General features: G+C 67.0%; 50 protein-coding genes and 1 tRNA gene (1 of these 51 running past the window's edge). 29 read left to right on the top strand and 22 right to left on the bottom strand.

Going from position 1 to position 51,525, the window contains the following annotated elements; translation table 11 throughout:
• From GBO37_RS03575 to GBO37_RS03565, 3 genes are all read left to right on the top strand, one after another.
• Nucleotides 1–444, top strand: a 444-nt coding sequence (locus GBO37_RS03575) for a lysylphosphatidylglycerol synthase domain-containing protein (RefSeq protein WP_252927292.1), incomplete at its 5' end; no start/stop codon positions are given.
• Nucleotides 441–1,490, top strand: coding sequence for a glycosyltransferase (locus tag GBO37_RS03570; protein WP_252927290.1), 1,050 nt, complete (start codon nt 441–443; stop codon nt 1,488–1,490). The genes GBO37_RS03575 and GBO37_RS03570, both read left to right, overlap by 4 nt.
• Nucleotides 1,491–1,544: 54 nt before the next feature.
• On the top strand, nt 1,545–1,958 hold the full coding sequence (locus GBO37_RS03565; RefSeq protein ID WP_252927288.1) for a VOC family protein: 414 nt from the start codon (nt 1,545–1,547) through the stop codon (nt 1,956–1,958).
• A gap of 3 nt (nt 1,959–1,961) precedes the next feature.
• Here the strand turns inward: GBO37_RS03565 and GBO37_RS03560 are convergent, their stop codons facing one another.
• The 3 genes from GBO37_RS03560 to GBO37_RS03550 are packed head-to-tail and all read right to left on the bottom strand — an operon-like array spanning nt 1,962 to nt 4,269.
• Nucleotides 1,962–3,305: a HAMP domain-containing sensor histidine kinase gene (locus tag GBO37_RS03560; protein WP_252927285.1), complete on the bottom strand. Its 1,344-nt coding sequence runs from the start codon at nt 3,303–3,305 to the stop codon at nt 1,962–1,964.
• The gene (locus GBO37_RS03555) at nt 3,302–3,964 is read right to left on the bottom strand and encodes a response regulator transcription factor (protein ID WP_045981723.1); all 663 of its coding nucleotides are present in this window, start codon (nt 3,962–3,964) and stop codon (nt 3,302–3,304) included. The genes GBO37_RS03560 and GBO37_RS03555 overlap by 4 nt, the downstream gene beginning before the upstream one ends.
• A complete protein-coding gene (locus GBO37_RS03550; RefSeq protein ID WP_052715076.1) occupies nt 3,964–4,269 on the bottom strand; it encodes a PepSY domain-containing protein in 306 nt (101 codons plus the stop codon). The genes GBO37_RS03555 and GBO37_RS03550 overlap by 1 nt, the downstream gene beginning before the upstream one ends.
• A 132-nt stretch (nt 4,270–4,401) precedes the next feature.
• On the opposite strand from GBO37_RS03550, the gene GBO37_RS03545 reads away from it, so the two are divergent.
• The gene (locus tag GBO37_RS03545; RefSeq protein WP_084693635.1) at nt 4,402–5,118 is read left to right on the top strand and encodes a calcium-binding protein; all 717 of its coding nucleotides are present in this window, start codon (nt 4,402–4,404) and stop codon (nt 5,116–5,118) included.
• Nucleotides 5,119–5,148: 30 nt separating this feature from the next.
• Here the strand turns inward: GBO37_RS03545 and thyX are convergent, their stop codons facing one another.
• Nucleotides 5,149–6,054: an FAD-dependent thymidylate synthase gene (thyX, locus tag GBO37_RS03540; protein ID WP_252927283.1), complete on the bottom strand. Its 906-nt coding sequence runs from the start codon at nt 6,052–6,054 to the stop codon at nt 5,149–5,151.
• A gap of 137 nt (nt 6,055–6,191) precedes the next feature.
• Between thyX and GBO37_RS03535 the strand changes: the two genes are divergently transcribed.
• Complete coding sequence (locus tag GBO37_RS03535; protein ID WP_148912353.1) at nt 6,192–6,620, top strand: VOC family protein; 429 nt, start codon at nt 6,192–6,194, stop codon at nt 6,618–6,620.
• 45 nt (nt 6,621–6,665) lie between these two features.
• Here the strand turns inward: GBO37_RS03535 and GBO37_RS03530 are convergent, their stop codons facing one another.
• From GBO37_RS03530 to GBO37_RS03520, 3 genes are all read right to left on the bottom strand, one after another.
• Entirely contained in the window at nt 6,666–7,121 is a 456-nt protein-coding gene (locus tag GBO37_RS03530; protein ID WP_127899388.1) for a MarR family winged helix-turn-helix transcriptional regulator, read from the bottom strand.
• A 176-nt stretch (nt 7,122–7,297) separates the two neighbouring features.
• The gene (locus GBO37_RS03525; RefSeq protein ID WP_252927281.1) at nt 7,298–7,600 is read right to left on the bottom strand and encodes a succinate dehydrogenase assembly factor 2; all 303 of its coding nucleotides are present in this window, start codon (nt 7,598–7,600) and stop codon (nt 7,298–7,300) included.
• The gene (locus tag GBO37_RS03520; protein ID WP_042249702.1) at nt 7,593–7,940 is read right to left on the bottom strand and encodes a helix-turn-helix transcriptional regulator; all 348 of its coding nucleotides are present in this window, start codon (nt 7,938–7,940) and stop codon (nt 7,593–7,595) included. Before GBO37_RS03520 ends, GBO37_RS03525 begins: the two co-directional genes overlap by 8 nt.
• A gap of 81 nt (nt 7,941–8,021) precedes the next feature.
• Between GBO37_RS03520 and GBO37_RS03515 the strand changes: the two genes are divergently transcribed.
• A complete protein-coding gene (locus GBO37_RS03515; protein ID WP_252927277.1) occupies nt 8,022–9,224 on the top strand; it encodes a pyridoxal phosphate-dependent aminotransferase in 1,203 nt (400 codons plus the stop codon).
• A gap of 53 nt (nt 9,225–9,277) precedes the next feature.
• A complete protein-coding gene (locus GBO37_RS03510; protein ID WP_252927274.1) occupies nt 9,278–9,655 on the top strand; it encodes a host attachment family protein in 378 nt (125 codons plus the stop codon).
• A gap of 185 nt (nt 9,656–9,840) precedes the next feature.
• Here GBO37_RS03510 and GBO37_RS03505 read toward each other — a convergent pair whose 3' ends face one another.
• Nucleotides 9,841–10,623 (bottom strand): 3-hydroxybutyrate dehydrogenase, encoded by a 783-nt coding sequence (locus tag GBO37_RS03505; protein ID WP_252927272.1) that lies wholly within the window; start codon nt 10,621–10,623, stop codon nt 9,841–9,843.
• Nucleotides 10,624–10,867: 244 nt separating this feature from the next.
• Here GBO37_RS03505 and GBO37_RS03500 point away from each other — a divergent pair, with 244 nt between their 5' ends.
• Together GBO37_RS03500 and GBO37_RS03495 are read left to right on the top strand one after the other, a co-directional pair.
• Nucleotides 10,868–12,724: an extracellular solute-binding protein gene (locus GBO37_RS03500; RefSeq protein ID WP_252927268.1), complete on the top strand. Its 1,857-nt coding sequence runs from the start codon at nt 10,868–10,870 to the stop codon at nt 12,722–12,724.
• 130 nt (nt 12,725–12,854) lie between these two features.
• Entirely contained in the window at nt 12,855–13,187 is a 333-nt protein-coding gene (locus GBO37_RS03495; protein WP_045981713.1) for a hypothetical protein, read from the top strand.
• A gap of 15 nt (nt 13,188–13,202) precedes the next feature.
• On the opposite strand, the gene GBO37_RS03490 is transcribed toward GBO37_RS03495, so the two are convergent.
• Complete coding sequence (locus GBO37_RS03490) at nt 13,203–14,360, bottom strand: BCCT family transporter (protein WP_252927265.1); 1,158 nt, start codon at nt 14,358–14,360, stop codon at nt 13,203–13,205.
• 285 nt (nt 14,361–14,645) lie between these two features.
• Between GBO37_RS03490 and GBO37_RS03485 the strand changes: the two genes are divergently transcribed.
• A complete protein-coding gene (locus GBO37_RS03485) occupies nt 14,646–15,533 on the top strand; it encodes a cation diffusion facilitator family transporter (RefSeq protein WP_045981711.1) in 888 nt (295 codons plus the stop codon).
• Nucleotides 15,534–15,557: 24 nt separating this feature from the next.
• Here GBO37_RS03485 and xth read toward each other — a convergent pair whose 3' ends face one another.
• Nucleotides 15,558–16,343: an exodeoxyribonuclease III gene (gene xth / locus GBO37_RS03480; RefSeq protein WP_252927263.1), complete on the bottom strand. Its 786-nt coding sequence runs from the start codon at nt 16,341–16,343 to the stop codon at nt 15,558–15,560.
• A 58-nt stretch (nt 16,344–16,401) separates the two neighbouring features.
• Here xth and GBO37_RS03475 point away from each other — a divergent pair, with 58 nt between their 5' ends.
• Nucleotides 16,402–16,935, top strand: coding sequence for a hypothetical protein (locus GBO37_RS03475; RefSeq protein WP_252927261.1), 534 nt, complete (start codon nt 16,402–16,404; stop codon nt 16,933–16,935).
• Here the strand turns inward: GBO37_RS03475 and GBO37_RS03470 are convergent.
• Nucleotides 16,932–17,255: an iron-sulfur cluster assembly accessory protein gene (locus GBO37_RS03470; RefSeq protein ID WP_252927258.1), complete on the bottom strand. Its 324-nt coding sequence runs from the start codon at nt 17,253–17,255 to the stop codon at nt 16,932–16,934. The genes GBO37_RS03475 and GBO37_RS03470 overlap by 4 nt on opposite strands.
• A gap of 74 nt (nt 17,256–17,329) precedes the next feature.
• Between GBO37_RS03470 and GBO37_RS03465 the strand changes: the two genes are divergently transcribed.
• The 3 genes from GBO37_RS03465 to GBO37_RS03455 are packed head-to-tail and all read left to right on the top strand — an operon-like array spanning nt 17,330 to nt 19,835.
• Entirely contained in the window at nt 17,330–18,496 is a 1,167-nt protein-coding gene (locus GBO37_RS03465) for a deoxyguanosinetriphosphate triphosphohydrolase (protein WP_045981708.1), read from the top strand.
• Between the two features lie 59 nt (nt 18,497–18,555).
• Nucleotides 18,556–18,978, top strand: a complete 423-nt coding sequence (locus GBO37_RS03460; RefSeq protein ID WP_252927257.1) for an OsmC family protein — start codon at nt 18,556–18,558, stop codon at nt 18,976–18,978.
• The gene (locus GBO37_RS03455; RefSeq protein ID WP_252927255.1) at nt 18,978–19,835 is read left to right on the top strand and encodes a transglutaminase family protein; all 858 of its coding nucleotides are present in this window, start codon (nt 18,978–18,980) and stop codon (nt 19,833–19,835) included. The genes GBO37_RS03460 and GBO37_RS03455 overlap by 1 nt, the downstream gene beginning before the upstream one ends.
• On the opposite strand, the gene GBO37_RS03450 is transcribed toward GBO37_RS03455, so the two are convergent.
• Nucleotides 19,832–21,427: a peptide chain release factor 3 gene (locus GBO37_RS03450; RefSeq protein WP_252927253.1), complete on the bottom strand. Its 1,596-nt coding sequence runs from the start codon at nt 21,425–21,427 to the stop codon at nt 19,832–19,834. The two genes, GBO37_RS03455 and GBO37_RS03450, sit on opposite strands and share 4 nt — an antisense overlap.
• A 160-nt stretch (nt 21,428–21,587) precedes the next feature.
• On the opposite strand from GBO37_RS03450, the gene GBO37_RS03445 reads away from it, so the two are divergent.
• Nucleotides 21,588–22,979 (top strand): hypothetical protein, encoded by a 1,392-nt coding sequence (locus GBO37_RS03445; protein WP_252927252.1) that lies wholly within the window; start codon nt 21,588–21,590, stop codon nt 22,977–22,979.
• 5 nt (nt 22,980–22,984) lie between these two features.
• On the opposite strand, the gene GBO37_RS03440 is transcribed toward GBO37_RS03445, so the two are convergent.
• The 5 genes from GBO37_RS03440 to GBO37_RS03420 form a co-directional block, all read right to left on the bottom strand.
• Nucleotides 22,985–24,649, bottom strand: a complete 1,665-nt coding sequence (locus tag GBO37_RS03440; RefSeq protein WP_252927250.1) for a formate--tetrahydrofolate ligase — start codon at nt 24,647–24,649, stop codon at nt 22,985–22,987.
• Nucleotides 24,650–24,652: 3 nt separating this feature from the next.
• On the bottom strand, nt 24,653–25,078 hold the full coding sequence (locus GBO37_RS03435) for a universal stress protein (RefSeq protein ID WP_045981702.1): 426 nt from the start codon (nt 25,076–25,078) through the stop codon (nt 24,653–24,655).
• Complete coding sequence (locus GBO37_RS03430; RefSeq protein ID WP_252927248.1) at nt 25,071–27,875, bottom strand: TRAP transporter permease; 2,805 nt, start codon at nt 27,873–27,875, stop codon at nt 25,071–25,073. The genes GBO37_RS03435 and GBO37_RS03430 overlap by 8 nt, the downstream gene beginning before the upstream one ends.
• A gap of 83 nt (nt 27,876–27,958) precedes the next feature.
• On the bottom strand, nt 27,959–28,924 hold the full coding sequence (locus GBO37_RS03425) for a TAXI family TRAP transporter solute-binding subunit (RefSeq protein WP_139085344.1): 966 nt from the start codon (nt 28,922–28,924) through the stop codon (nt 27,959–27,961).
• A gap of 138 nt (nt 28,925–29,062) precedes the next feature.
• Entirely contained in the window at nt 29,063–29,653 is a 591-nt protein-coding gene (locus tag GBO37_RS03420) for a uracil-DNA glycosylase family protein (RefSeq protein WP_252927246.1), read from the bottom strand.
• A gap of 169 nt (nt 29,654–29,822) precedes the next feature.
• Between GBO37_RS03420 and GBO37_RS03415 the strand changes: the two genes are divergently transcribed.
• From GBO37_RS03415 to GBO37_RS03400, 4 genes are read left to right on the top strand one after another with little or no spacing between them, the layout of a single operon-like run.
• Complete coding sequence (locus GBO37_RS03415) at nt 29,823–30,476, top strand: ABC transporter ATP-binding protein (RefSeq protein ID WP_045981699.1); 654 nt, start codon at nt 29,823–29,825, stop codon at nt 30,474–30,476.
• Nucleotides 30,460–32,232 (top strand): capsule biosynthesis protein, encoded by a 1,773-nt coding sequence (locus GBO37_RS03410; protein WP_127898723.1) that lies wholly within the window; start codon nt 30,460–30,462, stop codon nt 32,230–32,232. The genes GBO37_RS03415 and GBO37_RS03410 overlap by 17 nt, the downstream gene beginning before the upstream one ends.
• Entirely contained in the window at nt 32,229–33,071 is an 843-nt protein-coding gene (kdsA, locus tag GBO37_RS03405; protein ID WP_252927244.1) for a 3-deoxy-8-phosphooctulonate synthase, read from the top strand. Before GBO37_RS03410 ends, kdsA begins: the two co-directional genes overlap by 4 nt.
• Nucleotides 33,068–34,375: a mechanosensitive ion channel family protein gene (locus GBO37_RS03400; protein WP_045998970.1), complete on the top strand. Its 1,308-nt coding sequence runs from the start codon at nt 33,068–33,070 to the stop codon at nt 34,373–34,375. The genes kdsA and GBO37_RS03400 overlap by 4 nt, the downstream gene beginning before the upstream one ends.
• Here the strand turns inward: GBO37_RS03400 and GBO37_RS03395 are convergent.
• Complete coding sequence (locus tag GBO37_RS03395) at nt 34,372–35,541, bottom strand: NAD(P)/FAD-dependent oxidoreductase (protein WP_252927241.1); 1,170 nt, start codon at nt 35,539–35,541, stop codon at nt 34,372–34,374. The two genes, GBO37_RS03400 and GBO37_RS03395, sit on opposite strands and share 4 nt — an antisense overlap.
• A gap of 94 nt (nt 35,542–35,635) precedes the next feature.
• On the opposite strand from GBO37_RS03395, the gene GBO37_RS03390 reads away from it, so the two are divergent.
• Nucleotides 35,636–35,710, top strand: a tRNA-Gln gene (locus GBO37_RS03390).
• A gap of 53 nt (nt 35,711–35,763) precedes the next feature.
• On the opposite strand, the gene GBO37_RS03385 is transcribed toward GBO37_RS03390, so the two are convergent.
• Complete coding sequence (locus GBO37_RS03385; protein WP_252927238.1) at nt 35,764–36,555, bottom strand: IclR family transcriptional regulator; 792 nt, start codon at nt 36,553–36,555, stop codon at nt 35,764–35,766.
• A 78-nt stretch (nt 36,556–36,633) separates the two neighbouring features.
• Here GBO37_RS03385 and GBO37_RS03380 point away from each other — a divergent pair, with 78 nt between their 5' ends.
• The 8 genes from GBO37_RS03380 to GBO37_RS03345 are packed head-to-tail and all read left to right on the top strand — an operon-like array spanning nt 36,634 to nt 47,003.
• Nucleotides 36,634–38,157 (top strand): M81 family metallopeptidase, encoded by a 1,524-nt coding sequence (locus GBO37_RS03380; RefSeq protein WP_371927464.1) that lies wholly within the window; start codon nt 36,634–36,636, stop codon nt 38,155–38,157.
• 42 nt (nt 38,158–38,199) lie between these two features.
• The gene (locus GBO37_RS03375; protein ID WP_252927233.1) at nt 38,200–39,765 is read left to right on the top strand and encodes an ABC transporter substrate-binding protein; all 1,566 of its coding nucleotides are present in this window, start codon (nt 38,200–38,202) and stop codon (nt 39,763–39,765) included.
• Between the two features lie 54 nt (nt 39,766–39,819).
• On the top strand, nt 39,820–40,761 hold the full coding sequence (locus tag GBO37_RS03370; protein ID WP_045981692.1) for an ABC transporter permease: 942 nt from the start codon (nt 39,820–39,822) through the stop codon (nt 40,759–40,761).
• Nucleotides 40,761–41,636 (top strand): ABC transporter permease, encoded by an 876-nt coding sequence (locus tag GBO37_RS03365; RefSeq protein WP_045981691.1) that lies wholly within the window; start codon nt 40,761–40,763, stop codon nt 41,634–41,636. Before GBO37_RS03370 ends, GBO37_RS03365 begins: the two co-directional genes overlap by 1 nt.
• Nucleotides 41,636–43,309 (top strand): ABC transporter ATP-binding protein, encoded by a 1,674-nt coding sequence (locus tag GBO37_RS03360; RefSeq protein WP_252927231.1) that lies wholly within the window; start codon nt 41,636–41,638, stop codon nt 43,307–43,309. Before GBO37_RS03365 ends, GBO37_RS03360 begins: the two co-directional genes overlap by 1 nt.
• Nucleotides 43,293–44,462, top strand: coding sequence for a M20 aminoacylase family protein (locus GBO37_RS03355; RefSeq protein ID WP_252927228.1), 1,170 nt, complete (start codon nt 43,293–43,295; stop codon nt 44,460–44,462). Before GBO37_RS03360 ends, GBO37_RS03355 begins: the two co-directional genes overlap by 17 nt.
• Nucleotides 44,459–45,589, top strand: a complete 1,131-nt coding sequence (locus GBO37_RS03350; protein ID WP_252927226.1) for a M20/M25/M40 family metallo-hydrolase — start codon at nt 44,459–44,461, stop codon at nt 45,587–45,589. Before GBO37_RS03355 ends, GBO37_RS03350 begins: the two co-directional genes overlap by 4 nt.
• 7 nt (nt 45,590–45,596) lie before the next feature.
• Entirely contained in the window at nt 45,597–47,003 is a 1,407-nt protein-coding gene (locus tag GBO37_RS03345) for an amidase (protein WP_252927224.1), read from the top strand.
• Here GBO37_RS03345 and GBO37_RS21550 read toward each other — a convergent pair.
• Complete coding sequence (locus tag GBO37_RS21550) at nt 47,000–47,947, bottom strand: NAD(P)-dependent oxidoreductase (protein ID WP_280115161.1); 948 nt, start codon at nt 47,945–47,947, stop codon at nt 47,000–47,002. The two genes, GBO37_RS03345 and GBO37_RS21550, sit on opposite strands and share 4 nt — an antisense overlap.
• 44 nt (nt 47,948–47,991) lie before the next feature.
• Here GBO37_RS21550 and GBO37_RS03335 point away from each other — a divergent pair, with 44 nt between their 5' ends.
• Nucleotides 47,992–49,449, top strand: a complete 1,458-nt coding sequence (locus tag GBO37_RS03335; RefSeq protein ID WP_252927222.1) for an aldehyde dehydrogenase family protein — start codon at nt 47,992–47,994, stop codon at nt 49,447–49,449.
• Between the two features lie 32 nt (nt 49,450–49,481).
• On the opposite strand, the gene GBO37_RS03330 is transcribed toward GBO37_RS03335, so the two are convergent.
• Together GBO37_RS03330 and GBO37_RS03325 are read right to left on the bottom strand one after the other, a co-directional pair.
• Nucleotides 49,482–50,054: a L,D-transpeptidase gene (locus GBO37_RS03330; protein ID WP_045981684.1), complete on the bottom strand. Its 573-nt coding sequence runs from the start codon at nt 50,052–50,054 to the stop codon at nt 49,482–49,484.
• Nucleotides 50,055–50,184: 130 nt separating this feature from the next.
• On the bottom strand, nt 50,185–51,525 hold the 3' portion of the coding sequence (locus GBO37_RS03325; protein WP_252927220.1) for an ATP-binding protein. It continues 885 nt past the right edge of the window; only the last 1,341 of its 2,226 coding nucleotides appear in the window; its start codon lies beyond the right edge, outside the window — the gene reads right to left on this strand; the stop codon is at nt 50,185–50,187.

Genomic DNA, 51,525 nt, shown 5'->3' with positions numbered 1-51,525 from the left:
TGCGGCGGTGCTGGACAGCTGCCTGGGCGCGCAGGCACCGCCGCACGCGATCTGCGGGGCGCGTTGCGCGTCACGCTGCTGGCGCCGGGCGCCCTGCCGCGTCAGGTGGCGCTGAACCTGGCGATCACCGGGGCCAACCTTGCGGCCTTTGCCTTCTGCGCCGCGGCCACCGGCACGATGATGTCCCCGGTCGAGACCGCCGTTCTGGTGCCGCTGATCCTTCTGACCATGATCCTGCCGCTGACCGTCAGCGGGTGGGGTCTGCGCGAGGGTGCGGCCGCCGGGCTGTTCCCCCTGATCGGCGCCAGCGCGCAGGCGGGGCTTGCCGCCAGCCTGGCCTTCGGCCTGATGTTTCTGGCCAGCACCCTGCCGGGGCTGCTGGTCCTGTTGGCGCAGCGCCGCGTCAACCGTCCCGCCCCCGCAGCCATACAGGCAGACCCGTGACCGACCCAAAGACCCTGACCTTTGCCCTCCCGGGCGACATCACCACCCTGACCGGCGGCTATATCTACGACCGCCGCATGGTGCAGGGGCTGCGCGACCAGGGTCGGCATGTCGATGTCATGGCCCTGCCCGACAGCTTTCCGACCCCGTCCGACAGCGACATGCGTCAGGCGCTGGACGCGCTGCAGGCGCTGCCCGCGGATCGGCCGGTGATCATCGACGGGCTGGCCTTTGGCGCGCTGGACCCGCAGGGAGTGGCCGCGATCCGCGTCCCCATCGTGGCGATGATCCATCATCCCCTGGCCCAGGAAAGCGCCCTGCCCGCCGATCTGGCCGACCATCTGTGGCGGACCGAGCGCGCGAACCTGGCCCATGCGCGCCACGTGATGGTGCCCAGCCCGCATACGCGCGACATGCTGGTCGACCGCTATGACGTGCCCGCCGACCGGATCACCGTCGTCCGCCCCGGCACCGACCGCCCGGAACAGCCCGCCACGCCGCAGGATCCGCCGCTGATCCTGTCGGTGGGCATCCTGCACCCACGCAAGGGTCATGATGTCCTGATCGCCGCGCTGGCGGCGTTGGCCGATCTGGACTGGCAGGCGGTGATCGTGGGCAACCCCTGGGACGCGGCCCATGTTGCCGACCTGCAGGCGCAGATCGCCGCCAGCGGACTGGGCGGACGGCTGGAACTGGCCGGGCGGGTAGAGGCGGATCGCCTGGCGGACCTGTACCGAACAGCCTCGATCTTTGCGCTGGCGACCCGGTACGAGGGTTACGGCATCGTCTTCGACGAGGCGCTGTCCCATGGCCTGCCCATCGTCAGCACGCGTGCGGGCGCGGTGCCGGGAACGGTTCCGGCCGGTGCGGGCCTGCTGGTCGCACCCGACGATGCGCCCGCGCTGGCGCAGGCGCTGCGCCGCATGCTGACCGACCCGGCCCAGCGTGCCGCACGGGCGGCCGCCGCCGCACGGGCGGGGGCGGCGCTGCCGGGCTGGTCGGACACCGCGCGCGTGGCGGGCGGCGTTCTGGACGCGCTGGACTGACTTGCGGGGCGCGGCCCGCGCGTGCATCACTGCCCCGCAACCACGGAGGCCGCGATGAAATCCCTGTTCCACCTTGCCATCCATGTCACCGACCTGGACGCGGCCCGTCGCTTCTATGGCGACATCCTGGGCTGTGCCGAGGGTCGCTCCACCGACACCTGGGTCGATTTCGACTTTTTCGGCCATCAGCTTTCGCTGCATCTGGGCACGCCCTTTCCCACCACCCGCACCGGTCAGGTGGGCGATCACATGGTGATGATGCCGCATCTGGGGGTCGTGCTGCCGCTGGCGGATTGGCTGGCCTTGTCCGACCGCCTGGCCACGGCGGGCGTGTCCTTCGACATCCCGCCCCAGATCCGCTTCGAGGGCCAGCCCGGAGAGCAGCGGACGATGTTCTTCTTCGACCCCTCGGGCAACCCGATCGAGGTCAAGGGCTTTGCCGATTTCGACGGTCTGTTCGCGTCCTGACCATCAGTCCGGGTGGCGCGGCAGGTGCAGTTCCGCCGCAAGGCCCGGCAGCATGTTGATCAGCTCAAGGCGACCGCCCGCGGCCTCGGCGATGTCGGTGACGATGGCCAGACCGATCCCCTGACCGTCGCCGCCCTGGTCCAGCCGCACGCCGCGCTGCGCCAACCGCGCCAGCTCGGCATCGGGCACGCCCGGCCCGTCGTCGCGGATGATGATTGCCGTCCGATCGTGATCCGCACGCATCCCGACCCACACCCGCGACCGCGCATGGCGGGCCGCGTTTTCCAGCAGCGCGCCCAGGGCCTCGGTCAGGTCGTCAGGGTCGATGCGCAGCGCCACTGCCTGCGGCAGGTCGACCTGCCAGTCCAGCCCGGCACCCGCGGGCGTGCGCTGCAGCACCTGCACCAGCCGGGCGACGATCGGGGCGGGATGCGCGCGGGCCTGTGCAGCGTCGGTGCGGATGCGGGCGCGCGCCAGTTCCCGGTCGACATGGCGCCGCATCACGGTGACGACATGTTCGATGCTGTCGGCCTGTTCGGTCCGTCCCTGATCGCGCAACGCCTCGGCATCGCCCAGCAGCGCCTGCAGCGGCGTCTTGAACCCGTGCGCCAGATCGCCGGCGCGGTGGCGCGCACGATCCAGCTCTCGGTCGCGGTCGTCCAGCAGATGGTCCAGCTGGCGGGCCAGGGGCGCGACCTCGGAGGGCAGATCGTCGCCCAGGCGCCGCCTGCGCCCCTGCGCCAGCCCGCGCAGATGCGCGCCGACCTGGGCCAGCGGGCGCAGGCCAAGCGTGACCTGGACGAAGGACGCCGCCAGCAGCAGCGCCGCCAATCCCGCCAGCCATGGGACAAGGTCGCGCAGAAAGGCCGCGCGGGCCTGCGCGGAATCCTCCATGTCCTCAGCCACGATCAGGCGGATGGGGGACGCGGTCGCACCCTGCCCGATCAGCACCTGCTGATCCAGCGCCAGCAGGCGCTGGTCGCCCGGCCCGTCCAGCTGCAGCACCCGCCCCTCGCCCGGCGGCGGCGCATCCGCGGGCACAGGCAGCGTCACGTCCCACAGCGAACGCGACCGCAGGGGCTGGTCCCCCAGCCACACCTGCCAGTAATGCCCCGAGAATGGCAGCTGCCACGACGGGTTGCGCGGCTGGTCGCGCATCTGCGGCGGCGTGCCGGGTTCGATCGCCGACAGCAGAACCAGCGCCCGATCGCGCAGGTCCGACACGGCGACGCGCTGGACATGGCGGTCGAACAACACCGCCAGCATCGTCACCGACAGCGCCATGACCAGCAGGATGGTCGCCCCGCCCAGCAGCATCAGCCGCAGGCGCAGCGACAAAGGCCTCATGCACCGCCCTCCAGCAGATAGCCGAAGCCGCGCCGCGTCGCGACGATGCCCGGACCCAGCTTGCGGCGCATGCGGGTCACGACCGCCTCCAGCGCGTTGGCCTCGCGCGCGTCATCGTCGCCGTAAAGGTGCTCCAGCAGTTCCGTGGGCGAGACGACGCGGTCGCGGTGAACGGCCAGATGCGCGATCAGGCGGAACTCCAGCGGGGTCAGCGGGACCGGCACGCCATCGACCAGCGCCGTCATGCGGTTCAGATCGACGGTCAGGCGGCCCGCCTCGATCCGCGGTTCGGCCCGGCCGCCTGCCCGGCGCACCAGGGCGCGGGCCCGCGCCACCAGCTCCTCCATGCGGAACGGTTTGGGCAGATAGTCGTCGGCGCCGGCCTCGATCCCCTCGACCCGCTCGGTCCAGGCGCCCCGTGCGGTCAGGATCAGCACGGGCGAATCGCACCCCTCGGCCCGCCAGCGTTTCAGCACGGTCAGACCGTCCAGGTCGGGCAGCCCCAAGTCCAGCACGATCAGGTCGTACCCCTCGGTCCCGCCCCGGAACCAGGCGTCCTGGCCCGATGCGGTGCCGTCCACGCGGAACCCGGCCGCAGTCAGCGCCCGGCCCAGATCGGCGGCGATCCGGCTGTCATCCTCGACCACAAGGGCGCGCATCAGTCGTCGTCTTCCTCGTATCCCAAAATCGCCCCCGTGCGGGCGTCCAGCTCTATCTCGATCAGGCGGCCCTCGGGGGTCAGCACCTCGATCTCATAGAGCCACAGGCCGTCCTCGTCTTCCAGCTCGACCTCGACGATGCGGCCGGGATGGCGCGCCTCGATCCGCGCCAGGATCTGCTCCAGCGGCAGCATGTCGCCGCGGTCCACCGCCTGGCGGGCGGTCTCGTAATCGGGGGCGATCGGCTGCGCCGCAAGGGTCAGCGGCAGCAGGATCAGCATCAGGCTGGACAGGGATCGTTTCATCCCCGCGTCCTAGCACGGCCAAGCTGACAGCGCGCTGACAGCCCCCGTCAGCCGGCTGTCAGCGGGCCCGTGATATCGCGATTCGCACAGGGCCGCCGCATGGGGGGCCGACAATATGAAAGGATCGCTTGAATGGCACGCTATAACGGAACCTCGGGTGCGGACCGGATCAACGGCAGCGCGTTGGCCGACCTGATCTATGGGCGCGACGGCAACGACGTGCTGAATGGCAACCGCGGCTTCGACCGCATCTGGGGCGAGAACGGCAACGACGTGCTGAACGGCGGCGCGGGCAATGACAGCCTGGCAGGCGGTGCGGGCAACGACCTGCTGCGCGGCGATGACGGAAACGACGATCTGTGGGGCGGCTTCGGCTTCGACACCCTGTTCGGCGGCCGGGGCGACGACGAGTTGGAGGGCAATCAGGGCAACGACCTGCTCTATGGCGGTCAGGGCCGGGATGACCTGGAAGGCGACGGCGGCAATGACCGGCTGTTCGGCAACGAGGGCAATGACGAGATCGAGGGCGATGACGGCGCCGACATCCTGCACGGAAACCAGGGCAACGACACGCTGGACGGCGGTCGGGGCAACGACATCCTGGCCGGGGGGATCGGCGCCGACCGGTTCGAATTCGACCTGGGCGACGGGCGCGACCGTATCGTCGACTTCCAGAACGGCCTGGACCGGATCGAGATCGACGACCTCGATCGCGGCCAGGTCCAGCGCGCCATCAACGGCGCGGTGCAGCAGGGCGGTGACACGATCCTGACGGTGAACGCCTCCACCGTGATCGTGCTGGAGGATTTCAACCGCGCCAACCTGGACCTGAACGACTTCACGTTCTGATCCGGACGGGGGCGCGTGGTGCGCCCCCGCTCAGCCCCAGACGGCTTGGAACTCGCGCCATTCACGCGCGCCCATGCCGGCATTTTCCTGCGTGACGACCTCTCCGGCCAGGCGTCGCCGCAGCGCATCGGCTGCTTGCGCGGACAGGTTCACGGCATTCATCCGGTAATCCTGGAATGCACCAAAGGCGGCGGGCACCCAGTCGCGGGTGATGTCGCACATGATGTCGGCATAGGCCCGGATCTCGTATTGGGCATGGCTGTCGGCGCGCAGGCGCAGAAAATGCAGCAGGTTGTGCAGGTCCACCTTCCAGTACCACTGGGTATAGATGTTGGCGGGCAGGTTCATGCGCGCCAGTTCCCGCGCCAGACCCTGCTGCCCCTCCTGGCTCAGCATCGCCTCGTAGCTGTCATAGCTGCGCATTGCGTCCTCGCGCAGCAGGTCCAGCACGCGCTGCGCCTCGGCGCCCTGCAGCACCTCGCCGCGGCCCTGGTGGTTCTGCGACGACTGCGCGGCCAGATGCTCGGGCGCGGGGATGTAGAATTCCCGGTCCAGGATCGAATAGCGGCCGGAATACTCGTTCACGTTGGCGGTGCGGTGACGGATCCACTGGCGGGCCACGAAGACCGGCAGCTTGACGTGGAACTTGACCTCGCACATCTCGAAGGGCGTCGAATGCCAGTGCCGCATCAGATAGCGGATCAACCCCTCGTCGTTCTGCACCGACTTGGTCCCCTTGCCATAGCTGACGCGCGCCGCCTGACAGATCGCCGCGTCGTCGCCCATATAGTCGATGACCCGCACCAGCCCGTGATCCAGAACCGGATGCGCCACGTACAGGTGGTTCTCCATCCCCTCGGACACGGCGCGCAGCGTCTGGCGAGGCGTGGCGCGCTGGCTGTCGATCTCGGCCTGCTGTTCGGGCGTGAGGGGCATTGCGGCGGTCCTTTCAGGCGGTGCTGTGACCCTCGTCCTAAGTCAAGAACGCGACTGCGGCAACCGCCCCCGCGGGGGTTGCGTTGCGCCGGCGCCAAGACCATGTCTCCTTCAACCCAAACGTCAAAGGATACTCTATGAACATCCGCTATCTGCACACGATGGTCCGCGTGAAGGACCTGGACAAGACGATGGATTTCTTCCGCCTGCTGGGCCTTGAGGAAACGCGCCGCATCGACAACGACAAGGGCCGCTTCAGCCTGGTGTTCATGGCGCCTCCGGGCCAGCCGGAATGCCCGGTGGAACTGACCTACAACTGGGACGGCGATGACGGCCTGCCCTCGGACAGCCGCCATTTCGGCCATCTGGCCTACCGCGTCGGCAACATCTACGAGATGTGCCAGAAGCTGCAGGATGCCGGCGTCACGATCAACCGCCCCCCGCGCGACGGCCACATGGCCTTCGTGCGCAGCCCGGACAACGTGTCGATCGAACTGCTGCAGGAAGGCGATCACCTGCCCCCGCAGGAGCCGTGGTCCAGCATGGAGAACACCGGCACCTGGTAAGGCGCCAGGAAAAGGCATACCCGGCCCCGCAGGGCCGGGTTCAATTCAATAGATATAGCGGATCTGCTCGGTCCAGAACCGCTCGATGCGGCGGCATTGCAGGTTCACCTGATCCAGCGGCGGATCCTCCAGCACGCCCGACATGGCCAGCCCTTCGGCGTGGCGGATGAACAGGCGCTGCACCAGGTCGCGCACCGCCTGGCCTTCGGCCGTCAGGCGCACCCGGACCGAGCGTCTGTCCATGTCGCAGCGTTCGTGATGGACATAACCCATCGCGACCAGCTTCTTCAGGTTGTAGCTGACGTTCGATCCCTGATACATGCCGCGCGACCGCAGCTCTCCGGCAGAGACCTCGGCCTCGCCCAGATTGTACAGGATCATGGCCTGGACCGGGGTCAGGTCGCCCCGGTGCAGGCGTTCGAATTCGTCCTTGACCAGATCCAGCATCAGCCGGTGCATCCGCTCCAGCAGCTGCAGGGATTCCAGATAGGCGTCGGTCATGTCCGACAGGGGCACGTCCAGGGCCGTGGGATCGACTGTCGGATGCTGTTCGCGGGGTGCAGGTGCAAGCATGGCTTCGGGATGTCCTGTCCTGTTCGTCATGACCTCTCAATGACAGAGAAAAGACAATCTTCGGTTAATTGCCGCCTCTTCCTGCGCCAGGAATGCCGAAATTTTTAGCGATCGGCCGCAAAGCGGGTCGAGGCATGTCGCGCGATCCGATCCAGCATCGGGGTCAGCATCTGCGGTGCCTCGCGGGTGGGACCGTCGCCGATCCGCGCGGTGACCCACAGGTACAGATCCTGATCGTTCTCGGCCAGCATGCGTTCGTACAGGTCCAGATCGGGGCCGGACAGCCCGGACAGGCAGTCATCGGCGAAGCGGCCCAGAATCAGGTCCATCTCCTTCATGCCGCGCCGCCAGCTGCGCATGTGCAGACGTTTCAGGCGGTTCTCGGGGGTTTCCAGCGTATCAGCCATGCGACAGTGCTTCCTCCAGACGGTCCACGCGGGCGGCGGCCTCGGCCAGCAGGCGGCGCAGATCGGCCAGCTCGGCACGCAGAGCCGCCCCCGCGCTTGCGTCTTGCGGTCCCGCGCCCTGCCCCGTCAACAGCCAAACCGGCGAGACGCCGGTGACCGTGGCGATCCGTCCCATCAGGCTGGCCGTCGGTTCGGCCTGATCGACCTCCCACCCCTCCAGCGTCTCGGGGCGCAGGCCAAGCGCATCGGCCATGGCGGCAATGTCCAGGCCCGCGCCTTCGCGCGCGGCGGTCAGGCGGTCGCCAAGGGTCGCCACCGGTTCGGCATAGCTGTCGATCATGTCTCTCGTCCTTGTGAGGGCGTGCGGCGCAGCGTATGCCATGCGGGCCGACAGTTCAAACCGACAGCAGCAAGGTGTCTCATGGCGTTCATCTCGGACCGGCTGGCCCGCATCAAACCCTCGCCCACCATCGCGATGACCACCCGCGCGGCGGACCTGCGCACACAGGGACGCGACATCATCAGCCTGTCCGCCGGAGAGCCCGATTTCGACACCCCGGAAAACGTCCGCGACGCGGCAAAGGCCGCGATCGACGCGGGCCACACCCGTTACACCGCCGTGGACGGCACGCCGTCCCTGAAACGCGCCATCGCCGACAAGTTCGCGCGTGAGAACGGGCTGGACTATGCGCCTGCCCAGATCACTGTCGGCACCGGCGGCAAGCAGATCCTCTACAATGCGCTGATGGCCACGCTGGACGACGGCGACGAGGTGATCGTGCCGGCCCCCTATTGGGTCAGCTATCCCGACATGGTCCTGCTGGCGGGCGGCACGCCGGTCGTCGTGGAATGCGACCAGGCATCCGGGTTCCGCCTGACCCCCGACGCGCTGGAGGCCGCGATCACCCCGCGGACCAAGTGGCTGATCCTCAACTCGCCCTCGAACCCGTCGGGCGCGGGCTATGACCGGGCGCAGATGGCGGCGCTGTGCGATGTGCTTCTGCGTCATCCTCAGGTCTGGGTGCTGGCCGACGACATCTATGAGCACCTGGTCTTCGACGGCTTCGAGTTCTGCACCCCCGCACAGGTCGAACCCCGGCTGAAGGACCGCGTCCTGACCATGAACGGGGTCAGCAAGTCCTATGCCATGACCGGCTGGCGGATCGGCTATGGGGCGGGCCCCGAGGCGCTGATCAAGGCGATGGCCAAGCTGCAGTCGCAATCGACCTCGAACCCCTGCTCGATCAGCCAGTACGCCGCAGAGGCCGCGCTGACCGGGCCGCAGGATTACATTACCGACAGCCGCGCGGTGTTCCAACGGCGGCGCGACCTGGTCGTGGCGGGGCTGAACGCCTGTCCGGGGCTGGACTGCCCGGTGCCGCAGGGTGCGTTCTACGTCTATCCGTCGATCGCCGGGCTGATCGGCCTGACCAGCGCCGGCGGCACCCCGATCGACAGCGACGAAGCCTTTGCGAACGCGCTTCTGGACGAAACCGGGGTCGCGGTCGTCTTCGGTGCGGCATTCGGCCTGTCGCCGCATTTCCGCATCTCCTACGCCACCAGCGACGCCGTGCTTCAGGACGCGATGGCACGCATCCGCCGCTTTTGCGAAGGCTGCAACTGACCGGTCCCGGCTTGCGTTGAACCCGTGAAAGCGAACGCAAGAAGGAGCTGACCATGCTGCCCCACAATGCCTTGGTCGTCGTTGCCGACGGCCACTCTGCCACCCTGTTCCGCAACACGGCCAAATCCGGGCTGGAGCTGTCGGAAACGACCAAGGTGACGCAGGAGAGCCTGTCGGGCGACGGCGCGCAGATCGACGAAGGGTCGCCCCGGGATGACGAGGAAGCAACCTTTGCGGCCCAGCTGTCGCGTCACCTGAACGCGATGGTGCTGAAGAATAAGTTCGAGGACATCGCGATCATCGCGGACCCTTCGACCTTGGGCGTCATGCGAAAGCACTATCACAAGGAACTGCAGCTTCGGCTGCGCAAGGAAGTCGCCAAAACGCTGACGAATTCCGACGTCCAGACCATCCAGAACAGCCTGTCCTGAAGACCCCGGACAGACCAAGGGCGCCCCTCATCACGGGGCGCCCTTACGCATCAAAAGATGCCCAGAACGTACAAGATCACGATCACAACGACCGGAACCCCCAGAAACCACGCCACAAGACCCTTCATCACCATCTCCTCACATTGTGTTGATATGGAACGGCAAGGGACGCGGCGCGGTTCCCGTCACAGGGCGGTCCAGCCCCCGTCGACGCTAATCGTGGTCCCGGTGATCTGGGCCGCGGCGTCGCTGCACAGGAAGACCGCCGTGTCGCCAAGCTGGTCGGTCGTCGCGAATTCCTTGGACGGCTGGCGTTCCAACAGGATCTTTTCGATCACCTCATCCCGGCCCATGCCGTATTTCTCCATCGTGTCCGGGATCTGGCTTTCCACCAGCGGCGTCAGTACATAGCCCGGACAGATGGCATTGGCGGTGATCGCCTCGCGCGCGGTTTCCAGACCCGTCACCTTGGTCAGACCGACGATGCCATGCTTGGCCGCGACATAGGCCGACTTGTAGGGACTGGCCGTCAGTCCGTGGGCCGAGGCGATGTTGATCACCCTGCCCCATCCCGCCGCACGCATCAGCGGCAGGGCCGCCGCGGTGGTGTGGAAGGCGGACGACAGGTTGATCGCGATGATCGCGTCCCATTTCGCGGCCGGGAAATCGGGGATCGCCGCGACGTGCTGGATGCCGGCATTGTTGACCAGGATATCGCAGGCGCCGGCCTTTTCGATCAGCGCGCGGCAGTCGTCGCCCCTGGACATGTCGGCCCGGATGTAGCGGACCTTGACCCCGTGTTCGCCGGACATGCCTTCGGCCAGAGCGTGATCCTCGTCGGTGTCGCTGAAGCTGTTCAGGACCACGTCCGCGCCGGCACGTGCCAGCCTGCGGGCCACGCCCAGCCCGATGCCAGAGTTGGATCCGGTGACGACGGCGGTCTTGCCCTTGAGGAATTTCTCGAACATCGGCTGCTCCTTGACGGCCCCGAAAGGCGGTTTTCAGGTGCAGCATGGGCAAAAAAAAACGCCCGCACAAGGCGGGCGCAAGTTATGAGGCAGGTTTCATACAGGCAAGAAACCTATCGAGCAGTGCCCTATTTATACGCGAGGAACCGCGCGAGTCCAACAGCGATCTTGCCACCTTGGTTGACGCCCCCCGGTCAAGCCTGTTGATAATGCGGCCAAACAAGAAACGACCGGGCGGCAGGCAATGCGAATCTTCGAAAACCTTAACAAATCCGCGATCAGGGGGGCTGCCGTGGGTCTGCTGACCCTGACGGGCGGTGTTGCATCTATGCCGCTGGCAACCCTTGCCGAACCTGTCCATGGCATTGCAATCTATGGAGAACCTGCCCTGCAACAGGGCTTTGCACATTTGCCCTATGCCAACCCGGACGCGCCCAAGGGCGGTACGATTCGGCTGGCAGAACCGGGCGGGTTCGACAGCCTGAAACCTTGGGTGCTGAAGGGCAATGCCGCATGGGGCGTGGGCGTCCACGTGACGGAGTCCCTGATGATGCGGTCGATCGACGAACCGTTCACCCTTTACGGCCTGCTGGCCGAGACGATCGACGTCGCGCCCGACCGACGCTGGGTCGAGTTCACCCTGCGCGAGGAGGCGCGGTTTTCCGACGGCAGCCCGGTCACCGTCGACGACGTGATCTGGTCCTATGAGACGCTTGGGACGCAGGGCCATCCCCGCTATCTGGCGGCTTGGTCACGCGTCGACAGGATCGAGGCCACGGGCCCCCGCAGCGTGCGCCTGACCTTCACCGAACCCGACCGAGAGCTGCCCCTGCTGATGGGGTTGCGTCCGATCCTGAAGAAGGCCCAGTGGGAGGGGCAGGATTTCGCCGCCTCTTCGCTCGAGGCGCCGATTGGCAGCGGCGCCTATGTCGTCGATCAAATCGAGCCGGGGCGGTCGATCAGCTTTCGCCGCAATCCCGACTATTGGGGCCGCGATCTGCCCCTGATGGCGGGGGTGAACAATTTCGACGTCATCCGCTATGACTATTTCGCCGATGCCAACGCGATGTTCGAGGCGTTCAAGGCCGGTGCCATCACCGTCTGGCGCGAACTGTCGGCGCAGAAATGGGCCAACGAATACGGCTTTCCGCTGATGACGGACGGACGCGCGGTCCAGGCAGAGATCCCGAACGAACGCCCGTCGGGCATCGTCGGCCTCGTGATGAACACGCGCAACCCGGCCTTCGCCGATTGGCGCGTGCGGCAGGCGCTGATCGAGATGTTCAACTTCCGCTTCATCAACCAGACCCTGAACGGCGGTGCCGATCCCCGGATCACGTCCTATTTTTCGAACTCGGTCCTGGCGATGCAGGACGGGCCCGCGACGGGGCGCGTGGCGGAACTGCTGGCGCCCTTCGCGGCCGACCTGCCGCCCGGCACGCTGGACGGCTATACCCTGCCCGAAGGATCGGACCGCGCGATGGACCGCGCCGGTGTCCGCCGCGCGATGGCGCTGATGGCCGAGGCCGGCTGGACGGTTCAGGACGGCCAGCTGAAGAACGCGCAGGGCCAGCCCTTCGCCTTCGAGATCCTGCTGAACCAGAACGGCACCGCGATGCGCAGCGGGTCCGAGGTTCAGCAGATCGTGAACATCTATGTCGAGGCGCTGCGCCCCCTGGGGATCACCCCGCGCATCACTTTGCTGGATTCCGCGCAGTACATTGAACGCACGAACAACTATCAGTTCGACATGACATGGTACGAACGCGGCCTGTCGCTGTCGCCGGGCAGCGAACAGCGCCTGTACTGGGGTCGCGACGGCGTATCCACGCCCGGCAGCCGCAACTGGATGGGCATCGACAGCCCCGCGGCCGAGGCGATGATCGACGCCATGACGGCCGCCGACACGGCCGAGGATTTCACCGCCGCGGTCCGGGCGCTGGACCGCGTGCTGACGGCGGGGCGCTATGTGATTCCGGTCAGCTTTTCGCCGATCTCGCGGCTGGCCCATGCCGCGGATCTGAAATACCCAAAGGAAATACCCATGTACGGGGACTGGCCGGGCTTTTTGCCCGAAGTCTGGTGGCAGGAGACGAACTGATGCGAATGTTTTGGGTTACTGTAGCGGCTTGCACGATGCTGGCCGGTTGCAACACCGTCGCCGGTGTCGGCGAGGACATTACAGGGACGGCGCGCTGGTTCCAGGGCAGCCTTCCGACAGGAGGTTATTGATGAAGTGGCACCATGTTCAGGAAAACTGGGCGGCCTTCTATGAGGCGATCATCGACAAGTGGCCCGAGGCCGAGGACACCGAGCTGGACGAGATCGACGGCGACCAGCGCGCCTTCATCGCCTATCTGGTCGAGGTGACCGGCCAGGAGCCCGCCGAGATCCGCGAGGAGCTGCGCGAATGGCTGGTCGGAGAGATCCCGTCGGACGTTGTGATGGACCCCGTCCATGACAATCACTCGATCGCGCTGTCGTCCAAGTTCGTCAACGAGGGCGAGGACGAGTTCTCGGACGATTCGCGCTTTGGCGACGACGACAGCGACAAGGACGACTGAGAGGGCATCCGCCCCCTATCCCGCGGCGGGGCGGCCGATGCCGCCCAGCTTGCCCGTGTGCCGCGCCAGCAGCACATAGATCACCCCGTACAGCGCCGCGACGATCAGGCCGACCCACTGGATCTCGAACGGGGTGAAGACATAGGCGCCGACCAGCCCCAGCTGCAGCAGGAAATGCAGCGGATAATAGCGCCGGTCCCCCAACGTCTCACGCGACCAGTTCAGGTTCGTCGAATACAGCCGGATCAGGCTGTCCAGAGAGTTCACGACGAAGACCACACCGACAGCGATCATGAACCAGTTCAGCCAGCCGGGGATCACGATCCCGCCCTGGTGATAGACGAACAGCACGCTGAACCACAGCCCCAGGGGGATCGCCGGCAGGGCCACCATCGCCAGTGCCAGCTGCCAGACCCTCAGCCCACCGACGAAGCGCGCGACGAACTGGCCGATCATGATCGACCACGCGAACCACCAGAACAGATAGAATTCATGGTAATCCGAAATGGGCGTGGCAAAGCGCGGCAGATGCGCGAAGTACCCGCCCAGCAGGCCGACGCTGTCGAAGAAATCGCCCAGACCCACGCGGCTGTAGACGAAGGCGATCATCGCCAGTGCGGTGAAGGCCAGCATGCCGAACCCATAGCTGGAGATGATGGCCAGCCACTTCATCACCGCCATGTTGCCACTGGACAGGACGGCGGTGGCGATCACCACCACGACCAGCGCCCAGACCGCGCCCTGCGGCAGGTCCGGGGCATAGGTCGGCAGGTTCGACATGAACAGATAGCAGGTGAACGAGCAGGTGGCGATGACCGTCAGGTTGTAGACCCACTTGACCGCCGGGATCTGGAACAGCTGCAGGCGCGGCTCCAGCGCGATGAAATAGAAGGTGGCCACGAAATACATCAGCCAGACCAGCGGCCCCCACATGCCGAATTCCACGGCCAGCGCGTTGGTGAACCCGAAGGCGGGGTCCTCCTCATAGATCGGGAATTCCGCCAGGGGCAGCATGACCAGGCCCATGTCCAGTCCGGCGGTGAACAGCAGGGCGATCAGGGTGAACAGGCCGACGGGCTCTTCGCCCTGCAGCCGCAGGCGGGGCCAGCGGATCAGGACGAACAGCGCGCAGGCCAGCACACTGAGATAGGCGACGGTGATGATTGGCGTCATGGGCGCAATCCTCCTTAGACAGATGAACGATCAGCGCCACAGTGCAGCCGGGCATGTGGCCCGCTGTACGCGCATGATCGCAGCCAAGTGGCCGCATGTTTCTTTGATACTCTAAGGATGCTTTATATTGAGTGACGGGTCAATCAACAAATGCAATGCGTGTCTATCCGGCACCCGAACGCCTATTGTGCACAAATGGCTGCAACCGTGGCTTGAGATTTCACAAAGCATCTGCGACATGCTGCGCCTCATACCCATCCCGTCCATGGCCAAGGGGACGATCTGATGTCCAGCAGCCTGAAAATCGCCGTCGGCAGCATCTTTGTCGGCTTGATCGTGCTTGGGCTGAAGACCCTGGCCTGGTACCTGACCGGGTCGGTGGCGCTGCTGTCTGACGCGCTGGAAAGCATCGTGAACGTGGCGACCGCGGTCGCGGCGCTGGTCGCGATCTCGGTGGCACAACGACCGGCGGATCAGTCGCATCCCTATGGCCATCACAAGGCCGAATTCCTCAGCGCCGTGCTGGAAGGGGTGCTGATCATCGTGGCCGCCCTGCTGATCCTGCGCGAGGCGTGGCACGCCTTCCAGAACCCGCGCGAAATCCAGGCCGTCGGCATGGGCATGGCAATCAACGCCAGCGCGGGCGTGCTGAACGCGATCTGGTGCAGCATCCTGATCCGTCAGGGGCGGCGGCTGCGCTCTCCGGCGCTGGTCGCGGACGGCAAGCACCTGCTGACGGACGTGGTGTCGTCGGGGGGCGTCCTGCTGGGCGTGGGGCTGGCGGTGGCGACCGGCTGGTCGATCCTGGACCCGGCGCTGGCGATGCTGGTGGGGGTGAACATCCTGTGGTCGGGATGGAAGGTCATGGCGTCGTCCGTGTCCGGCCTGCTGGACGAGGCCGTGCCCGAAAAGACGCTGGTGACCATCCGCGACATCATCTCGGACAAGGCCAGCGGCGCGCTGGAGGCGCATGACCTGCGCACGCGTCATGCGGGCGCCGTCACCTTCATCGACTTTCACCTGGTCGTGGACGGCCAGACCACCGTGTCCGACGCCCATGACATCTGCGACCGGGTCGAGGCCAGCCTGAAGGCCAAGCTGCCCGACGCCCAGATCACCATCCATGTCGAACCGGAACACAAGGCCAAGCATTCCGGCGTTCTGGTGATCTGACCCGCCGCCGGGCGCCGCCTGCCGTCAGGCGGCCAGGCGCACCCAGACCGGGACGTGGTCGCTTGGCTTTTCACCGGCCCGCGCATCGCGGTCGACGCCCGTCTCGATCATCAGGTCGGCCGCTTGGGGCGACAGCAGCAGATGGTCGATGCGGATGCCGTTGTCCCGCTCCCACGCGCTGCCCTGATAGTCCCAGAAGGTGAACGGCCCGCGCGTGGCCCAAGGGTCGCGGATGCGCATCGCATCGGTCCAGCCCTGGTTCACGATGGCGCGGAACGCCGCCCGGCTTTGCGGCAGGAACAGCGCATCCTCGGTCCAGCGGTCGGGATGGGCGGCGTCGCGCGGTTCGGGAATGATGTTGTAGTCGCCCAGCATCACCACCGGCAACTCCGACGCCAGCAATTCCGCCGCGCGCTGGCGCAGGCGTTCCATCCATGCCAGCTTGTAGTCGTATTTCGGCCCCGGTGCGGGGTTGCCGTTGGGCAGGTACAGCCCGGCGATGCGTACCGCATGGGTGCCGACCACGGTCGCCTCGATATAGCGGGCCTGCTCATCGGCATCGTCGCCGGGCAGGCCGCGGGTCACGTCCTCCAACGGCAGCCGCGACAGGATCGCCACGCCGTTGAAGCCTTTCTGGCCGTGGGTTTCGACCTGCCATCCCAGGTCCTGGAAATGCTCGCGCGGGAACCCCTCGTCCACGGACTTGATTTCCTGCAGCACGACCAGATCGGCATCGGTCGAGGCCAGCCAGTCGGTCAGGGCCTGCACGCGGGCCTTGACGCCATTGATGTTAAAGCTTGCGATTTTCATGGGCGGCATCTTTAGCGCCGCCTGCGCGTTTGGCAACACGAACCGGAAAGGGGCCGCGATGATCCGACTGCTGATCCTGCTGATGTTCCTGCCCGTGGCGGCCGCCGCGCGCCCGGTCACCGGGCTGCTGGAAAAGGCCAGCCCCCTGCCCGCGACGATACCCCTGCAGGTCCGCGCCCCGGCCGACATGGATCATACGATCATCCTGACGGATGACCAAGGCGCGCCCGTCATCAGCGGCTATCTGCGCGGCGGCGCGGTTCTGCGGCTGCTGGTGCCCCCGGGAGATCACCGCCTGACGGTGGCCAGCGGGCCCGCGCAGGACTGGCAGGGTCTGCCCGACTTGTTCGGCGCGCCTGCCATCGCGCTGCCGCAGCCCCTGCCCTTCTTCATCGATGGGACGCGGCGCGAGGGGCAGGCGATCACGCTGTCGAAGGACGGTGACGGCCTGCGGATCACCGACCGGCAGAACCGTGTCATTTGTCAGAACGCCGGATGGGACAGCACGCGCGTCGTCAAGACGCTGCCCTCGGGAACGCAGTTCCGTTATGTGGAACAGCGGCTGGACCCGCGCAGCATCCCCTGCGACTAGATTGAAAAGCTGGTCCCGCAGCCGCAGCTTGCCGTGGCGTTCGGGTTCTCGATCACGAAGCGCGCGCCGATCAGCTCGTCGGTGAAATCGATGACCGCCCCCGCCAGATAGGGCAGCGACACCGGATCGACGACGACCTTCTGTCCCGATTTCTCCAGGATCAGATCGTCGGTCTCGGACGCGTCCAGGCGGATGTCGTACTGGAACCCGGAACATCCCCCGCCCAGCACCGCAATGCGCAGCGGTACCGGGTCCTTGCCCGCATTGATCTGGGACAGGCGGTCAAAGGCGCGGTCGGTCACTTTGGGCGGCAGGTTCATGGGGCGTTCCCGTTTTCGTCTGGTCGCATCAAATATAGGGTCCGCCGGGTGAACCCGCAAGGAAGGCTGACCCCGTGACCGCACTCGCGCCCTATGCCTGCCATCCGCAAGACAGCCGCGGGCGATTGCAGGACGAAAGCCTGTCCACCTTCCGGTCACCCTGGCAACGCGACCGCGACCGCATCATCCATTCCAGCGCTTTCCGTCGGCTGAAACACAAGACCCAGGTCTTTGTCGAACATGATGGCGAAGGTTATCGCGGCGATTATTTCCGCACCCGCCTGACCCACACGATCGAGGTCGCGCAGGTCGCGCGCACCATCGCCGGGGCGCTGAATCTGAACACCGACCTGGCCGAGACCGTGGCCCTGGCCCATGACCTGGGCCACCCGCCCTTCGGTCATACCGGAGAGGACGCGCTATCCGCGCTGATGGCGCCCTATGGCGGGTTCGACCACAATGCGCAGGCGCTGCGCATCGTCACCAAGCTGGAACGCCACTATGCCGATTTCGACGGGCTGAACCTGACCTGGGAAAGCCTGGAAGGCATCGCCAAGCACAACGGCCCGGTGACCGGGCCGCTGCCCTATGCCCTGGCCGAGGTGAATGCGCTTTGGGACCTGGAGCTGCACACCAATGCCAGCGCCGAGGCACAGGTGGCGGCGGTGGCCGACGACGTGGCCTACAATCACCACGACCTGCATGACGGGCTGCGCGCGGGCCTGTTCACCGAGGACGATCTGGCGGAACTGCCCGTGATCGGCCCGGCCTTTGCCGAGGTCGACCGCCTGTATCCCGGCCTGGACCCCACGCGGCGCCGCTACGAGGCGCTGCGCCGCGTCTTCGGCGTCATGGTCGAGGATGTGATCGCCGTTGCCCAGAACCGGCTTGCCGGGCTGCAGCCGCGATCGGCGGACGACATCCGCGCGATGGACGGGGCGATCATCCGCTTTTCCAAGCCGCTGTACCAGAACATCAAGGCGATCAAGTCCTTCCTGTTCCAGCGCATGTATCGCGCGCCCTCGGTCGTCGTCGAACGCACCCATGTCACGCAGATGCTGAACGACCTGTTTCCGCTGTACCTGGATCATCCCGACCGCCTGCCCGACCAGTGGCGCGATGCGGCCATGCGCCTGAACGATCCGACCGAACGCGCGCGTCTTGTGCTGGATTACGTCGCAGGGATGACCGACCGCTATGCGATTGCGGAACATCAACGCCTGATTCAGCCACAGTCCTGAACCTTGGATGGTGTTGCCGCGTTGGGCGGGCAACACTGACCAAGAAAAGGATGGATCACATGATTACCCGCACCGGATCGGCTGAATGGACTGGCGGCCTGAAAGAGGGCAAGGGCCAGGTTTCGACCAAATCGGGCGCGCTGTCGGCGCAGCCCTACGGCTTCAACACCCGCTTCGAGGACAAGCCCGGCACCAACCCCGAGGAACTGATCGGCGCCGCGCATGCGTCGTGCTTCTCTATGGCGCTGGCGATGATGCTGGAGCAGGAAGGCATCTCGGGCGTGTTGATCAAGACCAAGTCCGACATCTCGATGGACAAGGAAGGCGACGGTTTCGCCGTCAAGAAGGCCCATCTGACCACGACCATCACCGCTGATGCAGATCAGGCGAAGATCCTCGAAGTCGCCGAAAAGGCCAAGGAAGGCTGCCCGATCAGCAAGCTGCTGAATGCCGAAATCACGATGGACGCGTCGGTTTCCTGATGCGCGTCCGGGTCGGTCACGAGTTCCGTATCAAGGTCGAGCAGCCGACCCCCCTCATCTGCCTTGTCGCCCCCGAGGCGGCACGGCACGACGATTTCACAGCCCCCGAACAGGTCACGACCGTTCCTCATGTCGACGTGCATGAGTACCGCGACCTGTTCGGAAACATCTGCCGCCGCATGGTTGCCCCTGCGGGCGAATTTGTCCTTCGTGGCGATGTGACCCTGAATGACGACGAAATGTGGGACGATGTCGATTTCACGGCCCAGGAAACGCGGGTCGAGGATCTGCCCGACGATGCGCTGATCTACCTGATGGCGTCCCGCTATGTCGAAAGCGACGTCCTGTCCCAGCAGGCCTGGGACCTGTTCGGTCATCTGCAACCGGGCTGGGGCCGTGTCCAGGCGGTGCTGGACCACGGTCACAAGGTGCTGACATTCGACTATGGCACGGCGTCGGTCTTTCGCACTGCCCATGATGCCAGCAAGGGCGGCATGGCCGTCTGCCGCGATTTCGCGCACTTGGCACTGGCCTATCTGCGAGCGCTGAACATCCCGGCCCGCTATGTGAACGGCTATGTCGGCGATATCGGCGTGCCCAAGGTCGACGCGCCGATGGATTTTGCCGCCTGGATCGAGGTTTACCTATCTGGCCGCTGGTGGACGTTCGACCCGCGCAACAACGAACGCCGCCTTGGCCGCGTCGTCGTCGCACGGGGTCGCGATGCCGCCGATGTGGCGATGCTGGCCAGCTTTGGCCCGCATCAGTTGTTGGACTTCACCGTCTGGTGCCACCCGGTCGACGAGACCGGGCAGGAATTGGACGGCATGGCCTTCGGTCAGGAGACGCGGCGCTAGACCATCATCTCCTTGGTCGCGGTCAGCCTCAGGTCCGGGTGATCGCGACCGATCCGGTCGATGTCCCATTGTAGGCGGGTCAGATAGACCAGATCCCCGTCATGGTCATGGGCCAGATGCGCCTTGTTCGTTTCGGCAAAGGCATCGACCACCGACTTGGCGCCACTGACCCAACGGGCGCTGGTAAACTGGCTGCCCTCGAACCGCACCGGGATGCCGTATTCCAGCTCGATCCGGCTGGCCAGCACCTCGAACTGCAGCGCGCCCACGACGCCCACGATGAAGCCCGACCCGATCGCGGGCTTGAAGACCTTGGCGGCCCCCTCCTCGGCGAACTGCATCAGCGCCTTTTCCAGGTGCTTGGCCTTCATCGGGTCGGTCGCGCGCACGGTCTGCAACAGTTCGGGCGCAAAGGACGGGATGCCCGTGAACCGCAACGTCTCTCCCTCGGTCAGGGCGTCGCCGATGCGCAGCTGGCCATGGTTCGGAATGCCGATGATGTCGCCGGCCCAGGCCTCCTCGGCCAGTTCGCGGTCGGCGGCCAGGAACAGAACCGGGTTCGACACCGCCATCGGTTTCTTCGTGCGGACGTGGACCATCTTCATGCCACGTTCGAAATGTCCCGATGCCAGCCGAACAAAAGCCACGCGGTCGCGGTGCTTGGGGTCCATGTTGGCCTGAACCTTGAACACGAAGCCCGTCACCGTGCTCTCATCCGGGGAAATCTCACGCTCGGCACTGTTCTGGGGCTGCGGCGGCGGGCCATAGGTGCTGATGCCCTGCATCAACTCCTGCACGCCAAAGCTGTTGATCGCGCTGCCGAACCAGATGGGCGTCATGTGCCCCTCCAGGAACGACCGCTGGTCGAAGGTCGGCAGCAGCTCGCGGGCCATCTCGACCTCCTCGCGCAGCTTGGCCAACAGGTCGGCGGGAACGTGATCGGCCAGCCGCGGATCGTCCAGCCCCTTCATCGAGATCGACTGCGCCACCTTGTTGCGGTCGGCCCGGTCCATCAGCTCCAGCCGGTCGCCCAGCATGTCATAGCAGCCGATGAACTCTCGCCCCACGCCGATCGGCCAGGATGCCGGTGCAACGTCGATGGCCAGGTTCTCCTGGATCTCGTCGATGATCTCGAACGTGTCGCGGGATTCGCGGTCCATCTTGTTGCAGAAGGTCAGGATCGGCAGGTCGCGCAGGCGGCAGACCTCGAACAGCTTGCGGGTTTGCGATTCGACACCCTTGGCCCCGTCGATGACCATGATCGCCGCATCCACCGCGGTCAGCGTGCGATAGGTATCTTCGGAAAAGTCGCTGTGGCCCGGCGTATCCACCAGGTTGAAGCGATGTCCGTCAAAATCGAACGACATCGCCGACGCGGACACCGAGATGCCGCGATCCTGCTCCATCTTCATGAAATCTGATCGCGTGCGCCGCGCCTCGCCCTTTGCGCGAACCTGCCCGGCCATCTGGATGGCGCCACCGTACAGCAGGAACTTCTCTGTCAGCGTTGTCTTGCCGGCATCGGGATGCGAGATGATCGCAAAGGTCCGGCGGCGGGCGATTTCGGGTGGAAGCTGGGGGCGGTTTGTCATGCCGCCGCTTTATCCTGCGCGCGCGTCCGACGCAATTCCCGGCATCATGCCGCCAATGGCGCGAATTGTCTGCATCCGGTTCTTGAACCCGCGCGTCCTTGTCGCATGATCAACCGCGAAACGGACGAGGGCGCAGATGGACGGATCATGGGACCAATTGATGCGGCTGCTGTCCAACCGCGGCCTTGAATGGCTGCGCCAGCGTATCATGGCCCTGCCCGATCCCTGCCCGCTGGATCATCCCGACATCGGCGCGCTGGCGCTGGTGGGACAGATCGCACCGGTGCTTTCGGGCCTGCGCGGGCGCATCTCGCCGATCGAGGTGATCGTGCTGCGTCGCCTGACGCCAGATCTGGTACGTCAAGGCGCCATGCGCGTTCTTGACGGCGCGCGGGACGATGCGCTGGTCCGCCTGACGCTGGCGGGCGGTCTGGTCGCACAGACCGACCCCCTGTGGCAGCTGGCCTGCGAGGCGCTGGCCGACGACCCCGCCCTGCCCCTGCCGCACAGGTTGGCGCTGTCCGACGACCCCGTCCTGCTGGCACAGGCCGAGGCCGTGGTGACGACGCCCCCGACCTTGATCACACCCGATCACGTGGCACAGGTGGCGCAGCTGCTGATGCAGCTTTATCATCATGGCGCGCGGCGTCCCCGCCTGTCCCACCCGCGCGCCTATACGCTGATCTTCGACCACCTGAGAATGCTGGCAACCTGGGCGCAGGGCGCGGGATGCACGGGGTCGGTTGCCCGGATCGCGTTCTGCCTGCGGCTGCTGGACGACGACCACCCGGTGGCGGACATGCTGTCCGACCTGATCCAGGTCCAGCGGCCCGACGGATCATTTCCCGTCAGGCTGGGTTTTGCCACCGCGGACCAGACATTCGCGGATGCGGTCCAGCCGACGGTCCATGTGGCGATGGCGCTGCACATGGCGGCGTGGAAACGCTGGCGCGGTCCCGCGCCCGTCTGGCTGCAGCCCCATCCCGTCCAGACCACCGCCCGCCAGCTGGCCGACCGGATCGCCGCGATGGACATCCCCAAGGCGCAGGCCCTGCACGCGGCAACCAGCCTGACCCGCGCGACCGGAGAGAACTGGTTCGCCCGCCTGTGCCCCGCGCGCCAGGCGGTGACCGATGACCTGACCCGATTGGGGCGCATCTGCTTTCGCGACGCGGTCGCGGCCCGGCATCTGCGCGCATGGCTTGGCCTGACGCGTCACGGTGACTGCCCATCCGGCCTGGACGGACCCGAGGCTGCATGGCTGACCGGGCGCATCGTCGCGATCGCGACCCCCCTGCCGGATGCCGTGATGCGGCTGTGGGACCGCGCCGCGCTGGCCGGTGATGTCGCGGCCTTCACCGACTGCGCGCGCATGGCGCAGCATCACGCGGACGGCCCGGCCAGCCCCGCGGTCCGCGCCATGACCCGCCGCCTGTGCGTAGAGGCGCTGACGCAGGATGCGCCCCTGCCCCGGATGCTGGACAGCCTGGATCGCCTGACCCTGCTGTCCCGCCTGTTCGAACCGGAAGCCAAGGAAGTGGCCGCCGCCTGATCGGGTCAGAACAACCCCTCGACCTGTCCCAGATCGTCCAGCCGGATGACCTCGGCTGCGGGATGGCGCGGCAGGCCCGGCATGGTCATGATCTGCCCGCAGATCGCCACGACAAAGCCCGCGCCCGCGTTCAGCCGCACCTCTCGCACCGGTATGACATGCCCGGTGGGCGCGCCGCGCAGGTCCGGATCCGTCGAAAAGCTGTACTGCGTCTTGGCGATGCAGACCGGCATATGCCCATGGCCCGCCGCCTGCCAGGCGGCCAGTTGATCCAGGACGCCGGGACCGGGTTCGACCCGCGCGGCGCGGTGGATATGGGTGCAGACCGTCTGGATCTTGTCCCACAGCGGCATCGCGTCGGGGTAAAGCGGCGCGAATGCCGCAGGCTGTTCCGCCAGGGCGACGACCGCGCGGGCCAGATCCTCGGCACCGGCGCCACCCATGGCCCAGTGCCGCGCCAGGATGGCCTGCACCCCCTGTTCGGCGCAGTAGTCCTGCAGGGCCGCGATCTCGGCCGGGGTGTCGCCATCGAAATGGTTCAACGCCACGACGACCGGCAGGCCAAAGCTGCGGATGTTCTCGATGTGCCGGCCCAGATTGGCGCAGCCCGCGGTGACCGCCGCGACGTCTTCCGCCGCCAGATCGGCCTTGGCCACGCCGCCGTTCATCTTCAGCGCCCGCACCGTGGCCACCAGCACGACGGCCGCCGGCGCAAGCCCCGCAAGGCGGCACTTGATGTTCAGGAACTTCTCGGCCCCCAGATCGGCGCCGAAGCCCGCCTCGGTCACCACGTAATCGGACATGCGCAGGGCGGCGCGGGTCGCGATGACGCTGTTGCAGCCATGGGCGATATTGGCGAAGGGGCCGCCATGAACCAGCGCCGGGTTGTTCTCCAGCGTCTGGACCAGGTTCGGCTGCAACGCGTCCTTCAGCAGAACGGTCATCGCGCCGTCCGCCTGCAGATCGCGCGCGGTGACGGGTTGGCGGTCGCGGGTATAGCCCACGACGATCCGGCCAAGCCGATCCTGCAGATCGGCCAGATCACGCGACAGGCACAGGATCGCCATCACCTCGGACGCGACGGTGATGTCGAAACCGGTCTGGCGCGAAAACCCGTTCGCCGGACCGCCCAGCCCCACGACCACATCACGCAACGCGCGGTCGTTCATGTCCATGACCCGCCGCCAGGTGATGCGCCGCGTGTCCAAGTCAAGCGCATTGCCCCAGTGGATGTGGTTGTCGATCATCGCGGCCAGCAGATTGTGGGCCGAGGTGATGGCATGGAAATCGCCGGTGAAGTGAAGGTTCATCTCCTCCATCGGCACGATCTGCGCGCGCCCGCCCCCGGCCGCCCCGCCCTTCATGCCGAAGTTCGGGCCCAGGCTGGCCTCGCGGATGCAGATGGTGGCACGGTGGCCGATCCGGTTCAGCGCATCGCCCAAGCCCACGGTCGTGGTGGTCTTGCCCTCTCCCGCAGGGGTCGGGTTGATTGCGGTGACCAGGATCAGGCGGCCTTCGGGGCCGGTCAGACCGGCCAGCGCGTCATGCGTGATCTTGGCCTTGTCATGACCATAGGGCAGGATCTGATCCGGCGTCAGGCCAAGACGGGCGGCGATGTCGTTGATCGGCCGCTTGGTCGCGGCGCGCGCGATCTGAAGGTCGGTCTGCATGTCCTAGCGCACCACCATGACCGAGACCGGCGAATGGCGCACGACCGCGTTGGCATCGCGGCTGACCAGGATGCTGCGCAGCTCGTCCGGCTTGTCGCTGGCCATCACGATCAGGTCCGCCTTGTGCCGGGCCGCGGCCTTGAGGATCGTCTCGGCCACATGCCCGTGGCCGACATGCACCTGCACGCGCGACTGGTCGGGGAAATGCTGGCTGGCGAAATCGTCCAGTGCGCCCTTCATCTTCTGCAGGGCCTTCTGTTCGTACCCCTTGGGCAGGAAGGTCGCCACCATCGAGCTGCCGAAATCATGCACGATCCCCAGCAGGTGGATTACGCCCCGGTCCCCCGCCAGCCGCATCGCGGCCGGCAGGGCCTTTTCCCAGCTTTCTGGATGCTGAAGGTCGATCGGCAACAGCACGACGTCATGCATGGCGCGGTCCTTTCACGAGCTGGGGGCGCGTCTCGCGCCGACGCTGCGACCAGATCACCAGCCCCATCAACAGGAAGGCCGGGATATAGATCCAGTACCGCGACGGCGCCGCCGCCGGGGCGTTCACGGCAAGCACGGTCTGATCCCAGTCCAGCCCCGCCGCCTGCGCCGGGCTGTCGAACGCCACGTTATCGATCAGCGTGCGATCACCGTCCTGGATCAGGGTAATGCCCGCGGCCTCCAGCCGTTCCTCTCCGGTGGCGCCTTCGGGGACGGGCAGCAGGGCCGTGAACTCAACGGGGTTGCCGATGTCGTTCAGCCCGGCGATGCGCAGGCGCAGGCCGTCGCCGACCTCGCTGTCCTCCAGCGCCTGGACCAGTTCCGCGCCCGAACGCTCCTCGAACGGCGGGAAGACGTAGCCCCAGAAGAAGCCGGGTCGGAAGATGGTAAAGGCGATCACCAGCAGCAAGACCGTCTCCCACAGCTTGCTGCGGACCAGGAACCAGCCCTGGGTCGCGGCCGCGAACAGCAGCATCGCGATGGTCGCCGTGATGAAGACGAAGATCCCCTGCCCCCAGCCCACGTCGATCAGCAGCAGATCGGTGTTGAAGATAAACAGGAACGGCAGGACCGCCGTGCGCATGCTGTAGCCGAAGGCGACGACCCCGGTCTTGATCGGATCGCCCCCCGACACGGCCGCCGCGGCAAAGGATGCAAGGCCCACGGGCGGGGTCACGTCGGCCATGATGCCGAAGTAGAACACGAACAGGTGCACCGCGATCAGCGGTACGATCAGCCCGTTCTGCTGCCCAAGCGTCACGATGACCGGCGCCAGCAGCGCCGAGACGACGATATAGTTTGCCGTCGTGGGCAGACCCATCCCCAGGATCAGTGACAGGACCGCGGTCAGGCAAAGGATGGCCAGCAGATGGCCGCCCGACAGGACCTCGACCACTTCGGCCAGGGCCGATCCGACGCCGGTCTGGCTAACCGCACCCACGATGATGCCCGCGGTCGCCGTGGCGATGCCGATGCCGATCATGTTGCGTGCGCCCGAGATCAGCCCGTCCACCAGATCGTCGAACCCGGCCCGCAATGCGCGCCCGGTGCGGGCGTTTCCGGTGCGGTCGGACCCGCGCAGCAGCACCATCAGCGGCCGCTGCGTCAGCAGGATGAAGATCATGTAGGCGGTGGCCCAGAAGGCCGACAGGCCCGGCGACAGGCGGTCGACCATCAGGGCCCAGACCAGCACGACCACCGGCAGGATGAAGTGCAGACCCGACCGGACCGTCGGCCCCGGCAGCGGCAGTTCCGTCACCGGCGCGTTGGGATCGTCGATCTGCAGCGGCTCCTCGCGCGAGGCGACCCACAGCAGGCCGACATAGGCCGCAGTCAAGACGGCAAAGACCACGTAGGGGGCGGCCGCACCGAATGCGGGCCGGATCCAGCCCATCAGATAATAGACCGCCAGCGACAGCGCGCAGATGCCCGCGATCAGGAAGGCCGCGAACATCAGCCGGCGCAGCAGCGGCGGCGGCGTATAGGCACGTGGCAGGCCCTGCATCCCGGCCTTCATGGCCTCCAGATGCACGATATAGACCAGTGCGATATAGCTGATCGTGGCGGGCAGGAAGGCGTGCTTGACGACGTCGAAGTAGGGAATGCCCACATATTCGACCATCAAGAAGGCTGCGGCGCCCATGACGGGCGGCATGATCTGGCCGTTGACCGACGACGCGGTTTCGACCGCCCCGGCCTTTTCGCTGGAAAAGCCCACTTTCTTCATCAGCGGGATGGTGAAGGTGCCCGTGGTGACCACGTTGGCGATGGACGAGCCCGAGATCAGGCCGGTCATGGCGCTGCTGACGACGGCGGCCTTGGCAGGCCCGCCGCGCAGGTGGCCCATCAGCGAAAAGGCGACCTGGATGAAATAGTTGCCCGCGCCCGCCTTGTCCAACAGCGCGCCGAACAGCACGAACAGGAACACGAAGCTGGTCGACACGCCAAGGGCGATGCCGAACACGCCTTCGGTCGTGACCCACTGGTGGTTGGCGACCTCGGCCAGCGAATTGCCGCGATGCGCGATGATCGACGGCATGTAGGGGCCCAGGAAGGTATAGGCCAGGAACACCGTGGCCACGATCATCAGGGCCGGCCCAAGGCTGCGGCGCGTGGCCTCCAGCAGCAGCAGGATGCCCACGACCGCCACGATCAGGTCCGTGGTGATCGGCGCGCCAACCCGGCGGCCAAGCGCGTCGCTGTTGATAAAGACGTACATGGTGACGACCACGCCGGCCAGCGCCAGCAGCCATTCCCATGGCGGAACGCGGGTCTTGGGGCTGCCCAGCAGCACGGCCGCAACGACGCCCGCCCCGGCCAGTGCCAGCCACCACAGCGGCATCGCGGCGGGCGCGCCATAGATGAACAGCCCCGACAGGATCACCGGAACCGACACACCAAGAGCCAGCTGGAAAGGCGACTTTTCAGCAGGATAGGCCATGAAAGCCAGAAACAGCGCGAAGGCCAGATGGACCGCGCGGGCATCCGTGGCGCTGATGATGGCAAAGTTCAGCATGAAGGGCAGCGGCGAGGCGATCCACAGCTGGAACAGCGACCAGCACAGGGCCACCCCCAGGATCAGCTTGCCCACGAAACCCGGCGGAGTGCGCGCGCCCGTGTCCGACGAGGCGACCAGTTCGTCCAGTTCCTCCTGGGTCAAGGCGCCGTGGCCCGACGCCTGCATCTCGACCGCGCTGGCCTGCTGCTGGCGTTCCCTGGTCTTGTCGTCGTCGCTCATCACGGCACCCCCTGCGATGCATCTTGTTGTTCGTTGGTCATGATGAAGGGCGGCCCGATTGGGCCGCCCCGGTCAGGCCTGGATTACTGGATCCAGCCCTGTTCGCGATAGTAGCGCTCGGCACCGGGGTGCAGGGGCGCGCTGTTGCCGTCGGCGATCATCTCCTCGGGGGTCAGCGAGGCGAAGGCCGGGTGCAGACCCTTGAAGCGGTCGAAGTTGTCGAAGACCGCCTTGACGACCTGGTACACCGTCTCGTCCGGGATCGCGGCCGAGGTCACGAAGGTCGCCTTGACGCCGAAGGTCTCGGTGTCGTCGTCGTTGCCGGCATACATGCCGCCGGGGATCACGACCTTCGAATAGAACGGATTGTCCGCGATCAGCTTGTCGATCGCCTCGCCGGACACGTCGACCAGGGTCGCGTCCACGGTCGAGGTCGCCTCCTGGATCGAACCGTTGGGATGGCCCACGGTATAGCTGATGGCATCGACCTGGTTGTCGCCCAGGGCGGCCGACTGTTCGGCGGGGCGCAGTTCCGACGACAGCGCAAAGTCGTCCATGCTCATGCCCATGGCTTCCAGGACGACCTCGAACGTGCCGCGCGATCCGGAACCGGGGTTGCCGACGTTCACGCGCTTGCCTGCCAGGTCGGTGAAGGTCTCGACGCCGCTGTCGGCACGGGCCACGACGGTGAAGGGCTCGGGGTGGACGGCGAACACGGCGCGCAGGTCGGTGAAGGCATCGCCCTCATAGTCCGAGCTGCCGTTATAGGCGTGGAACTGCCAGTCGGACTGGGCAACGCCCATCGTCATGCCGCCGGACCGGATCTGGTTGATGTTGTCGATGGATCCACCGGTCGCGGGCGCGGTGCAGCGCAGGCCGGTGGTCGCCGTGTCGCGGTTCACCAGGCGGCAGATCGACTGACCCACGACGTAATAGACGCCCGTCTGGCCGCCGGTGCCGATGGTGATGAACTGTTCTTCCTGCGCCATCAGCGGCGTGGCACCCAGTGCCATGGCGGTGCTCAGCAGGATCGGTTTCAATTTACCCATGTCGGCGTCTCCCTAACGATGATTGGCGGGAAGGCATGACAGGCGCGTTCCCGCTGGATGGTCTTATCGTCACGGATGCGTGTGCGAAACACAAGCCCGCACGGCCACAAAGCATCCCGGGCGTGGACCTGGCCTTGATCAGCCCAGCAGGGTCGCCACCCGGTCTCGCAGCACGGGCAGCAGGTCGGTCGCGAACCACGGGTTGGCGCGCAGCCATCCGGTGTTGCGCCAGCTGGGATGGGGCAGCGGAAACACCGCCGGCGCATGGGTGCGCCAGTCCCGGACGGTCTGCGTTACGTTGCGCGCGCCCAGAAGCCACCGCATCGCATGCCCGCCGACCAGCAGGGTCAGCTGCGGATTCAGCTGGTCCATCACCTGCCGCCGCCACGTCGCCGCGCAGATGGGCGGGGGCGGCAGGTCCGACCCCTTGGCGTCGTAACCCGGAAAGCAGAAGGCCATCGGCACGATCGAGATCCGGTCGCGGTCATAGAAGGTGTCCGGCTCCACCCCCATCCAGTCGCGCAGCCTGTCGCCGGAACGGTCGGTAAAGGGTCGCCCGCTGTCATGAACCCGCGCCCCCGGCGCCTGCCCCACGATCAGGATGCGCGTTTCCGGCCGGAACCAGACCACCGGTCGGGGCGCATGGCGCGTGGCGGTCACGGCAAAGCGGTCCGCGCACAGCCTGCAGGCACGGATACGGTCGGCCAGCGGGGCGTCGTGATCATACATGCGTCGCATTTATGGCGAAATTGCGGCGATATAAGGCTGGTCAGATCACAAATTATCGGGCCCGATGGCAAGACTGGACACCCCGTCCGCCCCACCCTAATGTCGCCTTGGCAGTCGAGGCACCCGGCATGGCACGCCTCGTGCCGAAACGCGTTGGTACAACAAGGCCATGCTTGAATTCGACAATGTGTCCAAATCCTTCTGGACCGGCAAGCAGCACAAGATCATCCTCGAGCAGGCCTCGTTCAGGGTCGAGCTGGGGCAATCGCTTGGCATCCTGGCCCCCAACGGCACCGGCAAGACCACACTGGTGAACATGATGTGCGGGCTGGAAAAACCCGACGAAGGCAAGATCCGCCGCGAATGCCGCATCTCGTTTCCTTTGGGGTTCATGGGCGGCCTGGTCACGCGCCACACCGGCAACGAGAACGCGCGTTACATCGCGCGCATCTATGGGCTGGACCCCGATTACGTCGCGGCCTTCACGCGGTGGCTGTGCGACATCCACGAATATTTCGACATGCCGGTCGGCACCTATTCCACGGGCATGCGGCAACGGTTCAACTTCTCGCTGCTGCTGGCGCTGGATTTCGACATCTACCTGATCGACGAGGGCATGCCCCAGACCACGGATGTGGAATTCAATCGCAAGGCCGGTCGCGTCCTGTTCGAGCGGCTGCAGACCGCGACCACGGTGATCGTGTCCCACCAGCCCAGCACGATCGAGAAGTTCTGCAACCGCGCCGCGATCCTGCGTGATGGCAGGCTGTATCTGTTCGAGACCCTCGACGAGGCCAAGCAATATTATGACTACACCTCCTAAAGCGCGCCGGTACAACACGCAGGCGATGGCCTCGATCACGCCCCAGACGCCCCCGCCGGCGGAACCGATCGCATCGGACAGCCCCGCGCCGCCCCGGTTGGAGGTCGCGCGCCGCAGCGATGCCCCCGCCTCTGACGCGTCCGAACGCCAGGCGCGGCTGGAACGGTTCCTGGCCACCGAACCGATCGACGACGGCCTGGGTGATTTTCGCCTGACCAAGCCCGCAGCGCCGTCCCCCGAAAAGGACATGCCGGCCGCCCCCCCTGCGGATTCTGGCGACATGGAGGCGCGACTGGCCGCCATCCGCGCGGAGAAGCTGACCGAACGCCAGCTGCGCATCGCCAAGCGCATCGCCGCCCTGCACCAGATCGAGGTTTCCTCGGCCGAGGAGGCCGTGCTTCGTCTGCGCGAGCGGGGGATCGATCCGTCCCATCGCACCGCCGTCGGCAGCATCCTGTCGTCGGAGGGCACGCGCGCGCAGGCCGCCCCCTCACCCAACGCGCCCGCCGTGCGGCAGGCCCCCGTGCCGTCGATCCTACCCGACCGCAGCCCGGCGCCCCCCGGCCGCCCCGCCCTGCCGTCCCGCGAGGAACTGACCGAAGAAAAGCGCGCCGCCGAAATCTATCGCATCCAGCGCGACCTGGCCCGCCGCCGCCGCCGCCGCATGGCAATGCTGGCGATGCGGCTGGCGCTGTTCGTGTTCCTGCCGACCGCACTGGTCGGCATCTATTACGGCCGCTATGCCTCTCCGCTTTACGCAACGGTATCGCAGTTCCAGATCCAGTCGGCCGAAAGCGGATCCGGCGCCAGCGGGCTCAGCGGGATGCTGGGCGGGTCGGGCCTGGGCACGAACCAGGACGCGGTCGCGGTGCAAAGCTATCTGACATCGCGCGACGCGATGCTGCGGCTGGACGAGGATCTGGGCTTCCGGCGCGCCTTCCAGGACCCGTCGGTCGATGCGATCAAGCGCCTGCCCGCGGATGCCACAAACGAGGCCACGTTCAGCCTGTACAAGGATTCCGTCAAGATCGGCTATGACCCGACCGAAGGCGTGCTGAACATGGAGGTCATCGCGCCCGACCCGCAGCTAAGCGAACAGTTCTCGCGCGCGCTGATTTCCTATGCGGAACAGCTTGTTGACGCCCTGACCTCACGCATGCGCTCCGACCAGATGGACGGCGCGCGCGAGACCTATCAGGACGCCGAGGAGAAGATGCTGGCCGCCCAGCTTCGCGTCCAGGAGTTGCAGGAGAGGCTGGGCGTCCTGGACCCCGTCGCGGAAAGCGGCGTGGTCATGGCGCAGGTCAGCATGCTGGAGGGCCAACTGGCCGAAAAGCAGCTGGAACTGGGCCAGTTGCAGTCGAATGCCCGCCCCCTGCAAAGCCGCGTCGATGCGGTGGAGGGCGACATCGCCCGCCTGCGCGACCTGATCACGCAGACCCGCCAGCAGCTGACGCAGGGCAACGACACACGCAACTCTCTGGCCGCCATCGGCGGAGAGCTGCGCGTTGCCGAGGCCGAGATGCTGACGCGCCAGGAAATGCTGGCCGCCGCCGCCGCCCAGATGGAAACCGCGCGCATCGAGGCGAATAAGCAGGTCCGCTATCTGTCGCTGTCCATCGCGCCCATCCCGCCGGATGAGGCCACCTATCCCCGCGCGTTCCAGAACACCCTGGTGGCATTCCTGGTGTTTTCGGGTATCTATCTGATGCTGTCGCTGACGGCCTCCATCCTACGCGAACAGGTATCGACATGACGACTGCCAAGCATATCCCCATCGGTTCGATCACTTGCGGCAACGACCTGCCGCTGACGGTGATCGCCGGACCCTGCCAGCTGGAAAGCCTGGACCACGCGCTGATGATCGCCGAAGTGATGGCCAAGGCCTGTACCGATGCCGGGGCGTCCTTTGTCTTCAAGGCCAGCTATGACAAGGCGAACCGCACCTCTTTGTCGGGTCGCCGGGGCTTAGGCATCGACGAGGGGCTGGAGATCCTGGCCGCGGTCCGCGAAAGGTTCGGCTGCCCCGTGCTGACCGACATCCATGACGCGGACCAGGCGGTGCGCGCCGCGCAGGTGGTCGATGTGATCCAGATCCCCGCCTTTCTGTGCCGCCAGACCGACCTGTTGCTGACTGCGGGCCGCACCGGCGCGGTGGTCAACATCAAGAAGGGTCAGTTCCTGGCCCCCTGGGACATGCCCAACGTCGCGGACAAGGTCGCCTCGACCGGGAACGGGAACATCCTGCTGACCGAACGCGGGGCCAGCTTCGGCTATAACACCTTGGTCGCCGACATGCGGTCGCTGCCGATCATGGCGCGGACCGGCTATCCGGTGATCATGGACGCGACCCATTCGGTCCAGCAGCCGGGCGGTCAGGGCGGCAGTTCGGGCGGACAACGTGAATTCGCCCCGGTCATCGCACGGGCCGCGGTGGCCCTGGGTGTGGCCGGCGTCTTCATCGAAACGCACGAAGCCCCAGACACCGCGCCGTCCGACGGGCCGAACATGATCCCGCTGGACCGTATGCCCGCGTTGATCGCATCGCTGATGGCCTTCGACCGGCTGGCAAAGGCCGACCCGCTCCCGGCATGATCCGCGTACTGCTGATCCTGTTGACGCTGGCGGCCCCCGTGGCCGCCCAGGTCGTCGATCCATCAGCACCGTCGACGCCAAGTGGCGCGATCTCGACGCAGGACAACCGAGCGACGGACTTGGCAATCCTGTCACGGATTTCCAGCATCCTGGCGCAAGTCCCTGAATTCGATGGCGTCCGTGCCAGCGTCGATGCGGGGATCGTGACCCTTGTCGGCGAGGTGACCGAACAACAGACCATTTCGCGCCTTGAATCGCTGCTGGCGCGCGTCGAGGGGGTCGTCGCGATCGAGGATCAGGTTACCCTGTCTACAGACCTGGGCACGCGGCTGGTCTCGGTCCGTGACAGGTTTCAGTCCCGCCTGACCGCGGTCATCGCGGGCCTGCCCTTCATGGCACTGGGCCTGGCCGTGGGGGCGATAATCGTGCTGGCCGGCGGCTGGCTGTCGCGGCGGGAACGAACCCTGTCGGGGATCGCACCGAACCCCTTCATCGCCGGATTTCTGGCGCAGACGATCAGGCTGACCGCATGGATCGTGGCGCTTGTCGTGGCGCTGGACCTGATGGGCGCGCGGGCGCTGTTGGGGACATTGCTGGGTGCGGCGGGAATCTTCGGCCTGTCGCTGTCCTTTGCGGCCCGCGACACGATCGAAGGATTCGTGGCTACGATGCTGCTGTCGCTGCGCCAACCCTTCAACCCGAACGACCTGATCGAGGTGAACGGTTTGCGCGGTCGGGTGATCCGCCTGACCAGTCGCGGCACCACCCTGCTGACGCTGGACGGCAATCATATCCGCATCCCGAACCAGATCATCTACAAGGCCGTCCTGACCAATTACACGCGCAACCCCGAACGTCGCTTCATGGTCGACCTGACCATCGACCCCGGCGCCGATCTGGGCCGCGCGCGCGATCTGGTGCTCAGGGCGCTGGCGGGGATGGATTTCGTGCTGAAGCGTCCCGAACCTGTTGCCTGGCTGGATGCCCAGGGACCGGATCACGTGGTCATCCGCGCCGGGGGTTGGGTCTCGCAGGACGGCACCGATTTCGACCTGGCGCGCGGAGAGGCGTTTCGCCTGCTGCGCCATGCGCTGGACAGCAAGGGCTATCTGGTGCCGGAACCCGTCCACCGCATCCGCCTGGAACAGCCCGAAGCGGAGGCGCGTCCAAGCCCTGCCCGCCCCTCACGCCCCGCCGATGCGCGCCTGTCCGACCTGAACCCCGACGCCGCGTTCGAGGAGATGGTCGAACGGGGTCGCATCGATGACGGGCGCGACCTGCTCAGCCCGACGCCACGGACCTAGGCGGCGCGCCCGGCGGCATCCGCTGACGCCCAGGCCCACTGAAAATTATAGCCGCCCAGCCACCCCGTCACGTCGACGCATTCGCCGATGAATGCCAGACCGGGAAACCGCCGCGCCTGCATGGTCCGCGCATCCAGATCGCGCGTATCCACGCCGCCCAAGGTCACTTCGGCGGTGCGATAGCCTTCGGTCCCCACGGGTCGGACCTGCCATCGGTTCACGCGCGCGCCCAGCGCGTCCAGCCGGGCGTTCGGCTGATCGGCCAGCCGCGCCTGTGCCAAGCCCGCGTCCGCCGCCACGGATTGGGCAAGGCGTTCCGGCAGCATCTGGGCCAGGACGGTCGCCACCTGCGCCTTGCCGCCGCGTGCGGCCTTCAGGTCGGCGGCGATGTCGCGGTCGGGCGCAAGATCGATGGTCAGCACCTCGCCCGCCTGCCAGAAGCTTGAGATCTGCAGGATCACCGGGCCGCTCAACCCGCGATGCGTGAACAGCAGCGCATCGCGAAAGCTGCCCCTGCCATGCGTGATCCGCGCCTCGACCGACAGTCCGGCCAGCGGACGGCACAGCGCCAGATCCTGCTCCGCAAAGGTCAGCGGCACCAGCGCGGGCCGCGTATCGACAAGCCGCAACCCGAACTGGCGCGCCAGATCATAGCCTAGCCCCGTCGCGCCGATCTTGGGAATCGACTTGCCGCCCGTCGCCACAACGACCCGTCCCGTGCTGATCGGCCCGCCGGAGCTCGCGACCACGAACCGATCACCATCCTGGCTGACGCCGTCGATGCGCGTGCCAAGGCGCAGGTCCACCCCGGCCATGCGGTCCAGCAGCATGTCGGTGATCTGCGTTGCCTTGCCGTCACAGAACAGCTGCCCCTGGGTCTTTTCATGCCAGGCGATTCCCGCCCGGTCGACCAGATCGACGAAGGCCTGCGGACGATACCGCGCCAGGGCGCTGGCTGCGAAGCGCGGGTTGTCCGACAGGAAACGGTCCGGCCCGGTCGCAAGGTTGGTGAAATTGCACCGCCCGCCGCCGGAAATGCGGATCTTTTCGGCGGGCGTCGGCGCATGATCCAGCACCACGACCCGCCTGCCCTGCGCGACGGCAGAGCCTGCGCAGAATAATCCGGCCGCCCCGGCCCCCAGAATGACGATATCGGCATGTTCCATGGCGCGTCGATACCGGGGCTTTGGGACGGGGGCAAGATTTCTGCATTTTTCGTCTTGCACCCATCTGCGGGCTTGGGTAATCACCCTCCACAGTTGGGGCGTGGCCAAGTGGTAAGGCATCGGTTTTTGGTACCGTGTACCGTAGGTTCGAATCCTACCGCCCCAGCCAATATCCAGAAAGTCGAATAATCAGCCGTACTTGGCTGCCATACATGATGTCGCCTACGCCGACATGATGCTGCGCACGGCCTCTGCGGCCAAGGGTGCGTTGCGGCGGCGGAACTCCTCCGGATCCCACTCCGACAGCGATCCGGCGATGTGGATCGCGGCGATCGGCCGGCCCGATGCGTCCGGGATCGCCACGCCAAGGGCCACCTCTCCCATCAGGATCTGCTCCAGCGCCAGCGCGTGGCCGGCCTCTCGCGCCAGCGCGACCTGGTCGCGGATCGCCTGGGGATCGGTCAGCGTTCGTGGTGTCAGCGGCTGAAGACTGGCCTGGTCCAGGATCTGGTCGACCTCGGTCGGGGGCAGCATCGCCATGACGGCCCAACCACCCGACGTGCAGGTCGTGGGCACGCTGTTGCCCACCAAGGTCGCAAAGAACGTCTCGCGCTTGCTTTGCATCCGGGCGGCATAGACCATGCGCTGACCATCGAAGAGCGACAGGTCGACCCGTTCGCGGACGTTGCGACGCAGGTCCAGCAGGATCGGACTGGCGCGACGCACCAGCGGGTTCAGGCGCAGATAGTCGTGCGTCAGGTCCAGGATCGGCAGGTCCAGACGAAAGCCGCGACCATCCTCGGCCAGCGTCAGATAGCCCAGCGTGCGAAATGTGTGCACCAGACGCTGCGCCGCGCTGCGCGTCAGCCCGGTCCGCGTGGCGATCTGGCCAAGCGACAGTGCCCCGTCAGCATCGCGAAACGCTTCCAGAACGCTCATTCCGCGGGCAAGGGATTGGACGAACAAGGCATTCTCTGCCTGCGGACCGTCCGGATCGCGATTCTTGCGCTGCATGCAATCTCCGACGTTGACATGATCAATTTTGGGTTAATACACTCGTGATACAATGCAACTGTATCGGATGACAATACATTGCTAACCCAGACGATTCCTGCCCGTCCTTTGCGAATTGCCCTTGCGGGCTTCGTTCATGAAAGCAATTCCTTTGCCCCAAGCCCCGCCGACATGGCGGCCTTTGAACAGGGCGGCGGCTATCTGCCGCTGTGCCGCGGGGCGCAGATCATCGAGCGTGCACGGGACGTGAACCTGCCGATCGCCGGTGTCATCGCGCATGGCGAAAAGCAGGGCTGGCAGATGGTGCCCGTCGTCTGGGCGGGCGCGGTCCCATCGGCCCCGGTGACCGCCGATTGCTACGCCGCCCTGACCGAGGAGATCGTCCAGGGCCTGCGCGATGCGGGGCCACTGGACGGCGTCTTTATGGACCTGCATGGCGCGATGGTGGCCGATGGGGCGCCGGACGGCGAAGGCCTGCTGTTGGAGCGGGTGCGCCAGGCAGTCGGGCCGAATACGCCTGTCGTCGCGGCGCTGGACCTGCACGGCAACATCACGGCGCGGATGGTGGACAATGCCGACCTGATGGTGGGGTTTCGCACCTACCCGCATGTCGACATGGCCCTGACCGGGCATCGTGCGGCTCAGCAACTGGACCGCCTGATGAGCGGCGCGCCCAACGCCAAGGCATTCCGGCAGCTGGATTTTCTGATCCCGATCGCGTGGCAGGCGACCGATGCACAACCCGCAGCCGGGCTTTATGACCGGGTTGCCGCCTGCGACGGTCAGGGCTGTGCGTCGCTGTTCATGGGGTTTCCTGCGGCCGATTTCGCCGACTGCCGCCCCTCGGTCATCGCCTATGCCCAGACGCAGGCACAGGCCGATGCGATGGCCGACGGCCTGGCACAGGCCCTGCGCGAGGCCGAACCCGCGTTCCGCGGCGAATGCCTTAGCCCCGCGGGCGGGGTGGCAGAGGCGATGCGCCGCGCCACCGATCGGCCGGTGATCCTGGTCGACACGCAGGACAATCCCGGCGCAGGCGGCAATTCCGACACGACCGGCATGCTGCGCGCCCTGGTCGAGGCTGATGCCCGGGACGCCGCCATCGGACTGATCATCGATCCGGAGGCGGCGGCGGCGGCCCATGACGCGGGGGTGGGCGCGACCATCGATCTGGCCCTGGGCGGTCGGTCCGGCATTCCGGGCGATGCGCCATTTCAGGGCCGGTTCACGGTGGACGCGCTGTCCAGCGGGGCCTGCTATGCCACGGGCCCGTTCTATGGCGGCGCGCATCTGGCGCTTGGGCCGTCGGCCTGCCTCAGCATCGGGGGCGTGCGGGTCGCCGTCGCGTCGGAAAAGGCGCAGATGGCGGATCGGCAGATGTTCCGCTTCCTGGGGATCGTTCCCGAGGAGCAGGCCATCCTGGTCGTAAAAAGCTCGAACCATTTCCGTGCCGATTTCGCCCCCATCGCGGCGGCGATCCTGACCTGCGCCGCGCCCGGGCCCATGCCCGTCAGCCCGGCCAGCCTGCCCTTTCGCAACCTTGCCCCCGGCATCCGGCTGGAGCCGAGCGGCGCACCCTTCACACCCCCCGCGCAAGGCTGACGCCAAGATCACCCCGCGGACCCGTTCAACAGAGAGGACACCATGCTCAAGAAATTGGCTGCCACGCTTCTGGCCTCGACCATGCTGACAGGCGCGGCCTGGGCCGAGACCACCGTCAAGGCCGTGATGCATTCCGGCCTGCGCGTGCTGGACCCCGTGATCACCACCGCCCACATCACGCGCAACCACGCCTACATGATCTACGACGTGCTGATCGCGCAGGATTCCGACTTCCAGCCGCAGCCGCAGATGGCCGACTGGACCATCTCGGACGATCAGCTGACCTATACCTTCACGCTGCGCGACGGGCTAACCTTCCATGACGGCGCGCCGGTGACGGCGGCCGATGCCGTGGCCTCGCTGCAGCGGTGGGGGCAGAAGGACGCGGGCGGACAGGTCATCATGGACCGCACCGCCAGCCTTGACGCGACCGATGACAAGACGATCACCTGGACGCTGACCGAACCCTTCGTGCCGATGCTGGACGTGCTGTCCAAGCAGTCGGCCCTGCCCCCCTTCATCATGCCCGCCCGCGTGGCCGAGACCTCGGCCGACGAGGCGATCACCGAATACGTGGGCTCGGGGCCGTTCCGCTTTGTCGAGGCGGAGTTCCAGCCGGGGCTGATGGTCGTCTACGAGAAGTTCGACGAATACGTGCCGCGCGACGAACCCGCCGACTGGATGGCCGGCGGCAAGGTCGTCAATGTTGACCGCGTCGAATGGGTCAACATGCCCGACGTCCAGACCGCCGTGAACGCGCTGTCGGGCGGAGAGATCGACTATATCGAGGCGATGCAGGTCGACCTGATCCCGCTGCTGGAGGGTGATCCGAACATCGTCGTCGAAACGCGCGAGCCGACCGGCATGCAGACGATGACGCGGATGAACTTCCTGCACCCGCCCTTCGACAACGTCCAGGTCCGCCAGGCGGCCATCAAAGCGATCACCCAGGAACCGGTCCTGGCCGCGATGGTCGGCAACCCCGAATATTATTCGGTCTGCGGCGCCATCCTGGGCTGCGGCACACCACTGGAGAACGCGACCGGCACCGAAACCCTGACCCAGGGCGGCGGCGCCGAGGAGGCGCGGGCGCTGCTGGAACAGGCGGGCTATGACGGCACGCCGGTCGTATTGATGGCGCCCACCGACATGGTGGCGCTGGCCACCCAGCCCGTTGTCGTGTCGCAGATGCTGCGCGAGGCCGGGTTCCAGGTCGAGCTGCAGCCGATGGACTGGCAGACGCTGGTCACCCGCCGCGCCAGCCAGGCGGCCCCGGCCGAGGGGGGCTGGAACGTGTTCATCACAAACTGGATGGKGCCGGAGATCTCGAACCCGATCTCGAACCCGATGCTGAACGGACGCGGCGACGATGCCTGGTTCGGCTGGCCCACCGACGAGACCATCGAGGGTCTCAAGGAAGAGTTCATCGACGCCCCCGACGCCGCAGCCCAGGCCGCGGTCGCCGAGAAGATTCAGGCCCATGCCCTTGAGAACGGCCTGCTGATCCCCCTCGGTCAGTACACCCTGCCGCAGGCCCGCCGCACCACGATCACCGAGATGATCAACTCGCCCGTGCCGGTCTTCTGGGGCCTGCAGAAGTCCAAGTGATCGAAAGCAGGGGGCGGTCCCGCTGCCCCCCACCCACCTGATCGGAGAAACCTGATGCTGGGGTACATCCTGCGGCGCATTCTGGCCGTCATTCCGGTGATGCTGCTGGTCGCCGTCTTCGTCTTCCTGCTGCTGCGCCTGACGCCGGGCGACCCGGCCGCGATCATCGCGGGCGACATGGCGACCCCCGCCCAGCTGGAGCGCATCCGCGAGGCCATGGGCCTGAACGACCCGCTGCACATCCAGTTCGTGACCTGGGTCGGACAGCTGCTGCGGGGCGATCTGGGCGTGTCGCTGATCTCGAACACGCCGGTGGCCACGATGGTTGCCGACCGCATCGCGCCGACCCTGTCCATCGCGGTGCTGACCATCGTGATGTCGGTCGCGATCGCCGTGCCGATGGGCGTGCTGGCCGCGTGGAAGCATCGCAGCATGGCCGATTACGCGGTGATGACCTTCTCGGTCCTGGGATTTTCGGTGCCGGTCTTCGTGATCGGATACCTGTTCATCCTGGTCTTCTCGCTGCAGCTGGGCTGGTTCCCGGTGCAGGGATACACGCCCCTGTCGTCGGGCCTGGGCGGGTTTCTGTCAAATGCGTTCCTGCCCGCGCTGACGCTGTCCACCATCTATGTCGCGCTGATCGCGCGCATGACGCGGGCCAACATGCTGGAGGTGCTGGGCGAAGACTATATCCGCACCGCACGCGCCAAGGGGGCCCCGGAACGCACCGTCCTGTTCCGCCACGCGCTGAAGAACGCGGCCGTCCCGATCCTGACCGTGATCGGCACCGGCTTTGCCCTGCTGATCGGGGGCGTGGTGGTGACCGAGACCGTCTTCAACATCCCCGGCGTCGGCCGCCTGACGGTCGATGCGATCCTGGCCCGCGACTATCCGGTCATCCAGGCGATGATCCTGCTGACCAGCTTTCTCTATGTGCTGGTGAACCTGCTGATCGACCTCAGCTACAGCCTCTTTGACCCAAGGATCCGTTACTGATGGCACAGGTACCGCAACCGACCTCGGCGATGCAGCCGGTCCTGCGCGCGCTGCGCCTGCCGCATCTGGGCGCAGGCAGCAAGATCGCGGCGCTGGTGCTGGCCGTCATCGTCGTCCTGACGCTGCTGGCGGGCTGGATCGCACCGCACGACCCGCTGGCGATGAACCCCATGGCCCGCCTGCAGGCCCCGATCGAGGGCCATCCCCTTGGCACCGACAATTTCGGCCGCGACATCTTCAGCCGCGTGCTGATCGGCGGACAGCTATCGCTGATCATCGGCATCGCCACGGCGGTGGTGTCGGTCCTGCTGGGTCTGATCATCGGCATGATCGCGGGCTTCTTCCGCACGGCGGACGCGATCATCATGCGGGCGATGGACGCGCTTATGGCGATCCCCTCGATCCTGCTGGCCATCGCGCTAGTGGCGCTGAACGGCCCGTCGGTCGGATCGGTCATCGCCGCGATCACCATCCCAGAGATCCCCCGCGTCGTGCGCCTGGTCCGCGCCGTGGTCCTCTCCGCGCGCGAGGAACCCTATGTCGAGGCCGCGATCGCGCTTGGCACACCGATGCGCAAGATCCTGGTACGCCACCTGGTGCCGAACACCACCGCGCCCCTGATCGTGCAGGGCACCTACATCCTGGCCAGCGCCATCCTGACCGAGGCGATCCTGTCCTTCCTGGGCGCAGGCGTCAGCACCGAGACCCCCACCTGGGGCAACATCATGGCCGAGGGTCGGCTGTTCTTCCGCATCAAGCCGGAGCTGATCCTCTATCCGGGCATTGCGCTATCCCTGTGCATCCTGTCGATCAACCTTCTGGGCGATGCGGCACGCGACATGCTGGACCCGCGGCTGAAGAAAAGGGCAGGCTGATGCAGTTCAAGACACGCAATTTCGACGCGGCCGACGTGGTGCTGCAGGCCCGCGACCTGACCGTGACCCTGCCCGAGACGCCGGGAAACCCCGCGGTCCTCAAGGGCATCGACGTGACCATCCGCGCCGGCGAGACCGTCTGCCTGGTGGGCGAATCCGGGTCGGGGAAATCCGTCACCTCGCTGGCGATCATGGGGCTGCTGCCTGACGCGCTGCGCGTCGCGGGGGGCACGATCCAGTTGCAGGGCCGCGACCTGCTGCCCCTGACACAGGCCGAGATGCGCGACCTGCGCGCGGCCCGCGTCGCGATGATCTTCCAAGAGCCCATGACCGCGCTGAACCCGGTCCTGCGCGTGGGCGACCAGATCATGGAGGTGATGGAGCTGCACACCGACCTGCCCGCCGCGGAACGCCGCCGTCGCGCCGTGGCAATCATGGAGCAGGTCCATCTGCCCGATGTCGAGCGCATCTTCCGCAGCTATCCGCATCAGCTGTCGGGCGGCCAGCGCCAGCGGATCATGATCGCGATGGCGCTGGTTCTGGAACCCGTCCTGCTGATCGCGGACGAACCCACGACCGCGCTGGACGTGACCACGCAGAAGCAGATCCTGGCGCTGATCGACGAATTGCAGAAGGGCCACGGCACGGCGGTGCTGTTCATCACCCACGACATGGGCGTCGTCGCCGAGATCGCCGACACCGTCTATGTCATGAAGCAGGGAGAGATCGTCGAACACGGCGCGGTCGAGACGCTGCTGCGCAGCCCGCAGGCGGACTATACCCGCAAGCTGCTGAAGGCCGTGCCCAGCCTGTCGCCCCGCGAAGCCCGGCCCCAGGCGGCGGATGCCGTCCTGCGGGTCGAGCGGCTGAACAAGATCTATGGCGGCGGCGGCATCCTGCGGAAGCTTCCGCAAGCGCATGCCGCCAAGGACGTGACCTTCGCCCTGTCGCGCGGCCGCACCTTGGGGATCGTCGGCGAGAGCGGGTCCGGCAAGTCCACCGTCGCGCGCTGCATCATGCGGCTGATCGACCCCAGCTCGGGGCGCATCCTGCTGGACGATGCCGACATCGCGGGCCTGTCACGCGGCGCGTTGCGCCCGCACCGCCAGAAGCTGCAGGTGGTGTTCCAGGACCCGATGCGGTCACTGAACCCGCGCTGGACCATCGGCGAGAGCCTGATCGAAGGGCCATTGAACTATGGCACCAGCCGTGCGGACGCGATGGCCGAGGCCGCGCGCCTGATGGGCGTCGTGGGCCTGCCCGCCGACGCGCTGGCCCGCTATCCGCACCAGTTCTCGGGCGGGCAGCGGCAGCGCATCGCGATCGCCCGCGCGGTGATGATGCGCCCTGACGTGCTGGTCGCGGACGAGGCCGTGTCGGCGCTGGACGTGTCGGTGCAGGCGCAGGTGCTGGACCTTCTGGACCAGCTGCAGCGCGACCTGGGCATCGCCATCGTCTTCATCACCCACGATCTGCGCGTCGCCGCCCAGATCTGCGACGAGGTGATCGTCATGCAACGCGGCGCCGTCGTGGAACACGGCCCCGCGGGCGAGGTGCTGGCCGCCCCCGCCCATCCCTATACCCGCGCCCTGATCGAGGCCGCCCCCGGCCGGTCATGGGACTTCCAGAACTTCCGTGCCATGCCAGAGGTGAGACATGCCGAACCTGCCTGAGATCGATGCCGCCGTCCCGGAACTGACCGAGATCTTCCGCGACCTGCACGCGCACCCGGAGATCGGCATGGCGGAGGTCCGCACCAGCGCGGTCGTCGCGGCCAAGCTGCGCGAATGGGGCGTGGACGAGGTTCACGAGGGCGTGGGCAGGACCGGTGTCGTGGGCATCGTGCATGGCCGGGGCCAGGGCAACCGGCGCATCGGTCTGCATGCCGACATGGACGCGCTGCCGATCCAGGAGGCGACGGGGCTGCCCCATGCCTCGACCCGGGCCGGCAGGATGCATGCCTGCGGCCATGACGGGCACACGACCATGCTGTTGGGCGCCGCGCAGTATCTGGCGCGGACGCGCAATTTCGACGGCACCGCGGTCCTGATCTTCCAGCCCGCCGAGGAGGGTCTGGGCGGCGCCCGCGCCATGATCGCCGACGGGCTGTTCCAGCGCTTTCCGGTCGACGAGGTCTATGGCATGCACAACCAGCCGACCGGCCGGCCGGGCCGCGCGACGCTGTGCAAGGGGCCGGCCATGGCGGGGGCGTCCTTCTTCGACATCACCGTGACGGGCAAGGGCAGCCATGCCGCCATGCCGCAGCAGTCGCGCGACGCGCTGGTCGCGGCATCGGGGCTGGTCGGGCAGTTCCAGACGATCCTGGGCCGCAACGTCGCGCCGCTGGATCAGGCCGTGCTGTCGGTGACCCAGATCCATGCAGGCAGCGCCTATAACGTGGTGCCCGAGACCGCGACCCTTGCCGGCACGATCCGCTTTTTCCGCCCCGAGGTCCGCGACCTGATGCAGGCGCGGATGCGCGCCATCTGCGAGGGTGCCGCACAGGCCTTCGACCTGCGGATCACCTGCGAGTTCCGCGAGATCTTCGACGTGCTGGTGAACGATGCCGACCTGTCGGACGCCTGGACCCAGGCCGCGGCCGACGTGCTGGGCGCGGACAATGTGCGCGACGATTCCCAGCCCTTCACCGGGTCCGAGGATTTCGCCGACATGCTGCAGCAGGTCCCCGGCGCCTATGGCAACCTGGGCCATGCGGGCACTGTGCCCCTGCACAATCCGGGCTTCGTGCTGGACGAGGGCATCCTGCCGGTCGGCGCGTCGATCTATGCCCGGCTGATCGAACGCCGCCTGCCGGTGGCGGCATGAGCGCGTTGGATCTGCCCTTCGACGCGGAGGAGATGCTGACGGGCCTGCGCCCCTGGATCGAATGCGAAAGCCCGACCTGGGACGCCGCCGCCGTCAGCCGGATGATGGACCTGGCCGCGCGCGATCTGTCCGCGATCGGTGCCACGGTCGAGACGGTGCCGGGCACCAAGGGCTTCGGCACCTCGATCCGCGCGACCTTCCCGCATGCCGACCAGGGCAAGCCGGGCATCCTGGTGTCGGGGCACATGGACACGGTCCATCCCCTGGGCACGCTGGAGAAGCTGCCCTTCCGCGTCCAGGACGGCAAGGCCTGGGGGCCGGGCATCATGGACATGAAGGGCGGCAATTACGTCTTTCTGGAGGCGATGCGCCAGATCGCGCGGGCCGGGCTGACCACGCCCTTGCCGGTCACGTTCCTGTTCACCCCCGACGAGGAGGTCGGCACCCCCGCCACCCGCGGGCTGATCGAGGATGCCGCCCGCGGCCAGCGCGCCGTGCTGCTGCCCGAACCCGCGCTGCCCGACGGGGGCGCGGTGATCGGGCGATACGCCATCGCGCGGTTCGACCTGCTGACCCATGGCCGGCCCAGCCATGCGGGCTGGGCGCTGAAGGACGGGCGGTCGGCTATCACCGCCATGGCTCGCCGCATCCTGGAGATCGAGGCGATGACCACCGAGGACTGCACCTTTTCCGTGGGCGTGATCCATGCCGGGCAATGGGTGAACTGCGTGGCCTCGGAATGCCGGGCCGAGGTCCTGTCCATGGCCAAGACGCAAGCCGACCTGGACCGCGGCGTTGCGGCCATGCTGGCGCTGCAGGGCGAACGGGACGGGGTGGAATTCACCGTCACCCGCGGCGTCACCCGCCCGGTCTGGGAGCCGCAGCCGGGCACAATGGCGCTGTATGACCTCGCGCGCGACCTGTCGGCGCAGATCGGGTTCGAGCTGTCCTCGGACCGGTCGGGCGGCGGGTCGGACGGCAACTTCACCGGCGCGATGGGCGTGCCGACGCTGGACAGCATCGGCGTGCGCGGCCGCGGCCTGCATACGCTGGACGAACATATCGAGATCGACAGCCTGCCCGAGCGTGCGCGCCTGGCCGCGGGCCTGCTGACCCGGATCATCTGAGGACCCCATGACCGCATTTGCCGACCTGACCGCCGCCGCGATGACCGCGGGCTTTGCCGAGCGCAGCCTGTCCCCGGTCGAGGTGACCCGCGCCGTCCTGGACCGCATCGACGCCTGCGAGCCGGTGCTGAACGCGATGTGGACCGTCGATCACGACCTGGCGCTGGAGGCCGCCCGCGCATCCGAGGACCGCTGGCGCCGCGGCGCGCCGTTGACGGTGGGCGGCGTGTCGCTGGACGGCGTGCCCATCACCATCAAGGAGAACATCGCCACCCGCGGCGTGCCCATGCCCCTTGGCACCGCGGTCAGCGACATGACACCGCGCGCCGAGGACGCGCCCCCCGCCGCCCGCATGCGTGAGGCAGGGGCGGTCTTTCTGGGACGCACGACCATGCCCGATTTCGGGATGCTGTCGTCGGGCCTGTCCAGCTTTCACCGGCTGGCGCGCAATCCGTGGAACACCGCCATGAACCCCGGCGGTTCCAGCGCGGGGGCGGGAGCGGCAGGGGCTGCGGGCTATGGGCCGATCCACTTGGGGACCGATATCGGCGGATCGATCCGGCTGCCCGCCGCATGGTGCGGGCTGGTGGGGCTGAAGCCCAGCCTGGGGCGCGTGCCGATCGACCCGCCCTTCATGGGGCGCGCGGCGGGACCGATGACGCGGACCGTCACCGATGCCGCGATGGCCATGGCGGTGCTGTCCCAGCCCGACGGGCGCGACCACATGTCCCTGCCACCCGCCACGATCGACTGGATGGACCTGGACCGCGACCTGAAAGGGCTGCGCGTCGGCCTGCTGATGGACGCTGGCTGCGGCATGGCGGTCGACCCGCAGGTCAGCGACGCCGTGACCGCCGCGACGGCCCTGTTCGAACAGGCTGGTGCCATCATCCGGCCCATCGATCCGTGGATGACTCCCGACCTGCTGCAGGGCCTGGATGATTTTTGGCGCACGCGGGCCGGGCTGGACGTGCTGGCGCTATCGCCCGAACAGCGGGCCCGGATCCTGCCGCTGGTGCGGGAATGGGCAGAATCGGGTCTGGGCCGGTCCGGAGAGGACGTCTGGCGCAGCTATGGCGCCACGGTCGAGATCCGTCGTCGCACCACGCAGGCCATGGCTGATCTGGACCTGATCCTGTCGCCCATCTCTCCGAATGTCAGCTTTCCGGCGGATTGGGCCTATCCCGCCGACAACGACGTGACCCGCGCGATGCAGCATATCGGCTTTACCGCCCCCTTCAACATCGGCGAACAACCGGCGATCAGCGTGCCCTGCGGCCATGACCGGAACGGCGTGCCCATCGGGTTGCAGATCGCGGGCCACCGGTTCGACGACCTGGGCGTACTGCGCGCCGCGCGGGCGTGGGAACGGATCGCCCCGCCCGCACGCCCCTGGCCCGTGGTCACGGGCTAGTCGTGCGAGGGCTTGTCCTGCGGGGAAAACAGGGCCGCGGCTTCCGACAGATAGCTGTCGGCGAAACCGCCTTGGGCCAGCCCGTCCAGGGCTGCTCCGACGCCATCTGCCGCGTCATGCGCGGCGCCCACGTCCCGCGACAGCTGCCGGTAATAGGACAGGTCCTTGGCCGCATTCCCGACCGAAAAGCGCATTCCCGACGTGTCCCCCGACAGCAGGAAGGGCGCGATCCGGTCCAGCGCGGCACCGTGCCCGCCGCCCTTGGACAGCACGTCGACAAAGGTCGCGTCACGGATGCCCGCCTGCCGCGCACAGGCCGCGGCCTCGCTGATCAGGGTCGCACAGCCGATCGAGACGAAGTTGTGCAGCAGCTTCAGCGTATGGCCCGCGCCGACGTCGCCCGCGTGAAAGATGTTCTCGGCGAACGTGCCCAGCAGGGGGCGCATGCGGTTGAACAGATCACCGTCCGCGCCCACCAGCAGGTTCAGGCGGCCTTCCTCAGCCTCCTTCGGGGTGCGGGTCATGGCCGCGTCCATGAATTCCCCGCCCGCCTCGCGCGTCAGCCCCGCCAGGCGCAGGGTCGATGCCGGGATCGCGGTCGAACAGTCGACGATCACGGTGCCCGGACGGATCGCGGCCAGCAGACCGCCCGCGCCCAGCAGCACATCCTCGACCTGGGGGGTGCCGGACAGGCACAGGATGACCGCGCGGCATTCCGCCAAGGCCTCCAGCCTGTCGACGCGGCGCGCACCAAGCGCCGTCAGGTCACCGACCGGCTGGTTGCCGGGATGATCCAGAAACAGCAGCGGCCACCCCTTGGCCGCAATGTTTCGCGCGATGCCGTGGCCCATCAGACCCACGCCCACCATGCCGACCGTCATCTTGTCCATCGTCTCCTCCTGTCCTGCCGGGGGGCCAGCTTGGGCGCTGGCCGTCCGGGCCACAAGGTGACCGGACGCAATTTTTCCACCGACCACAGGACTGCAGCATGATCATCGACGATCTGACCCGCATCGACACCAGCCTGATCTTCGTGGATGGCCACTGGACCCGACCCCGGGGCGGCACCCTGCCGGTCGAGGATCCGTCGACCGGCGATACCATCGGGGTGATCGGTCGCGGCACCCCGGCCGATGTCGATGCCGCCATCGCCGCCGCCCGCGCCGCCCTGGACGGCCCCTGGGGGGCGCTGACCGCCACCGACCGCGGGCGCATCCTGACGCGGATGTCCGCCTTGGTCCTGGACCGGGCCGAGGATCTTGCGATGATCGAGACGCTGGACGTAGGCAAGCCGCTGGACCAGTCGCGCCGCGATTCGGTGGCCCTGGCCCGCTATCTGGAATTCTACGGCGGTGCGGCGGACAAGCTGATGGGCAGCACGATTCCCTATCAGCAGGGCTATACCGCCTATACGTTGCGCGAGCCGCATGGCGTCTGCGGGATCATCATCCCATGGAACTATCCCATGCAGATCCTGGGCCGGGCCGTCGCGGCGGCGCTTGCCGCGGGCAATGCCGTGGTGCTGAAGCCGGCCGAGGATGCGTCGCTCTCGGCCCTGGTCTTTGCGCAGATCGCCCATCAGGCGGGTCTGCCCCCCGGCGCGTTGAACGTCGTGACCGGCCTGGGGGCCGAGGTGGGCGCGGCGCTGTCCGCACATCGGGGCGTGCATCATCTGTCCTTCACCGGCTCGGTAGGGACCGGGGCCGGCATTCAGCGCGCGGCGGCGGCCAACGCCGTGCCCGTAACGCTGGAACTGGGGGGCAAGTCGCCCCAGATCGTCTTTGACGATGCTGACCTGGACCGGGCGATCCCGGTTCTGGTCGGGGCCTGCATGCAGAATGCCGGGCAGACCTGTTCGGCCGCGTCGCGCGTCCTGGTGCAGGCCGGTGTCTACGACGAGGTGCGTCGCCGCATGTCCGACATCTTCAACGGGCTTGTGGCCGGACCGGCGCCCGACAGCCACGACCTGGGTCCGCTGGTGTCGGCGCGCCAGAGGCGACTGGTGCAGGATTTCATCGATCTTGGCACCCGCGAACTGACCTTGGCGGCGCAAGGGCGCCTGCATCCTGACGCGGCGGCCGGCGGCCATTTCGTGCGACCCACGCTGTTTGCGGACGTACCCCCCGATCACACCCTGGCCCAGCAGGAGATCTTTGGCCCGGTGCAGGTCATGATGCCCTTTGCCGATGAGGCAGAGGCCCTTCGCATCGCCAACGGCACCGATTACGGGCTGGTCGCCGGCATCTGGACCCGCGACGGGGCGCGACAGCTGCGCCTGGCGGGCCGGCTGAACTGCGGCCAGGTCTTCATCAACAACTATGGCGCGGGGGGCGGAGTCGAGCTGCCCTTCGGCGGCATTGGCAAGTCGGGGCATGGTCGCGAAAAGGGGTTCGAGGCGCTGTACGGCTTCACCCGCACCAAAACCATCGCGATCCACCACGGTTGAAAGGCAGGGCGCCATGCGCCCCGCCCTGGCGATCAGAACACCGTCACCTGTGTGCCGATCTCTGCGACCGCATACAGCTTTTCGACATGCTCGTTATACAAGCCATAGCAGCCCGACGACGACCGCCGCCCGATCTTGCGCGTGTCATGGGTGCCGTGGACCAGATAGGCCGGCCAGCCCAGGTACAGGCCGAACTTACCCAGCGGGTTTTCGGGCGCGCCCCCCTCGACCCGCTGCGGCAGGGTCGGATCCTTGACGCGCATGCTGGGGGTGGGCGTCCAGGGCGGGTTGGCGACCTTGCGCACGATCTCGGTCTGGCCGCGGCGGGTCAGTTCGTCTGTCATCGGGATCGCGCAGGGAAAGACGAAATGCACGCTTTCGTCACCCGACCAGAAATGCACCGCGCGCGAGGTCACGTCGGCCAGCAGAACCCCCTTGCCCAAGGACGGATAGAAATCCTGCCAATGCCGCGCGCGGAACGACGACTGGTTGCGCTGCGGTCCCGGGTTTTCCTGGCCATAGGCCATGGCGGGGATCAGGACGCCCGTCGCCGCAAGACCCTGAAGGAAGGTTCTTCGGTCGCCGAAGGGACGATTCGTGGACATGCTGCTGCCTCGTGCTTGTATTGGCCTTTTCAGCGACAATAGCCCCGCGCGTGCCTTCCCCCAAGCCCCCGCCGCAAGGTTGACGGCCCACCCCGGAGATTCTGCAACAGATGCAGGGGCACGCGGCCGATCACGCCTGCGGCAACGGACCCGCGGGACGCACCGCCTGCAACAGCGCATTGAGCGCCGCCCGGCTGAGCGGCTTGACCAGCGACCGGTCCATCCCGGCCTGACGAAAGCTTGCCAGATCCGCTGGCATGGCATGGGCCGTCAGGGCCACGATGGGGCAGTCGCGGTTGGGGCCGTCACCCGCGCGAATGCGCCGGGCCGCGTCGATGCCGTTCATGCGGGGCATGCTGATATCCATCAGGATCAGGTCGAACCGGCGCTGTTGGGCGGCGGCGACGCCGGCAAGGCCATCCTCGGCCTCGGTCACCTCGCATCCTTGGCGGCGCAGCATCTCGCGGGCGACCAGACGGTTGATGGCATTGTCCTCGACCATCAGAATGCTGAGGCCGGGACAGTCCGGACTGGCCACCGCCTGCTGGGGCACCGTGTCGGGCGCAACGGGCGCAGGCTCCAGAGGCAGCATGATCCGGAACGCGGTCCCCCTGCCCGGCTGGCTTGAGACCGTGATCTTTCCGCCCATGGCATCGACCAGGCCCTTGACGATGCTGAGACCAAGTCCCGTCCCCTCTACCTTGCGGTCGAAGGTCGAACCCAACGTGACGAACGCATCGAAGATCCTGTCCAGATCGCCTGCGGGGATGCCAATACCCGTATCGGTCACGCGCAACGTGACGTGTCCCGGTGGCCCCGACGTATCGACCAGCACGGTGATATGTCCGTTCTCGGTGAACTTGATGGCGTTGCCGACCAGGTTCACGACGATCTGTTCCAGCCGCGCCGCATCGCCCAGGACCGGCGCCATATCGTCGCCGGAATATACCGCCATCAATTGGTTGCCCGCCGCCTGTGCCTGCGTCTGCAGACCCAGGATCGCCGAATCGACCAAGCTGCGCAGGTCGACCGGGTTCCGGGCCAGAACCAACTGACCGCTGCGCGCCCGCGAGGTGTCCAGCACATCGTTGACATGGCCCAGCAGCATGCGGCCGGAATGCTCCATCGCGGCGACGTACTGGCGCTGGCGGTCGTCCAGTTCGGTCAGGCTCAGCAGGTCCAGCAAGCCCAGAATGCCGTTCAGGGGGGTCCGCATCTCATGGCTCATCACGGCGATCATGCGCGTCTTGGCCTGTTCGCCCGCGACGGCGCGGTCACGGGCCTCGATCAGTTCGGCCTCCTCGGCCGCGCGTCGGGACACGTCGCGCACGAAGGCGACCACCAGCGGTCCGTCCTCTCCTCGGGCGACCGACATGGACAGTTCGACGGGGATGATCCGGCCTGACTTGTGCCGGGCGGCGGTCTGCATGATATCGGGCCCGCCGGCGCGCGGGCGGGTGGTGCCGTCACG

Origin of the sequence: Paracoccus sp. 08 (assembly GCF_024105395.1) — a bacterium.
Classification (GTDB): Bacteria; Pseudomonadota; Alphaproteobacteria; order Rhodobacterales; family Rhodobacteraceae; genus Paracoccus; species Paracoccus marcusii.
The sequence above is the reverse complement of the archived record's forward strand: the minus strand, read 5'-3'. Positions and strand labels throughout refer to the sequence as shown.

Coding starts and splice junctions, on each gene's coding strand:
- GBO37_RS03385 (WP_252927238.1), bottom strand. CDS start 36,555: ATGCAGCGCAAGAATCGCGATCCGGACGGTCCGCAGGCAGAGAATGCC.
- GBO37_RS03430 (WP_252927248.1), bottom strand. CDS start 27,875: ATGAGCGACGACGACAAGACCAGGGAACGCCAGCAGCAGGCCAGCGCG.
- GBO37_RS03455 (WP_252927255.1), top strand. CDS start 18,978: ATGCGCGTCCGGGTCGGTCACGAGTTCCGTATCAAGGTCGAGCAGCCG.
- xth (WP_252927263.1), bottom strand. CDS start 16,343: ATGAAAATCGCAAGCTTTAACATCAATGGCGTCAAGGCCCGCGTGCAG.
- GBO37_RS03495 (WP_045981713.1), top strand. CDS start 12,855: ATGAAGTGGCACCATGTTCAGGAAAACTGGGCGGCCTTCTATGAGGCG.
- GBO37_RS03445 (WP_252927252.1), top strand. CDS start 21,588: ATGCGGCTGCTGTCCAACCGCGGCCTTGAATGGCTGCGCCAGCGTATC.
- GBO37_RS03355 (WP_252927228.1), top strand. CDS start 43,293: ATGCCGAACCTGCCTGAGATCGATGCCGCCGTCCCGGAACTGACCGAG.
- GBO37_RS03520 (WP_042249702.1), bottom strand. CDS start 7,940: ATGATCGACAGCTATGCCGAACCGGTGGCGACCCTTGGCGACCGCCTG.
- GBO37_RS03490 (WP_252927265.1), bottom strand. CDS start 14,360: ATGACGCCAATCATCACCGTCGCCTATCTCAGTGTGCTGGCCTGCGCG.
- GBO37_RS03470 (WP_252927258.1), bottom strand. CDS start 17,255: ATGAACCTGCCGCCCAAAGTGACCGACCGCGCCTTTGACCGCCTGTCC.
- GBO37_RS03510 (WP_252927274.1), top strand. CDS start 9,278: ATGCTGCCCCACAATGCCTTGGTCGTCGTTGCCGACGGCCACTCTGCC.
- GBO37_RS03330 (WP_045981684.1), bottom strand. CDS start 50,054: ATGTCCACGAATCGTCCCTTCGGCGACCGAAGAACCTTCCTTCAGGGT.
- GBO37_RS03425 (WP_139085344.1), bottom strand. CDS start 28,924: ATGGGTAAATTGAAACCGATCCTGCTGAGCACCGCCATGGCACTGGGT.
- GBO37_RS03415 (WP_045981699.1), top strand. CDS start 29,823: ATGCTTGAATTCGACAATGTGTCCAAATCCTTCTGGACCGGCAAGCAG.
- GBO37_RS03500 (WP_252927268.1), top strand. CDS start 10,868: ATGCGAATCTTCGAAAACCTTAACAAATCCGCGATCAGGGGGGCTGCC.
- GBO37_RS03545 (WP_084693635.1), top strand. CDS start 4,402: ATGGCACGCTATAACGGAACCTCGGGTGCGGACCGGATCAACGGCAGC.
- GBO37_RS03515 (WP_252927277.1), top strand. CDS start 8,022: ATGGCGTTCATCTCGGACCGGCTGGCCCGCATCAAACCCTCGCCCACC.
- GBO37_RS03460 (WP_252927257.1), top strand. CDS start 18,556: ATGATTACCCGCACCGGATCGGCTGAATGGACTGGCGGCCTGAAAGAG.
- GBO37_RS03485 (WP_045981711.1), top strand. CDS start 14,646: ATGTCCAGCAGCCTGAAAATCGCCGTCGGCAGCATCTTTGTCGGCTTG.
- GBO37_RS03345 (WP_252927224.1), top strand. CDS start 45,597: ATGACCGCATTTGCCGACCTGACCGCCGCCGCGATGACCGCGGGCTTT.
- GBO37_RS03360 (WP_252927231.1), top strand. CDS start 41,636: ATGCAGTTCAAGACACGCAATTTCGACGCGGCCGACGTGGTGCTGCAG.
- GBO37_RS03350 (WP_252927226.1), top strand. CDS start 44,459: ATGAGCGCGTTGGATCTGCCCTTCGACGCGGAGGAGATGCTGACGGGC.
- kdsA (WP_252927244.1), top strand. CDS start 32,229: ATGACGACTGCCAAGCATATCCCCATCGGTTCGATCACTTGCGGCAAC.
- GBO37_RS03555 (WP_045981723.1), bottom strand. CDS start 3,964: ATGCGCGCCCTTGTGGTCGAGGATGACAGCCGGATCGCCGCCGATCTG.
- GBO37_RS03420 (WP_252927246.1), bottom strand. CDS start 29,653: ATGTATGATCACGACGCCCCGCTGGCCGACCGTATCCGTGCCTGCAGG.
- GBO37_RS03395 (WP_252927241.1), bottom strand. CDS start 35,541: ATGGAACATGCCGATATCGTCATTCTGGGGGCCGGGGCGGCCGGATTA.
- GBO37_RS03505 (WP_252927272.1), bottom strand. CDS start 10,623: ATGTTCGAGAAATTCCTCAAGGGCAAGACCGCCGTCGTCACCGGATCC.
- GBO37_RS03535 (WP_148912353.1), top strand. CDS start 6,192: ATGAACATCCGCTATCTGCACACGATGGTCCGCGTGAAGGACCTGGAC.
- GBO37_RS03370 (WP_045981692.1), top strand. CDS start 39,820: ATGCTGGGGTACATCCTGCGGCGCATTCTGGCCGTCATTCCGGTGATG.
- GBO37_RS03450 (WP_252927253.1), bottom strand. CDS start 21,427: ATGACAAACCGCCCCCAGCTTCCACCCGAAATCGCCCGCCGCCGGACC.
- GBO37_RS03475 (WP_252927261.1), top strand. CDS start 16,402: ATGATCCGACTGCTGATCCTGCTGATGTTCCTGCCCGTGGCGGCCGCC.
- GBO37_RS03410 (WP_127898723.1), top strand. CDS start 30,460: ATGACTACACCTCCTAAAGCGCGCCGGTACAACACGCAGGCGATGGCC.
- GBO37_RS03565 (WP_252927288.1), top strand. CDS start 1,545: ATGAAATCCCTGTTCCACCTTGCCATCCATGTCACCGACCTGGACGCG.
- GBO37_RS03400 (WP_045998970.1), top strand. CDS start 33,068: ATGATCCGCGTACTGCTGATCCTGTTGACGCTGGCGGCCCCCGTGGCC.
- GBO37_RS03365 (WP_045981691.1), top strand. CDS start 40,761: ATGGCACAGGTACCGCAACCGACCTCGGCGATGCAGCCGGTCCTGCGC.
- GBO37_RS03440 (WP_252927250.1), bottom strand. CDS start 24,649: ATGCAGACCGACCTTCAGATCGCGCGCGCCGCGACCAAGCGGCCGATC.
- GBO37_RS03335 (WP_252927222.1), top strand. CDS start 47,992: ATGATCATCGACGATCTGACCCGCATCGACACCAGCCTGATCTTCGTG.
- GBO37_RS03530 (WP_127899388.1), bottom strand. CDS start 7,121: ATGACCGACGCCTATCTGGAATCCCTGCAGCTGCTGGAGCGGATGCAC.
- GBO37_RS03560 (WP_252927285.1), bottom strand. CDS start 3,305: ATGAGGCCTTTGTCGCTGCGCCTGCGGCTGATGCTGCTGGGCGGGGCG.
- GBO37_RS03435 (WP_045981702.1), bottom strand. CDS start 25,078: ATGCATGACGTCGTGCTGTTGCCGATCGACCTTCAGCATCCAGAAAGC.
- thyX (WP_252927283.1), bottom strand. CDS start 6,054: ATGCCCCTCACGCCCGAACAGCAGGCCGAGATCGACAGCCAGCGCGCC.
- GBO37_RS03525 (WP_252927281.1), bottom strand. CDS start 7,600: ATGGCTGATACGCTGGAAACCCCCGAGAACCGCCTGAAACGTCTGCAC.
- GBO37_RS03550 (WP_052715076.1), bottom strand. CDS start 4,269: ATGAAACGATCCCTGTCCAGCCTGATGCTGATCCTGCTGCCGCTGACC.